The organism is Limnobacter olei, assembly GCF_029087225.1.
Classification (GTDB): Bacteria; Pseudomonadota; Gammaproteobacteria; order Burkholderiales; family Burkholderiaceae_B; genus Limnobacter; species Limnobacter olei.
This window is the reverse complement of the sequence record NZ_JARFJD010000009.1, coordinates 115,343-172,490: the sequence shown is the minus strand read 5'-3', so window position 1 is coordinate 172,490 and position 57,148 is coordinate 115,343. Positions and strand designations below refer to the sequence as shown.

Annotated in this window: 57 protein-coding genes (2 of these 57 cut by a window edge); 22 read left to right on the top strand and 35 right to left on the bottom strand. The window is 51.9% G+C overall.

Features of this window, described 5'->3' with window-relative positions:
* On the bottom strand, positions 1-1,649 hold the 5' portion of the coding sequence (locus tag PY990_RS07015; RefSeq protein ID WP_275270999.1) for an SDR family oxidoreductase. The gene continues 337 nt to the left of window position 1, outside the view; 1,649 of the gene's 1,986 nt are visible here — the first part of the coding sequence; it begins with the start codon at positions 1,647-1,649; the stop codon falls past the left edge of the window.
* A gap of 245 nt (positions 1,650-1,894) precedes the next feature.
* On the opposite strand from PY990_RS07015, the gene PY990_RS07010 reads away from it, so the two are divergent.
* The 4 genes from PY990_RS07010 (at position 1,895) to PY990_RS06995 (ending at position 4,761) form a co-directional block, all read left to right on the top strand.
* Positions 1,895-2,341: a phasin family protein gene (locus PY990_RS07010; protein WP_105028827.1), complete on the top strand. Its 447-nt coding sequence runs from the start codon at positions 1,895-1,897 to the stop codon at positions 2,339-2,341.
* Positions 2,342-2,412: 71 nt separating this feature from the next.
* On the top strand, positions 2,413-3,666 hold the full coding sequence (locus PY990_RS07005; protein ID WP_275270998.1) for a patatin family protein: 1,254 nt from the start codon (positions 2,413-2,415) through the stop codon (positions 3,664-3,666).
* Positions 3,667-3,819: 153 nt separating this feature from the next.
* Positions 3,820-4,488, top strand: coding sequence for a TetR/AcrR family transcriptional regulator (locus PY990_RS07000; RefSeq protein WP_040512784.1), 669 nt, complete (start codon positions 3,820-3,822; stop codon positions 4,486-4,488).
* Positions 4,489-4,506: 18 nt separating this feature from the next.
* The gene (locus PY990_RS06995; RefSeq protein WP_008249852.1) at positions 4,507-4,761 is read left to right on the top strand and encodes an acyl-CoA-binding protein; all 255 of its coding nucleotides are present in this window, start codon (positions 4,507-4,509) and stop codon (positions 4,759-4,761) included.
* A gap of 49 nt (positions 4,762-4,810) precedes the next feature.
* Here the strand turns inward: PY990_RS06995 and PY990_RS06990 are convergent, their stop codons facing one another.
* Together PY990_RS06990 and PY990_RS06985 are read right to left on the bottom strand one after the other, a co-directional pair.
* The gene (locus PY990_RS06990) at positions 4,811-5,155 is read right to left on the bottom strand and encodes an ArsR/SmtB family transcription factor (RefSeq protein ID WP_171098628.1); all 345 of its coding nucleotides are present in this window, start codon (positions 5,153-5,155) and stop codon (positions 4,811-4,813) included.
* Between the two features lie 65 nt (positions 5,156-5,220).
* A complete protein-coding gene (locus tag PY990_RS06985) occupies positions 5,221-6,822 on the bottom strand; it encodes a peptide chain release factor 3 (protein WP_275270997.1) in 1,602 nt (533 codons plus the stop codon).
* A 256-nt stretch (positions 6,823-7,078) separates the two neighbouring features.
* Here PY990_RS06985 and PY990_RS06980 point away from each other — a divergent pair, with 256 nt between their 5' ends.
* The 3 genes from PY990_RS06980 (at position 7,079) to PY990_RS06970 (ending at position 11,061) form a co-directional block, all read left to right on the top strand.
* Positions 7,079-8,059: a TAXI family TRAP transporter solute-binding subunit gene (locus tag PY990_RS06980; protein ID WP_275270996.1), complete on the top strand. Its 981-nt coding sequence runs from the start codon at positions 7,079-7,081 to the stop codon at positions 8,057-8,059.
* A 99-nt stretch (positions 8,060-8,158) separates the two neighbouring features.
* Positions 8,159-10,348: a TRAP transporter permease gene (locus tag PY990_RS06975; protein ID WP_275270995.1), complete on the top strand. Its 2,190-nt coding sequence runs from the start codon at positions 8,159-8,161 to the stop codon at positions 10,346-10,348.
* A gap of 137 nt (positions 10,349-10,485) precedes the next feature.
* A complete protein-coding gene (locus tag PY990_RS06970) occupies positions 10,486-11,061 on the top strand; it encodes a hypothetical protein (protein WP_275270994.1) in 576 nt (191 codons plus the stop codon).
* 97 nt (positions 11,062-11,158) lie between these two features.
* On the opposite strand, the gene PY990_RS06965 is transcribed toward PY990_RS06970, so the two are convergent.
* A complete protein-coding gene (locus PY990_RS06965; RefSeq protein WP_275270993.1) occupies positions 11,159-11,284 on the bottom strand; it encodes a hypothetical protein in 126 nt (41 codons plus the stop codon).
* 122 nt (positions 11,285-11,406) lie between these two features.
* On the opposite strand from PY990_RS06965, the gene PY990_RS06960 reads away from it, so the two are divergent.
* Both PY990_RS06960 and PY990_RS06955 read left to right on the top strand, forming a co-directional pair.
* Entirely contained in the window at positions 11,407-11,871 is a 465-nt protein-coding gene (locus tag PY990_RS06960; protein WP_275270992.1) for a hypothetical protein, read from the top strand.
* 34 nt (positions 11,872-11,905) lie between these two features.
* Complete coding sequence (locus tag PY990_RS06955; RefSeq protein WP_275270991.1) at positions 11,906-12,778, top strand: esterase/lipase family protein; 873 nt, start codon at positions 11,906-11,908, stop codon at positions 12,776-12,778.
* Here PY990_RS06955 and PY990_RS06950 read toward each other — a convergent pair.
* Positions 12,770-14,539, bottom strand: a complete 1,770-nt coding sequence (locus tag PY990_RS06950; RefSeq protein ID WP_275270990.1) for a long-chain-acyl-CoA synthetase — start codon at positions 14,537-14,539, stop codon at positions 12,770-12,772. The genes PY990_RS06955 and PY990_RS06950 overlap by 9 nt on opposite strands.
* A 128-nt stretch (positions 14,540-14,667) precedes the next feature.
* Here PY990_RS06950 and PY990_RS06945 point away from each other — a divergent pair, with 128 nt between their 5' ends.
* On the top strand, positions 14,668-15,162 hold the full coding sequence (locus PY990_RS06945) for a hypothetical protein (protein WP_275270989.1): 495 nt from the start codon (positions 14,668-14,670) through the stop codon (positions 15,160-15,162).
* A 14-nt stretch (positions 15,163-15,176) separates the two neighbouring features.
* On the opposite strand, the gene PY990_RS06940 is transcribed toward PY990_RS06945, so the two are convergent.
* The 6 genes from PY990_RS06940 to cysS are packed head-to-tail and all read right to left on the bottom strand — an operon-like array spanning position 15,177 to position 21,809.
* Positions 15,177-16,856 carry an ATP-binding domain-containing protein gene (locus PY990_RS06940; protein WP_275270988.1) on the bottom strand — a complete coding sequence of 560 codons (1,680 nt, stop codon included), beginning with the start codon at positions 16,854-16,856 and terminating at the stop codon, positions 15,177-15,179.
* A gap of 3 nt (positions 16,857-16,859) precedes the next feature.
* Positions 16,860-17,813 (bottom strand): 3'-5' exonuclease, encoded by a 954-nt coding sequence (locus PY990_RS06935; protein ID WP_275270987.1) that lies wholly within the window; start codon positions 17,811-17,813, stop codon positions 16,860-16,862.
* Positions 17,800-18,792, bottom strand: a complete 993-nt coding sequence (gene tilS / locus PY990_RS06930; RefSeq protein WP_275270986.1) for a tRNA lysidine(34) synthetase TilS — start codon at positions 18,790-18,792, stop codon at positions 17,800-17,802. The genes PY990_RS06935 and tilS overlap by 14 nt, the downstream gene beginning before the upstream one ends.
* A complete protein-coding gene (locus PY990_RS06925) occupies positions 18,793-19,755 on the bottom strand; it encodes an acetyl-CoA carboxylase carboxyltransferase subunit alpha (protein ID WP_275270985.1) in 963 nt (320 codons plus the stop codon).
* Between the two features lie 9 nt (positions 19,756-19,764).
* Complete coding sequence (locus tag PY990_RS06920; protein ID WP_275270984.1) at positions 19,765-20,418, bottom strand: DNA-3-methyladenine glycosylase family protein; 654 nt, start codon at positions 20,416-20,418, stop codon at positions 19,765-19,767.
* On the bottom strand, positions 20,403-21,809 hold the full coding sequence (gene cysS, locus PY990_RS06915; RefSeq protein ID WP_275270983.1) for a cysteine--tRNA ligase: 1,407 nt from the start codon (positions 21,807-21,809) through the stop codon (positions 20,403-20,405). The genes PY990_RS06920 and cysS overlap by 16 nt, the downstream gene beginning before the upstream one ends.
* A 191-nt stretch (positions 21,810-22,000) precedes the next feature.
* On the opposite strand from cysS, the gene PY990_RS06910 reads away from it, so the two are divergent.
* From PY990_RS06910 to PY990_RS06895, 4 genes are all read left to right on the top strand, one after another.
* Entirely contained in the window at positions 22,001-23,098 is a 1,098-nt protein-coding gene (locus PY990_RS06910; RefSeq protein ID WP_275270982.1) for a L,D-transpeptidase Cds6 family protein, read from the top strand.
* A 27-nt stretch (positions 23,099-23,125) separates the two neighbouring features.
* The gene (locus PY990_RS06905) at positions 23,126-24,394 is read left to right on the top strand and encodes a L,D-transpeptidase family protein (protein ID WP_275270981.1); all 1,269 of its coding nucleotides are present in this window, start codon (positions 23,126-23,128) and stop codon (positions 24,392-24,394) included.
* A 122-nt stretch (positions 24,395-24,516) separates the two neighbouring features.
* Positions 24,517-25,008, top strand: a complete 492-nt coding sequence (locus PY990_RS06900; protein ID WP_275270980.1) for a peptidylprolyl isomerase — start codon at positions 24,517-24,519, stop codon at positions 25,006-25,008.
* Between the two features lie 66 nt (positions 25,009-25,074).
* Positions 25,075-25,902, top strand: coding sequence for a UDP-2,3-diacylglucosamine diphosphatase (locus PY990_RS06895; RefSeq protein WP_275270979.1), 828 nt, complete (start codon positions 25,075-25,077; stop codon positions 25,900-25,902).
* A 4-nt stretch (positions 25,903-25,906) separates the two neighbouring features.
* Here the strand turns inward: PY990_RS06895 and cysE are convergent, their stop codons facing one another.
* Together cysE and PY990_RS06885 are read right to left on the bottom strand one after the other, a co-directional pair.
* Positions 25,907-26,674: a serine O-acetyltransferase gene (gene cysE, locus PY990_RS06890; protein WP_275270978.1), complete on the bottom strand. Its 768-nt coding sequence runs from the start codon at positions 26,672-26,674 to the stop codon at positions 25,907-25,909.
* Between the two features lie 70 nt (positions 26,675-26,744).
* Positions 26,745-27,554 carry an RNA methyltransferase gene (locus tag PY990_RS06885; protein ID WP_275270977.1) on the bottom strand — a complete coding sequence of 270 codons (810 nt, stop codon included), beginning with the start codon at positions 27,552-27,554 and terminating at the stop codon, positions 26,745-26,747.
* A gap of 43 nt (positions 27,555-27,597) precedes the next feature.
* Between PY990_RS06885 and PY990_RS06880 the strand changes: the two genes are divergently transcribed.
* The 3 genes from PY990_RS06880 to PY990_RS06870 all read left to right on the top strand — a co-directional run bounded on the left by PY990_RS06880 (position 27,598) and on the right by PY990_RS06870 (position 32,014).
* A complete protein-coding gene (locus tag PY990_RS06880) occupies positions 27,598-28,365 on the top strand; it encodes an inositol monophosphatase family protein (protein WP_275270976.1) in 768 nt (255 codons plus the stop codon).
* A gap of 80 nt (positions 28,366-28,445) precedes the next feature.
* Positions 28,446-31,010 (top strand): DNA mismatch repair protein MutS, encoded by a 2,565-nt coding sequence (mutS, locus tag PY990_RS06875; protein WP_275271049.1) that lies wholly within the window; start codon positions 28,446-28,448, stop codon positions 31,008-31,010.
* Positions 31,007-32,014, top strand: coding sequence for a metallophosphoesterase (locus PY990_RS06870; protein WP_275270975.1), 1,008 nt, complete (start codon positions 31,007-31,009; stop codon positions 32,012-32,014). Before mutS ends, PY990_RS06870 begins: the two co-directional genes overlap by 4 nt.
* A 32-nt stretch (positions 32,015-32,046) precedes the next feature.
* Here PY990_RS06870 and PY990_RS06865 read toward each other — a convergent pair whose 3' ends face one another.
* Positions 32,047-32,595 (bottom strand): FKBP-type peptidyl-prolyl cis-trans isomerase, encoded by a 549-nt coding sequence (locus PY990_RS06865; protein WP_275270974.1) that lies wholly within the window; start codon positions 32,593-32,595, stop codon positions 32,047-32,049.
* A 149-nt stretch (positions 32,596-32,744) separates the two neighbouring features.
* Between PY990_RS06865 and PY990_RS06860 the strand changes: the two genes are divergently transcribed.
* Both PY990_RS06860 and PY990_RS06855 read left to right on the top strand, forming a co-directional pair.
* Positions 32,745-33,848, top strand: a complete 1,104-nt coding sequence (locus PY990_RS06860; RefSeq protein ID WP_275270973.1) for a cupin domain-containing protein — start codon at positions 32,745-32,747, stop codon at positions 33,846-33,848.
* A 238-nt stretch (positions 33,849-34,086) separates the two neighbouring features.
* Positions 34,087-34,308 carry a hypothetical protein gene (locus tag PY990_RS06855; RefSeq protein ID WP_275270972.1) on the top strand — a complete coding sequence of 74 codons (222 nt, stop codon included), beginning with the start codon at positions 34,087-34,089 and terminating at the stop codon, positions 34,306-34,308.
* A gap of 81 nt (positions 34,309-34,389) precedes the next feature.
* Here the strand turns inward: PY990_RS06855 and PY990_RS06850 are convergent, their stop codons facing one another.
* From PY990_RS06850 to PY990_RS06810, 9 genes are read right to left on the bottom strand one after another with little or no spacing between them, the layout of a single operon-like run.
* Positions 34,390-35,208, bottom strand: a complete 819-nt coding sequence (locus PY990_RS06850) for an MBL fold metallo-hydrolase (protein ID WP_275270971.1) — start codon at positions 35,206-35,208, stop codon at positions 34,390-34,392.
* 5 nt (positions 35,209-35,213) lie between these two features.
* On the bottom strand, positions 35,214-36,365 hold the full coding sequence (gene bamC / locus PY990_RS06845; RefSeq protein WP_275270970.1) for an outer membrane protein assembly factor BamC: 1,152 nt from the start codon (positions 36,363-36,365) through the stop codon (positions 35,214-35,216).
* Between the two features lie 30 nt (positions 36,366-36,395).
* Positions 36,396-37,274, bottom strand: a complete 879-nt coding sequence (dapA, locus tag PY990_RS06840; RefSeq protein ID WP_275270969.1) for a 4-hydroxy-tetrahydrodipicolinate synthase — start codon at positions 37,272-37,274, stop codon at positions 36,396-36,398.
* Positions 37,275-37,862 carry a class I SAM-dependent methyltransferase gene (locus PY990_RS06835; RefSeq protein ID WP_275270968.1) on the bottom strand — a complete coding sequence of 196 codons (588 nt, stop codon included), beginning with the start codon at positions 37,860-37,862 and terminating at the stop codon, positions 37,275-37,277. It abuts the gene before it with no gap.
* Between the two features lies 1 nt (position 37,863).
* A complete protein-coding gene (gene trpS / locus PY990_RS06830; RefSeq protein ID WP_275270967.1) occupies positions 37,864-38,901 on the bottom strand; it encodes a tryptophan--tRNA ligase in 1,038 nt (345 codons plus the stop codon).
* 6 nt (positions 38,902-38,907) lie between these two features.
* Positions 38,908-39,564 (bottom strand): site-2 protease family protein, encoded by a 657-nt coding sequence (locus tag PY990_RS06825; protein WP_105028797.1) that lies wholly within the window; start codon positions 39,562-39,564, stop codon positions 38,908-38,910.
* Complete coding sequence (locus PY990_RS06820) at positions 39,564-40,220, bottom strand: L-threonylcarbamoyladenylate synthase (RefSeq protein ID WP_105028796.1); 657 nt, start codon at positions 40,218-40,220, stop codon at positions 39,564-39,566. The genes PY990_RS06825 and PY990_RS06820 overlap by 1 nt, the downstream gene beginning before the upstream one ends.
* An 11-nt stretch (positions 40,221-40,231) precedes the next feature.
* Positions 40,232-41,131, bottom strand: coding sequence for a 3',5'-nucleoside bisphosphate phosphatase (locus tag PY990_RS06815; protein WP_275270966.1), 900 nt, complete (start codon positions 41,129-41,131; stop codon positions 40,232-40,234).
* 15 nt (positions 41,132-41,146) lie between these two features.
* Positions 41,147-41,956 (bottom strand): ferritin-like domain-containing protein, encoded by an 810-nt coding sequence (locus PY990_RS06810; protein ID WP_275270965.1) that lies wholly within the window; start codon positions 41,954-41,956, stop codon positions 41,147-41,149.
* Between the two features lie 79 nt (positions 41,957-42,035).
* Between PY990_RS06810 and PY990_RS06805 the strand changes: the two genes are divergently transcribed.
* Positions 42,036-42,560, top strand: a complete 525-nt coding sequence (locus PY990_RS06805) for a gamma carbonic anhydrase family protein (RefSeq protein ID WP_275270964.1) — start codon at positions 42,036-42,038, stop codon at positions 42,558-42,560.
* Between the two features lie 22 nt (positions 42,561-42,582).
* Complete coding sequence (gene hslO, locus PY990_RS06800; RefSeq protein ID WP_275270963.1) at positions 42,583-43,512, top strand: Hsp33 family molecular chaperone HslO; 930 nt, start codon at positions 42,583-42,585, stop codon at positions 43,510-43,512.
* Positions 43,513-43,514: 2 nt separating this feature from the next.
* Here the strand turns inward: hslO and ftsB are convergent, their stop codons facing one another.
* The 6 genes from ftsB to PY990_RS06770 all read right to left on the bottom strand — a co-directional run bounded on the left by ftsB (position 43,515) and on the right by PY990_RS06770 (position 49,224).
* Entirely contained in the window at positions 43,515-43,844 is a 330-nt protein-coding gene (ftsB, locus tag PY990_RS06795; RefSeq protein WP_275270962.1) for a cell division protein FtsB, read from the bottom strand.
* 46 nt (positions 43,845-43,890) lie between these two features.
* Positions 43,891-45,174, bottom strand: a complete 1,284-nt coding sequence (gene eno / locus PY990_RS06790) for a phosphopyruvate hydratase (RefSeq protein ID WP_105028791.1) — start codon at positions 45,172-45,174, stop codon at positions 43,891-43,893.
* A gap of 47 nt (positions 45,175-45,221) precedes the next feature.
* Positions 45,222-46,079, bottom strand: a complete 858-nt coding sequence (gene kdsA, locus PY990_RS06785; RefSeq protein ID WP_105028790.1) for a 3-deoxy-8-phosphooctulonate synthase — start codon at positions 46,077-46,079, stop codon at positions 45,222-45,224.
* 25 nt (positions 46,080-46,104) lie between these two features.
* On the bottom strand, positions 46,105-47,751 hold the full coding sequence (locus PY990_RS06780) for a CTP synthase (RefSeq protein ID WP_105028789.1): 1,647 nt from the start codon (positions 47,749-47,751) through the stop codon (positions 46,105-46,107).
* Between the two features lie 111 nt (positions 47,752-47,862).
* Positions 47,863-48,507 carry a 3-oxoacid CoA-transferase subunit B gene (locus PY990_RS06775; RefSeq protein WP_275270961.1) on the bottom strand — a complete coding sequence of 215 codons (645 nt, stop codon included), beginning with the start codon at positions 48,505-48,507 and terminating at the stop codon, positions 47,863-47,865.
* 12 nt (positions 48,508-48,519) lie between these two features.
* Positions 48,520-49,224 (bottom strand): CoA transferase subunit A, encoded by a 705-nt coding sequence (locus tag PY990_RS06770; RefSeq protein ID WP_275270960.1) that lies wholly within the window; start codon positions 49,222-49,224, stop codon positions 48,520-48,522.
* Positions 49,225-49,433: 209 nt separating this feature from the next.
* Here PY990_RS06770 and PY990_RS06765 point away from each other — a divergent pair, with 209 nt between their 5' ends.
* Positions 49,434-51,086: an electron transfer flavoprotein-ubiquinone oxidoreductase gene (locus tag PY990_RS06765; RefSeq protein ID WP_275270959.1), complete on the top strand. Its 1,653-nt coding sequence runs from the start codon at positions 49,434-49,436 to the stop codon at positions 51,084-51,086.
* A 53-nt stretch (positions 51,087-51,139) separates the two neighbouring features.
* On the opposite strand, the gene PY990_RS06760 is transcribed toward PY990_RS06765, so the two are convergent.
* The 6 genes from PY990_RS06760 to nuoK form a co-directional block, all read right to left on the bottom strand.
* On the bottom strand, positions 51,140-51,568 hold the full coding sequence (locus PY990_RS06760) for a hypothetical protein (RefSeq protein WP_275270958.1): 429 nt from the start codon (positions 51,566-51,568) through the stop codon (positions 51,140-51,142).
* A gap of 86 nt (positions 51,569-51,654) precedes the next feature.
* Positions 51,655-51,957 (bottom strand): DUF2818 family protein, encoded by a 303-nt coding sequence (locus PY990_RS06755; protein ID WP_168426943.1) that lies wholly within the window; start codon positions 51,955-51,957, stop codon positions 51,655-51,657.
* Positions 51,958-51,999: 42 nt separating this feature from the next.
* On the bottom strand, positions 52,000-53,481 hold the full coding sequence (gene nuoN / locus PY990_RS06750; RefSeq protein WP_275270957.1) for an NADH-quinone oxidoreductase subunit NuoN: 1,482 nt from the start codon (positions 53,479-53,481) through the stop codon (positions 52,000-52,002).
* 22 nt (positions 53,482-53,503) lie between these two features.
* Positions 53,504-54,985, bottom strand: coding sequence for an NADH-quinone oxidoreductase subunit M (locus PY990_RS06745; RefSeq protein WP_275270956.1), 1,482 nt, complete (start codon positions 54,983-54,985; stop codon positions 53,504-53,506).
* Positions 54,986-55,024: 39 nt separating this feature from the next.
* A complete protein-coding gene (gene nuoL / locus PY990_RS06740) occupies positions 55,025-57,010 on the bottom strand; it encodes an NADH-quinone oxidoreductase subunit L (RefSeq protein WP_275270955.1) in 1,986 nt (661 codons plus the stop codon).
* Positions 57,011-57,016: 6 nt separating this feature from the next.
* Positions 57,017-57,148, bottom strand: partial view of an NADH-quinone oxidoreductase subunit NuoK gene (nuoK, locus tag PY990_RS06735; RefSeq protein WP_008251215.1) — the 3' portion only. It continues 174 nt past the right edge of the window; 132 of the gene's 306 nt are visible here — the last part of the coding sequence; its start codon lies off the right edge, out of view; its stop codon occupies positions 57,017-57,019.

Here is a 57,148-nt window from a genome sequence, read left to right as displayed (position 1 = left end):
TCCGCAAACTCGGAGGCTGCACAACGCGTCCATGCATCCAATGCGCCTTTGGAGGCCACATAGGCTGAAAAGCGCGGCGCGTTGGTCAACACGCCAATTGAAGAAATATTCACCACGTGGCCTTTGCGCCGCTCCATCATTTTTGGCAACAAACCATAAGTAACACGCAGGGCACCGAAATAGTTCAACTGCATGGTGCGCTCCAGATCGTGGAAGCGGTCAAAGCTGTTTTCAATACCACGGCGAATTGAACGGCCTGCGTTGTTGATCAAAATATCGACGTGACCGAAATCGGCCAGCAATTGCGCAACAAATCGGTCGCAATCCTGCATATCGGCGATGTCGACGGAGTAGGTGTGCAGGGTGTTGCCTTCGGAATTGATCAAGGCCTTGGCCTCTGCCAGCTTTTCTTCATCGCGGCCGCAAATCACGGTAATCGCACCGGCAGCTGCAAATTTTTGCGCGGCAGCCAAACCAATGCCGGATGAACCACCGGTAATTAACACCACCTTGTCCTTGACCTGACCAGTCAAGCTGCGGTCGATGAACAAATCGGGATCCAGGTGACGCTCCCAGTAATCCCAAATGGCCCATGCGTAGTCCTCTAATCTTGGGCATTCAATGCCACTGCCATCCAGTGCAGCCAGTGTTTGGCGGCAATCGTAACGGGTTGGCCAGTTGATGTAACCAAAAACCTCCTCAGGCAGGGCCAGGTCTTTCAACAATGCATTGCGAATGCGGCGAACAGGGGTCAAGCTCATCAAACCTTTTTTCACGGCACCGGGTACAAAACCGAACATGGCTGCATTGATTCGCATTTCCATTTTAGGTGCGTGGGCTGCACGTGCAAATATGTTCAGCACGTCACCAATTCGGTTGGGGCTGGGGTCAACCAAATGGAAGGCTTTGCCATCCAGATCCGGCTGATGCGCGATATGGTCCATGGCATTCACCACAAAATCCACAGGTACAATGTTGATGCGACCACCTTCGATGCCAATAGTGGGCACCCAAGAGGGCAGCAATTTGCGCATTTTCTGGATCAACTTGAACAGGTAATACGGCCCGTCAATCTTGTCCATCTCGCCGGTTTTGGAATCACCCACCACAAAACCTGGGCGATACACCCGCCAAGCGCCTTTTACTTTCTTGCGCACAATTTCTTCGGAATCGTGTTTGGTGCGGAAATACGGGTGATCTAGATTCTCTGCTTCTTCGAACATGTCTTCGCGGAACACACCCTCATACAATCCAGCGGCCGCGATTGACGAAGTTAACTGAAAGCAGCCCGCGCCAATTGCATTGGCCAGATCCACTGCGTTCTCGGTGCCTTTGATGTTGGTTTCCTGCTGGCTTTCCGCATCAGCGGCCAAATCGTAAATGGCTGCCAGGTGAAAAAAATGGGCAATATTTTTGTTCAGCTCTTTAATCTCGGTGGCTTTCAATCCCAACTTGGGTTTGGTCAAGTCGCCAACCACCGGAACACACTGCCCTTTTTTCGCACCCCAATACTTTTGAAGTTCGGGTACTTTGTCTAAGCTTGATTCACGAATCAGGAAGTAAATGGTGCCTTTGCGCTTTTGCTCAATCAAGCGCTTCACCAATCGTTTACCGATGAAGCCAGTGGCTCCGGTCACAAAATAATTCATGTATGTCTTCTCCGCGCGGGGTTTTTTTATGGAAGATACGTCTTTGGAAGGCTTACTATAACTGCCCGCCCGAAATTCTCAAACTCCATGCGGGCTCTGACGGTGTTTTGTCAGCACCGTGCTTACGGGAAAACACGAGGTAGGGTTTAGTGTGCCTTCTCTAGTGTGGCATCGATAAACTACTACAATAAACAAAAAAGGCAGCGGCCCCAATGGGCCATTTCGCCATCACAAGGAGAGACAACATGGCCGGTAAGAAAAAGCCCATCAAAGGTGCAGTAGACAGCGCGCAACAATTGTGGACAGCTGGCGTGGGCGCCATTACCAAAGCGCAGGAAGAAAGCAACCGTGTTTTGGAAAACCTGGTCAAGGAAGGCCATGAAATTCAGGAGCGAACCGTGAAATTTGCAGATCAAAAAGTGGTTGAAGTGACAGGCAAAGTCAGCAAGCTGGCTGGCTCAGTGTCCAGCAAGGCAACCCAGCACTGGGACAAACTGGAGCAGGTTTTTGAAGAGCGCGTGGCTCGCGCACTGGGTCGTTTGGGCGTTCCTACCAACAAGGATGTTCAACAACTGTCAGAAAGAATCGATCAATTGTCCGCCGCCATTGCTGAATTGACCGGCAAGAAAGTGGACACCAAGGCGCCCGCCGCCAAGCGCACCACCGCGCGCACCAAAAAGTCTGCTGAGTAATTGAATCCTTTGTCGACAAGGCCAACGTCGGTCTTGTCGAACACTCTTTGGGGCCGGAGCTCACAACCCGCATGAACAAACACAACCCTGGCCCGAAAATCGGGTTGGCCTTGGCTGGTGGCGGCCCCTTGGGCGCCATTTATGAAATTGGTGCACTGGTTGCACTTTCCGAGGCAATTGACGGACTCGACCTGAACGACATGAGCGTTTATGTCGGTGTTTCCGCCGGGGGCATAGTTGCCACAGGTTTGGCGCACGATTTAACACCCCATCAAATTTACAAGCTATTCATTGAAGGCGAACCCGAAGAGTTTGCCTTCGACCCTTCCATTTTGTTGCGCCCGGCCTGGAAAGAATACTGGATGCGCCTTCGAAAGGTGCCCGGTTTACTGGGCACCGCTGTATCCGATTACTTTTTGCGCGATGACGCCACCTGGGTCAGTTGCATTGAACGTTTAGGCGCAGCCATTCCGACAGGCTTGTTCAATGGCGATGAATTGCATGAATGGATGGCGGACCTGATTGCCAAAGGTGGTGGCACCAACGATTTTCGCAGCCTTCGCAACCGCCTCATTCTGGTGGCCACTGATCTGGATTCCGGTGATTCCATTCCTTTCGGCATGCCCGGGTTTGATGACGTGCCAATCTCCAAAGCGGTTCAGGCCTCTGCCTCACTGCCCGGCCTGTTCCCTCCCACGCGCATTGCCAACCGGCATTACGTGGACGGCGCGCTGAAAAAAACCCTACATGCCTCCACTGCGTTGAAAGAAGGCGTGGAACTGTTGATTTGCCTGAACCCGCTGGTACCCTACGACGACAGGCTGAACCCCAAAAACCACCGCCGTCGCGCCAAAGGCAAAGCTTTCCAGCCGGGCTCACGGTTATACGAGGGCGGCTTGCCCCTTGTGTTGTCACAAACATTCAGATCAATCATCCATTCTCGTATGGACATTGGCATGGAACGTTATGGGCACCTGTATCCCAATGCCGATATTGTGTTGTTTGAACCCCAACATGGCGACGGCGAATTTTTCTTCACCAACCCCTTCAGCTATGCCAGCCGACGCCGCTTGTGTGAACACGCTTACCAACGCACCCGCGAAGAACTGTGGGCACGCCGTTACGATTTGGCTGAACGGTTTTCGCGGCATGGGCTGGAGCTGAACCTGGAAGTTTTAAAAGACCCAACACTGCATTTGAGCAACAAGATCAGCAAGAAAGCAGCCCGTGCAGGATCAATGGTGTCCAAATTTGACCAGCTTGAAGACTCGCTGAGCGAGCTTGATCGTTACCTACGGATCGCAAAAACCAGAAATGCTGCTTAATGACGCCATTACTCACTGGTAACAAGGGCAGTGAAGCCCCAAATACTCGACAAAACAACGTAGACTAATCATATTCAAAATACCAATAACAGACTTGCTGCATGAAGTCTTAAGCTTGATCAGGACTTTGGCCAGACAGGAGACGACCAGAACATGGAACGCAAGCCTCCAAGAAGAACAAGAGAACGAATTCTTGATTTGTCGTTAAGGCTTTTCAATGAATTCGGGGAGCCGAATATTACGACCACCGTGATCGCCGATGAAATGAACATCAGCCCCGGTAACCTGTACTATCACTTCCGCAACAAAGATGACATCGTCAACAGCATTTTTGCCAGTTTCGAAAAAGAAATTGATGGTCTGCTCGACGTGCCCGGTAACCGCCAAGCCAACATCGAAGATGCCTGGCTGTATCTTCAGGTGTCGTTCGAACTGATTTGGCGCTATCGCTTTTTGTACCGCGATTTGAACGATTTGCTGTCGCGCAACCGTACCCTGGAAATTCATTTCAAACGCATCCTGAAACACAAAGTGGATGTTGCACGCCGCCTGTGCCAGGGCCTGGTCGAATCTGGCGACATGATGGCCTCGCAAGCGCAAATCAATGCACTGGCCACCAACATGGTGGTAGTTGCCACTTACTGGCTGTCATTTGAATATGTGCGCGACCCACGCCACTTCAACGATGAAGCAACGATGAGTGCTGCACTGGCCAATGGCGTGTATCAGGTAATGTGTTTGCTGGCGCCCTATTTGCAAGGCAATGCCAAAGAGCTGTTTGAAAGCCTGGCCCAATCTTTTATTACTGAAGAAAACACATAACAAGACTTAGGAGAACTTATGAGCGACTTGAAAGCCCGTTTTGAAAAGGCTGTTGCGGAATCAAAATCACTGCCCGCCCGCCCTGACAATCAAACCCTGTTGAAAATTTACGCCCTCTTCAAACAATCCACGGAAGGCGATAACACCGGCAAACGCCCAGGATTCACAGACATTGTTGGTCGTGCAAAATACGATGCATGGAAAGGCCTTGAGGGCACAAGCAATGACCAGGCCATGCAAAATTACATCGACCTCATCGAGTCGTTGAAGTAAACCAAAAACTGTCTGGAAATAAAAAAACCGGCCGTAAAGGCCGGTTTTTTTATGGTTGTTTGAAAAAATCAGGCAGCTGCCTTGAATCAACTGGCACAGAATCCAGCTTGGCCGCCACGTGCACGCACACTGTGCGGCAAAGCTCCACCACCGTGGGTTCTTTCACTTGATACAACACCAAAGTACCCTCTTTGCGGCGCTGTAAAACACCAGCACGGTACATCAAATTCAGATGGCGTGAAATATTCGATTGGGTGGAATCCACCTCTTCCACGATGTCGTTTACAGACTTCTCGCCGTTGCACAATGCATGAATTATCTTAAGCCGGGTGGGCTCAGAAAGCACCGCAAAATAGCCAGACACTTGTTCCAGCAGGGAATCCAGTTCACTCATAGCATGACCGATGTGTTTTTTATATTGACACGATTGTACCCCCGTTTTTACACGGGGGTGGGGGCTCAGTGATTGGCCAGCAAAAGCCCGGCATGTTCACGCATGGGGTGAAACTCGATGGTTTCCCATCGCTTCTGCATTACATCCAGATCGAACCTGGACGTTGCCAAAAAAGCATGGGTGTCAGCAGCATCAGTCACCATTCGACCCACATTGGCATCCATAAACCGGCGCAAGTCGTTGGTGTTTTTACTGGTCACCCAACGGGCGCAACTGTAACGGCTTGGCGCCAAACGCACCTCTACACCATATTCACCCTTCAAACGTGCCTGCACCACTTCAAACTGCAGCTGCCCGATGGCACCCAACAACATTTCCGAGCCTAGCAGGGGCTTGAACACTTGAATCGCACCTTCCTGGCCCAGTTCCATCAACCCCTTTTGCAGTTGCTTGCTGCGCATGGGGTCTTTCAATTCAACGGAGGCAAATAACTCCGGTGCAAAAAACGGCAAACCTGTGAACTGCAGACCTTCTCCTTCACTGAGCGAGTCACCCAGCTGCAAACCGCCGTGGGTAGTTAACCCAATAATGTCGCCGGCGTAGGCTTCGTCCACGCGATCACGGCGCTGAGAAAGAAAAGTCACCACACTGGTGGGACGGAAATCTTTGCCGGTGCGGAGCACCTTGAACTTCATACCATGCTCAAACCGCCCGGAAAGTACCCGCACAAAGGCAATGCGATCGCGGTGGGAAGGGTCCATGTTTGCCTGAATCTTGAACACCACACCACTGAACTTGCTTTCAGTGGGTGCCACCTCACGCTCGATCGCCTTGCGCGGCCCTGGATGGGGCGCTACATCCACCAATGCATCCAGCACTTCCTGAACACCAAAGTTGTTCACCGCTGAACCAAAAAACATGGGAGTTTGCTTGCCTGCCAGAAACTCAGCGGCATCAAAGCTGGGCGCAGCAGTGGTAACCAGATCAATTTCCTGTTCGGCTTGCTGGAACTCGGCGCCAAACCGGCTTCTCAGCAATTCGCGATTGTCGCCATCAACCACCTCATCGTCTTCGCGACGGCGGTCTGCACCGGGCGTGAACACGCGCATATGATTCTTGCGAATGTCGAAAATACCGTGAAATAGCTTGCCCTGCCCCACTGGCCAAGCAAATGGCACACAGGGAATGCCAAGAGTGCTTTCAATTTCGTCCATCAATTCGAGTGGATCGCGCACCTCGCGGTCCATCTTGTTGACGAAGGTAATGATAGGCGTGTTACGCGCACGGCACACTTCAATCAAACGCAAAGTTTGTGGTTCAACACCATTGGCGGCGTCAATCACCATCAAGGCTGCATCCACCGCAGTAAGTACTCTGTAGGTGTCTTCGGAAAAATCCTGGTGACCTGGTGTGTCGAGCAGGTTGATCACCTGATCGCGATACTCCATCTGCATCACCGAGCTGGCCACCGAAATACCACGTTGCTTTTCAATTTCCATCCAGTCCGAAGTAGCGTGGCGACTCGCCTTGCGCGCCTTTACGCTACCCGCAATTTGAATGGCACCCGCAAACAGCAATAACTTTTCAGTCAGTGTAGTTTTGCCCGCATCGGGGTGGGAAATAATTGCAAACGTTCGACGACGCTTGACTTCAGATTCAATCGACACAGCAGCCCTTTGGCGCAAAAGCCGTGATTTTACACGCCCAAGGGGTTAAATTCACCTCCTTTCATTTTCATATTAATTTATAAACTAATAATTGAATGCAGATGCTGCTGCGGACATCCCGTATTGCCCATTTACATTATAAATAAGACATTACAAAGGTGCTTTTGCACGTTCGATTCGTTCATTTAAGGAACGATAATAAACACAAAGCCCAATACTCAAGGGGTGCAGTTTTATCAAATCATAGGGGATACCAATGAAAGCAATTCTGGCAAAATCAGCCGTTGCAATCAGCCTGGCCGCAATGGCCATGGGTGCAGCTCACGCCGACAAATCCAAGTGGCCCAAAAGCTTTACGGTAGGCACGGCCTCACAAGGCGGAACTTATTATGCTTACGGCGCCGGCTGGGCAAATTTGGTCGCAGACACCGTAGGAATCACAGGCGGGGCTGAAGTGACTGGCGGTCCTACGCAGAACCTTGCTTTGGTTCACACAGGCAAGCTGGCATTTGGCATGACCACCATGGGTCCCGCTCGCGAGGCTCTGGATGGCAAAAGCCCATTGGCCCCCGGTCTCAAGATGAACAAGGTTTGTGCCATGTTCCCGATGTACGAAACTCCTTTCTCGGTCACAGTACTCTCCTCCAGTGGCATCAAGTCGATCAAAGACATTCCGCCCGGTTCAAAAATCGGCTTTGGTCCAGCCGGCTCTACCTCAGACACCTACTTTCCCAAAATGCTGGAAACACTGGGCGTTAAATTTGAACGCCGAAATGGTGGCTGGAGCGACTTGGGTGGTCAGTTGCAAGACGGCTTGATCGATGTGGTTGCCTTTGCCGCGGGCGTACCTATTCCGGCCGTAACCCAGCTTGAAGTACAAACCAAGATCAACATTCTTGAATTTACGGAAGCTGAGCAAAAGAAGATCATGGACACCTACCCAGTGTCTGCGTTCCCTATCAAGGCCAACACCTACAAGACGTTGACCCAGGACGCACGTGCTGTGTCCATGTGGAACTACGCGATTGCCAACTGCGATTTGCCAGAAAGCTTTGTGTACGAGGCCACCAAGGCCGTGCTGGACAACAATGAAAAAATGTTGACCATTCACAAAGGCGCGCGCACTACCTTGGCGCAAAACTGGGACAAAAACACCTTCATCCCCTTCCACCCCGGTGCTGCCAAGTACTACGAGGAAAAAGGTTTCAAGATCCCAGCAAATTTGAAACTCAAGTAAATACTGATCAAACCATTTGATCCGGTGAGCATCGGGTATCTCATCTGATACCCGATGCGCCTCCGCAACAAGTCCTATTAATCTTGAATCGGCTCCATCATGTCCACACCCAATAGCGCACGCAGTACGGCAGCAGAGGACAGACTCATCGCCCAAGGCGTTGACGATGAACCCCCTGCGAATAATCAGCGTACATTCACCCAGCAAGCGGCTTTGCTCGTTTCCATTCTGTCCGCAGGCTATGCCTTTTGGCATGTTTTTTCGTTGAATGTGGCACCCATAGAAACCTGGGCCTTTCGCATTCTTCACGTGGCTGGCGCACTGATCATCGGCTTCATCGCCTACTCATCTGCGAATATTGATCAACCCCAGCGTGGCAATCAAGGCTTGATCAAGGCGCTTGCAATACTGCTGGCGTTGCCGGCAATCTATGCCCTGTACACGGTGTACGATATGCAACAGATCATCGCGGCCGGTGAAATGATTACCCCGGAAATGGAAGTCAACCAGTTTGGTATTCCATTGGCAATAGCAACCTTGAGCGCGATTGTTGCCACCTGGTTCTTGCGCCCGGCAGGCTCAAAATTCAACTGGCTTGACGGTACTCTGGTTTTAACCGTGATCGCCAGTACCGCCTACCTCATGGTTCACCTGGATGGCACCGCATTGCGCATGCGAGCAGGTACACCTTTTGCCTCACCCGGCAACGCTTGGGCTGCAATGGTGGGCTTGGCGCTGATCCTTGAACTAACACGCCGCGTGGCCGGCAGCGCCTTGGTCATCATCTCGATTATTTTCGTCGTGTATTCATTCGTCGGTCCTTATTTGCCAGGCTTTTTGACGCACGACGGCTTCGATTTCAGCCGCTTTTTCTCCTACATCTACACTGACGCGGGCATTTTGGGCGCTACCACCGCAGTGTCATCCACTTACATCATTTTGTTCATCGTTTTCGCGGCTTTTCTCCAGGCTTCCAAAGTGGGCGATTACTTCGTTAACTTTGCTTTTGCGGCCGCTGGCCGCGCGCGCGGTGGCCCTGCGAAAGTGGCAGTGTTTGCCTCTGGCCTGATGGGCATGATCAATGGCACCAGTGCAGGCAATGTGGTTGCCACTGGTTCTTTGACCATTCCATTGATGAAAAAAGTGGGTTACCACGCAAAAACGGCTGGCGCTATTGAAGCTGCCGCATCCTCGGGCGGGCAAATCATGCCCCCCATCATGGGAGCGGGCGCGTTCATCATGGCGGAAATTACAGGAATCCCCTACTCGGAAATTGCAATCGCTGCAGTCATTCCTGCCGTGCTGTATTTCCTGTCTACCTACTTGATGGTCGACTTCGAGGCAGCCAAACTCGGCATGCGTGGTATGCGCTCTGATGAACTACCGCAATTCTCGAAAATGGTGAAGCAGGTTTACCTGTTCATTCCCATCATTATTCTGATTGCTGCCCTGTTCATGGGTTACTCGGTGATTCGTGCAGGCACCTTGGCCACCGCTGCTGCAGCAGTAGTAAGTTGGCTGTCGCCATTCAAAATGGGCCCCAAAAGTATATTCAAGGCCTTCGATTTGGCAGGGGTAATGTCCATCCAGATCATCACGGTGTGCGCCTGTGCTGGCATCATCGTGGGGGTAATTGCCTTGACTGGTGTTGGCGCACGGTTCTCTTCCATTCTGTTGGACATCGCTGAAAATTCACAGTTGATTGCCCTGTTCTTTGCGATGTGCATTGCGATTCTGCTGGGCATGGGCATGCCGACTACAGCCGCCTATGCCGTGGCTGCATCCGTGGTTGCCCCTGGCCTGATCGAACTGGGCATTCAACCTTTGGTGGCCCACTTCTTTGTGTTCTACTTCGCGGTCATCTCGGCCATTACGCCGCCAGTCGCGCTGGCCTCTTATGCAGCTGCGGGTATTTCCGGCGCGAACCCAATGGCGACTTCGTTTACTTCCTTCAAGATCGGTCTGACTGCGTTTATCGTGCCGTTTATGTTTTTTTACAACGCTGCGCTCCTAATGGAAGGTGAATGGTTTGTGATCTTGCGTGCATTTGTTACAGCGTGTATTGGCGTGTTTTTCCTGGCGGCTGCAATTCAGGGCTGGTTCTGGGGAGCACATTCAAATTGGGTAGTACGCGGTATTTTGCTCATCGCAGCGCTCTGCATGATTGAGGGCGGTTTATACACCGATATCGGAGGTGCAATTCTGGCTGTTGTAGCAATTATTCTTAATAAGTTCTTTAAAGGAAAACCGGCGCCGGAGCCCATGGTTCAGGCCAAGGGAATGGATTAAAAACGCAGTGCCTTGAGGCTTCTACACCGTTTTTTAGTGTAGAGCCTCAGGTTCAAACCCTTTCATTGCGTAATCGATTTCCCTATAGTGCGAAGTGTCACGAAATTTGACTACCCGCTACCCAAGGAGATCTCACGATGTACGCTTTCGAAAAAACAGCTGAATTGCTGACCAAAACCAACACCGAACTGAAAAACCAGCACCAAGCCGCTGCCAAGGCCCTGAACAGCTTGGTACAAGCACAATTCGGCCTGCTGTCACAAGGTTTGGGCAACGCATTTACTGCTGCTGAAAAGCTGCCTTTGGCCGACAAGCCTGTGGTTGTTAACGCACGTACAGAGATCAAGCAAGGCTTGGAAAAAGTAGTTGGCGTGAGTCAGGTTTACACACAGAAGGGTGTTGAGCTGTTCGAACAGCAACTGCCAGTTGTGATCGACAAGGGCTTCTCTTACGCAGCCTTGGCTTTGTCACAAGCCGAGTCTTTGACCGAAAACGCGATCACCATGGGTGTAAGCGCTTTGGAACAAGCCAAAAAAAACGAAACACTGAAGCCCGCCATTGAACAAGCTGAGCAAATTGCTGCCCAATTGTTCGAAAAAATTGGCGTAAAAGGTGAAGCTGGCGCGAAGAAAGCTGCCAAGAAGCCTGCCGCCAAGAAAGCTGCTGCCCCGCGCGCCAAGCGCGCTGCGGCGACGCCAAAGGCATCAGTCTGAAAGGACATGGCCCAGCTTGAGCTGAGCTTTGAGTAAATAAAAAACCCTCGAGTCATCGAGGGTTTTTTTATGGGTGCAGGGAGAGATCAAAAATACACTACAGCAACCACAAAATCAGGCCGTAGCACACACTGGCGCCCAGAACGCCAACAAACCACTCTCTTTTGGCCTCCAACTCGCCCAGCATGGTCACCTCAAAGCTCTTGTTTGCGAAATCGTCCATGGCAATACTCCCGGTGCATAATGCACATGTGTGTTGATGCCTCTATTTAAGTGCAAAAACACAGGTGAGTCTTTCCCACAAAGGGGGCCACCTTATTCGACTACCCCCAAGAGGTAACCACGATGACCTTCAGTTCTGCCAGTGCCTTTGCAATTGTTTCCGCAGGAGTATTTTTGCTCGTTGGTCTTTTCAGCGGATTGTGGAAGTTTTTGCAGATGTGGCGCAGTGAACAAGGTTTAGCGCATCCATATGTAGACATCGCCCACAGAGCCAGCCTGCTCTACGGTTTTGCCTGTATCACCCTGGCCGTGTTGGCACATTTCAGCATGTTCAAACCAAACTACAACTTGTTCGCGGCAGCAATCGTGATTGTGTTTTTTGCCTTGGCTGTAGCGGGTTATTTGATACAGGCGGCGCTGAATGGACCCGACAATCAGTTACGGCAACCTCACAAACTGGGAAAACACGCCATGCCCCGCGCAGGTTTGGCCGTATTCATGGTGGCACTGGTACTCGCCGAAATTGGAGGCACGCTTTATCTGTTTGCCGGCGCGCTGCAGAACCCTTTGCTGCAATTCTGGTCATAAACATCATTCAAGTTCATTCCGGGAACACCGAACAATGTCTTTTCAGTTCATTCGTCGCTCCTTGCTAACAGCTTTCTCCCTGCTGACATTGGTCGCCTGTAGCACCACGAACCCAGGCAATTCATCAGCGCAATATGAAGCGAAATCAAACTGGACCAGTTCATTTTTAAGCCAAGTGCTTGGTGGCCAAACCATGCCCGACGGGGTGAACAACTGGGCATGCCGCCCCGCCAATAATCAAAACCCGGTTGTGTTGATTCACGGCACGTTTTCCTCAACCATGTATTCATTCGGCGCCTTGGGTCCGGCACTCGCCAATCAAAACCTGTGCGTATACTCGATCGACTACGGTGCAGCCGAACCGAGCGACTGGTTCAAGGGTGTGGGCCCGGTAGATGAATCAGCGAAGCGTATTGCTGAATTTGTGAAGTTTGTGAAAACAACCACTGGGCGTGAGAAGGTGACCCTGGTGGGCCACTCTCAGGGCGGTCTCATCGGCTTTTACTATCTGAAAATGTTGCAAGGCGCAGCCCACGTCGACCGCTTCGTGGCTTTGGCCCCCAGTGTCAACGGTACCTCGATTGCAAAAACCCCCAACCGCGACAACGTCGAATATTGCCTGGCTTGTGCAGACCAGCACCCCCGCTCAGCCTTGTTGCGCGAACTAAAAACAGGCCCAATCGCCATGCCCAATGTGCAATACAGTGTTTTGGTCACAAAAAACGACAAGGTGGTGGTGCCAGTTGAAAACCAGTTTGTAAAAGAACCTGGTGTGCAAAACATCTACATTCAAGATCTGCTTCCGGGCAAACGGGTGTCGCACAGCGGCATGCTCTATGACACCGAAACAGTCGATTTAATCGTCAAGCTGGTTCAAGGCCAATCGCTACAGACTGCCTCAAAATAAAGCGTTGTAACTCCGGGTTGCTGCATTGAAACAATACAAAGGATCATTCACCAGGTTTTGATCAATGCCCTCTTTCTTTAGCCGTACTTTTTGGTATTTGAACGTGCCAGTGGTTTCCACAGTTTGAAGCACACGCACATACTGCGGCACTGCGTATGCAGGTAGCTGGCTGCTTACATGTGCAGCCAGCGCTTTCAAGTCCAACTTGGCACCGGGTTTTACAGCAACGGCCGCCATGCCGGCACGGCCGTCGAATCCGTCCAGCTTCACGCCATAAACCACCGCATGTTCAAGAAATGGCAGTTTGGCCAACACGCCCTCCACTTCCGAGGTTGCAACATTCTCGCCCTTCCAGCGAAATGTGTCGCCCAAACGGTCCACAAACTGAATATGTTGCCACCCCTGCCTGCGCACTAAATCGCCCGAGTTGAACCAACAGTCCCCGCGCTTGAATACATTGCGCAGCAACTTGCCTTCATTGGCTCTCGGGTCGGTATAGCCATCGAAGGGCCGTAAGTCGGTCACTTCGCTGATCAACAAACCCACTTCACCGCGGCTTACGGTTTCACAAAACCCACGTGAGTTTCGCACCACCTGTTCGGAATCGGCATCACAGGCAATGACCTCAAAGGGCATCGGGCAAAAGCCAACAGTCTCTTTTAGGCCAAAGGCATTCATGAATCCCAGGTTAGATTCGCTAGCCCCATAAAACTCGAAAATTTGATGAATACCAAACCGGTTTTCAAAGTCATCCCATATTTCAGGGCGCAGGCCATTGCCCAGAATCAAGCGGATTTCATGGTTCTGATCGTCCATATGGGGTGCTTGATTCAACAGGTATCGCAGCAATTCTCCGATATAGCAAAACGCCGTCGCCTTGTAATGTGAAATACGCTTCCAGAATTGACTGGCACTGAATTTTTCATCCAGTGCGAGACAAGCGCCACAAGCCAACACCACCCCGAGTGACACTGTGAGTGCGTTGTTGTGATACAGCGGCAGGCAGCAGTAAAACACGTCAGAAGCCGTCAAACGCACTGCGGTGCTCATGCCCGAGGCCGCTTGCAACCAACGGTAATGGCTCATTACAGAGGCCTTGGGCAAACCGGTTGTGCCTGAGGTAAAAATATAGAAACAGGGCGAGCTGGCTACAATCTGCGCTGTTTGCGCCAGATTGTGGTCAGGCTGTGTGCACCATGCACTGCGAAAATCGCTCACTCTTAAATGGGTGCTGCCGGTTTGCAAAGACAACAATTCGATGTCTTTGAGTAAAACGCTGTTCTCTGATTCCAACTGCTTGAGAATATCCAGACCACGGTCGCACGCCAGAATCACTCGTGGTTTCACCAACTTCAAACTATGCGCCTGCACCGCACCTTGCTGATTGATATTCAGTAGCGCTGCCACTGCACCCAACTTGGCACAGGCAATCACCGCAAGCAAGGTTTCAGGCCGGTTGGTGGACAACAAACCCACGGTGTCGCCCGCTTTAACCCCCATGGACAAAAAACCCCGCGCCATCTGATTACAGATGGAATTGGACTGTCCATAGGTCCAGTGCTGCTCTCCACTTTTCAGGAATACCGATTTTGCGTGCTTGCGCGCCGTTTCCTGAAACAACAAGCCCAGCGAACGGCGGGAATGTGGCCTGAGAAAAGCCAAACTGGCCAAAGACGGTAAAAGATGAGGCATGTCAGGCAGAAAACCCAAGGCGCCTTTGACAATGTCAATTGCAGATACTGTTTTGCCCTGAACTGTCATTTTGTGCGGCCTCCGGGTGCTGTCTCGTGTTTTTTTATAAAGAAAAAGATACACTCATTGGGTCAACGAAATTCGCGTACACACCGTTTTTATCAATGTCATCAGGCTGCCCAGTTAAGTATTCTTCCATGCCCATAGCCAAAGTACGCCTTAACATTGTTGTTTGCCTGCTTACGCTTGTCACGGCTCTTTCATTTGATGTGGCCAATGCCAAAAACTTCATCGGCTACACGGGCAAAGGTTGGAACAGCGACTTTGGCGTTCTTCGAGGCCAGTGCGATGCCAAACTGGTTCAAAGCGAGGCACTGAAAGGCACTTTGACCGATCAAATGGCCTACGTTGAATCAACCGATGCCTTCAAAATAATTTTCCCGGAAACACAGCTGGTGGACGCATTTGCCGTGGACTCCCATTGTTTCGGGCACACCATGGAACTGGTGCCCTCGGGTCAGGCTGTGCGCTGGCTTAACCCTGTAAATGGTGTGGGAGTGTATTTGTCACCCGGTGCAAAGTCAGACACTTGCCGCACTTACCTGGGCGTCACCATTGTGAACGGCGAAAAAACAAAGTTCCGGGGTGAGGTGTGCTCGCCCAGCAAGGGTGCCTGGCAAATTCAGCAATAGGCAAACGCTGAACTTCAAGCAAAAACAGCCCTGCGCAAACGCTGCAGGGTGTCTGATTGACCAACCAGAACCAGCAGCAACTTGGCCCGTGTCATGGCCACAAACAGCTTTCGGAAATCAGCTTCGTTAAACTCCGAAAAAGCCAACTCGGTTACCACCACAGCTTGTGCTGCCTGCCCTTTAAAGCGGTAAACCGACTCTGCATGCACGTTACCCTCGGTGAATACCTGGCTACCATTCTCGTCATATCGACCAGTAAAGTGCCTCAGGCTGTGCGGCCCCAGGCTGGCTTGCGCCAATATCTTTGATTTCTCGTGCCCCCGCATGCTAAGCACCGCAATTTTGTCGCGCGTGAAACCATGCCGCAAACAGGCAGTGATCGCCTTGGCAGTTTGACCCAGCAAAGACTCGTCACTGTCGTACTCAAAAAACTCAAGTGGCAAACCTTCCAGGGGGCAGGCTGGCTCGATGTCCAGCGGCAACGGAGATTCAAACTTGAACTCGCGCTGAACCAAGCGCAAAGCCTGCACCACTCGCTTCGGATTTCTGTAATTCATGGGCGTGTGCAAGCTGACCCAACCGGGCAGGCTGACTGCTGGCTTGGCGTACAGGTTTTGAATCGGATCTTCCAGCCACAGCCACCGGGTGCCCGAATGTGCGCAACGCTGAAGCACCGGCAGCCAACTCTGGTCGAAGTCCTGGCCTTCATCCACCACAATGGAATCAAAAACCCAGCGTTTGTCCAGCGGTGTAGCCAGAACCTGCTCAGCCAGGCGATCAAACACCCCGGGCGAGGCGTAATCCACTTCCTGACCCGCATCACGCAGCATGCGGTCGCACAATGCATGAAAATTAAAAACTACCGCGCCCATCAAACCTGCTTCGCGAACCTGCTGCGCCATGTGAGAGGAAAGCGGTCGGTTGTAACACACATACAATGTGCGGGCTTTTAAACCATGGTTGCGCTGCAGTTCGCTAAAAGCCAGTTGCGACTTTCCACTGCCAGCAGTACCCGTAACGCGCAAGCGAAAAGGCTCGAAGTTTAGCCTTGAAACCCATTGCTCCAGGCCGTGAGACAGACGCGTTACCAAAGTTTCCGCGGCTTGTGACAAGGCCCCCACCTCAGGAACCAGGTTCAGTTCATTGCACAAAAATGAGTGAATGGCTTTGGGATTGCTGTGGCTGCTGAACAGGTCTGCCGTAATGTCAATGGTTTGAATCAGGGCGGCCAATTCATCTTTGTGACGGGCATCCACCACCCGCTCGGCATTCACGGTAAGTCCGCCGGGGTCGGGTACGGTGAAATCGGGACAATAAAAAATGGGCTCTACCCGCAAGTTACCTTGGTGTTGCAACCTGAACTTCTGGTTCAGCAAAGCACTTTGTTCAGCCAGTGCGTTGAATACATCCTGACGCTGTTCACCCAATTGCTTCACAACTCGGCCTTGGTCCACTTTCATCAAACCGGTTTTCATCAAGATGCTGTAGACAATGCCACTAGGGCCCAGCACCAGAAATTGGATTCGCCCAGTCACCGTAAGTCCATGCTCAATTCTCGACCAGTGAATACCGTGATAAATGGTGTAGTTGTCGGGCAGCTGCGCTTGCAATTGCAACAACACGTCCCGTTCACGGGCTTGTGCGCCATCTAGCGCAAGCTCACTGGTGTCGGAAGGATAAACCTTGGCGGGCACGCCTTATACCTCTTTGAACTGTTGTTTCAGCGCGGCGCCAGAGTAACGATCCACCCCAGCCTGAATGCGAAAGCCCAGCATGATTTTTCCGGTGGTGCAGTACACCTGCTCCCGCAGCCATTCGATGACTTCTTTGCCTTCTGAAAAACCCACCGCCTCGAATTCCCAAACTCGGTCATCCGCATTCCAGCGAAAACCCTTGGACTTCAAAAAATCTTTTTTCTCAAATGGTGCTTTCAACGCAGCGATTTGATAAATCGATTCATTGGCGCTGTCAAACAACACCTGAAATGGCATGCGCTGGGATGTTTTCAAGGGTTGCGCCAACACATGGACCAGTGCATTGCAATCCTCCACTGCACGGTGGGCACCGTGGAAGTAACCGCAATCCGACAACAAGTATTCCAGTTTGCGTCCGGAATAATTTTCCTGGGTCCATGGCAGTTCCCGAAACGTGCAAGCCCAGATCGATTTTTCAAGCCAGGGGAAACGGCGAAGCATAAATGGCTTGTCAAATGCTGCGTTGTGCGCCACGAACAAAGCGGCCTCACTGCACAGGGCTTTTAACGCAGCTTCATCAAACCGCTGACCTTTGACCATGTCGTTGGTAATACCGTGAATGGCTGAATTCTCGGGTGTAATGGGTACCTTGGGTTCTTCAAGGCCTCCATAAGTGCCCAGCACTGCACCAATCGCTCCGGTGTCCTGGTCCACCTCAATCAGCACCGCCCCCACCTCAATGACTTCGCATGTTGCAAAATCAAGGCCTGTGGTTTCGGTATCGACAACCAGTACCTTAACTGGGCTGTTAATTTGCCCACCAAAAGTGTCGCGCATTTGAATGCGACGCAGTACCTTGTAATTGCCGCTGCTTTCCAGCCATCGGGCCACCGTCTCCGGGTCAATGTTGCCAATGCTCTTGTTCAATTCATTGGTGCTCAATTCATCGTGGTTCAATCGCTTTGTCCTCTGGTTCAGTGTGCAGCAAATGGGCCTGTTGTCGGCTTACTTTCACCTGCCAGCCTTTTTTTACCTCGCGAATTCCACCTTTATTAATGCGCAATTGGCGAGCCAGCTCAATCAATTTCAGTTTGCCACAACGCACGCCATGGCCCAGCAACCAGTGTCGAAGTGCGTTGAGCTGGGCTGTGTCGTCCAGTGCTCGCCACTGAATCAGTTGCAAGCCGCCTGCTGCGCAAACCACCTGGGGCGAATTGGCTTGCGTGTTTGAATCTTCTACCGAATAGTGTGCCCGAAAAAATTCAGCCAGTTGCAACAAAGCCTTCGGGCTTTGGGGAAAGTGTTCTTCCAGGTTGGGCAAGAGTTCGTGGCGTACCCAGTTGCGGCGCAGTGTAGTGTCATTGTTGCTGGGGTCTTCGATGTGCGGCAGGCGATTTACATGTGCGTACTCCAGCAGGCTGGCTTTGCTGCAATCGAGCAAAGGGCGGCACAGCAGCAAGTCAGGATGCAGATGGCGATCCACACCCACAGGGCCCACAGCGCGCATGCCACCCACTCCTCTCAGGCCCGAACCGCGCAGCAATTGCAGCAGTACAGTTTCCAGTTGATCGTCCCGGTGGTGGGCGCACAGCAACACAGTGTGTTGATTGGCCTTCATCCAGCTAAAAATAGCACGGTATCGCACCACACGGGCCTGGCCTTCAAGGCCCAAATCGCCGGGTTCAACATCAACCCGCAGCGCAGTAAAAGGCACACCCCAGTGTTCGCACTGATTTTTGCAGTATTCCTCCCAGGCATTGGCCTGTGGCTGGATTTGATGATTCACGTGAACCGCGTGCAGTGGCAAACCCATGGCACGCAATGCATGAAGCAACACGGTGGAATCGACCCCGCCTGAATAAGCCACCACAAAACAGTCGGGCAGCGGGGCTTGGCGCTTGAAGTCGCTTAGAAAGGCTTCAAGCGACTGCCTCACTTACTTGCTCACCTTGAAGTGGCCGTAGCTCATCAAGCGGTCATGGCGAGCATCCAACAAGGTTTTGGGCTTGTAGGTTACCAGCATATTCAAAGCAGCCTTGATTGCGGTTTTCAAGTTGCTGGCCGTTTGCGCATGGTCGCGGTGCGCTCCACCAAAGCTTTCCTTCACGATTTCCTGAATCAGCCCAAGATCGCGCAGGCGTTTGGCGGTAATACCCAAGGCCTCGGCAGCATCCGATGCCCTTTCGGCGCTGCGCCACAAAATGGAAGCACATCCTTCAGGGGAAATTACAGAGTAAGTGGCATTTTCCATCATGATGACGTGGTCAGCCACAGCCAACGCCAAAGCGCCACCTGAACCACCCTCACCAATAATTGCACTCACAATGGGCACCTGAATTTGTGCCATTTCAATCAAATTGCGGCCAATGGCCTCAGACTGCCCACGTTCCTCGGCATCAATACCAGGGTATGCCCCTGGGGTATCCACCAGGGTTACGATGGGAATACCGAATTTCTCAGCGGTTTTCATCAGGCGAAGTGCTTTGCGATAGCCCTCTGGGCGTGGCATGCCGAAGTTACGCAAAGTACGCTCTTTCACATCACGGCCTTTTTGGTGACCAACCACCATGACGCTTTCACCATCAAGGCGGGCCAAGCCTCCTACAATCGAAGGGTCGTCTGCAAAGTGCCTGTCGCCATGCAACTCGTGAAAGTCTGTGAATGCGTGGGCAATGTAATCCAAGGTGTAGGGGCGCTGGGGGTGACGCGCCACCTGAGAAACCTGCCAAGGGGTCAGCTTGCTGTACAACTCCTTGGTCAGCACATCGCTTTTGCCTTCCAGGCGGCGAATTTCTTCTGACAAATCAACAGCTGAGCCGTCTTGAACCAGGCGCAGCTCCTCGATTTTGCCTTTTAATTCGGCAATGGGTGCTTCAAAATCCAGAAATGTTTGCTTCATGAGGTTCTCTTAATAGTCCACCACGGCTGGGTCCAGGCTGCGCCACAAATACCACGCTGCCACTGTCCGCCAAGGTTTTAATTTTTCCCCGAATTGTAGTGCTTCTTTCGGTCCGATGGGTTCACCTTCGAAAAATTGGCGCGAGATACCGCGCTGCACACCAATGTCATCCACAGGCCAAACATCGGGCCTGCGCAAACAAAACATCAAAAACATTTGGGCCGTCCAGCGCCCTACTCCCTTGATTTCACACAGGTGGCGCGTGCAGGCCTCATCGTCCATGCCATCCAGCAGTGTCAGCTCAAGACGTCCTTGCTGCTCAAATTCGCTCAAGGCACGTGCGTAGACAATTTTCTGGCGTGAAAGGCCTGTGGCCTTCAAAGTGTCATCACTTAGAGCGAGCAATACGCTGCTATTGATTTGCCCATTCAGCGCCTCGACCACTCGGGCCCATACAGCATCAGCAGCTTTGACCGAAATTTGTTGACCCACCAGCGAGCGCAGCATGGTTTCATAAGGCGCGCCACGCGAACGCAAGGCCCGGTCCGAATGTCGAGCCACCAATTCAGCCCATACCGGGCTTTGCAAAGCCAAGGCCTCACACGCCGCCTGCCAATAATCAGGCGCGTGGGGGTCTAGATTCAACCTCAGGCTCGCCGCCATTCGGTTGCACCGCCCCGTTTGTCTTCCAGTACCACGCCCATGTCGAGCAATTGCTGGCGTATGGCATCCGCTTTTGAGAAATCCCGGTCAGCTTTGGCCTGGGTTCGGGCGTCAATCAAAGCTTGTATTTCAGCCTCGTCCAAGACCCCCGTTTGGTCGCCCACCTCGGCTTTCTGAAAAGCTTCAGCCGTACGTCCCAACAAACCCAGTACCTGTGCCAAAGCTTTCAAGCGGGCCGCCAATTTCTGGTCGGCAGTGCGGTTCACCTCATTGGCCATTTCAAACAACACGGACACGGCAATCGGTGTGTTCATGTCGTCATTCATCGCCTCAGCGAAACGGGCTTCAAATTCCAGCGTCCAATCAATCGAATCCGCTACCTGAACGTCGCCCACAGCCGTGTACAGGCGACCCAGGGCAGCTTTCGCGTCTTGCACATGCCCTTCTGAATAGGTTAACTGACTGCGATACTGCGCACGCAGAATAAAAAAGCGCACTACTTCAGCATCGTATACTTTTAAAATGTCCCGAATCGTGAAGAAATTGTTCAGCGATTTCGACATTTTCTCGGATTGGCCGTTGGTTTCAACGCGCACAAAACCGTTGTGCATCCAATACTGGGCAAAACCCTCGCCTGTGGCGCCCACGCTTTGGGCAATTTCGTTTTCATGGTGAGGAAACTGCAAGTCAGCACCGCCGCCATGAATATCAAACGTATTGCCCAACAACTTGCAACTCATGGCTGAGCACTCAATGTGCCAACCCGGGCGACCAACACCGAAATCAGAATCCCATTTGGCATCTGCGGGCTCATCGGCCTTTGCGCTTTTCCACAGCACAAAGTCCAGCGGGTCGTTCTTGCTGCCTGAAACCCCCACACGTTCACCAGCCCGCAATTCATCCAGACTTTTGCCTGATAGCCTGCCGTATTCAGGAAAAGCACGCACGGCAAAGTTCACATCACCAGAATCATCCCGGTAAGCGAGTCTCTTGTTCATCAGGGTGTGAATCATGTCCTGCATTTCTGCGACATACTCTGTGGCACGGGGCTCGTGGTCGGGGCGTTCAATTCCCAAGGCATCCGCGTCCTCATGCATGGCCGCAATGAAGCGATCCGTCAACGAACGAATGCTTTCACCGTTCTCAACAGCGCGGCGAATAATTTTGTCATCAATGTCGGTGATATTGCGTACATAGGTGACCGGGTAGCCGGAGGCACGCAGCCAGCGCTTCAACAGATCGAACACCACCATGACACGGGCATGGCCCAAGTGGCAGAAGTCATAGACTGTCATGCCACACACGTACATTCGAACGTTCTGTGGATCAAGCGGTGAAAAAGCCTGCTTTTTCCTTAGAATTGAATTGTAAATTTGAAGAGACGATTTCATTGGACTCAGAAAAAAAGCGGACCCAGCTTGCCAAAACGGTACAATCTGACACTGGAACCCTCAGGAAACCCAGCTCAGAAGCCAACCCGCTCTGGGGCTTGCTACAATAGCGGTCGAGTATATCATTACGCATGATCGAGTTTTTCCCTACCAATCAGATGAAACGGGTAACCCCGCAAAGGCGCAACCGAATGCAGGCTAAAAAAACAATCACGTCGTCAATCAGTGGCAAATACAAGAAAAGCAAATATGCTTTGCTGATTGCCCTCATGGGTTTGGCGTTTGCCGGCGCACCCGGCCATGCCGACGAATCAGATGAAGTTTCAAAACTTATTCAAAGCGGTCAATTTGAACAGGCACAGGCACGTGCAGACGCATACCTGGCCAACCGCCCGAACGACGCTCAAATGCGCTTCCTGAAGGGCCTGATTCTGACTGAACGCAACAAAACCGCAGAAGCCATTACCGTGTTCACCAAGCTGACCGAGGATTTTCCCGAGCTGCCTGAGCCCTACAACAACCTGGCTGTGTTGTACGCAGGCCGTGGTGAGTATGAAAAAGCCCGCGAGTCGCTTGAAATGGCCATTCGCACTCACCCCAGCTATGCCACCGCCCATGAAAACCTGGGCGATGTGTACGCCAAGCTGGCCAGCCAGTCCTATGACAAAGCACTTCAACTGGATGGGCGCAATTCAACCGCGCAAACCAAATTGTCACTGGTACGCAACCTGATTGCCGGCAAGCCCGAAACGGTGGCTGTGGCGGCAGCACCAGCAGCCGCACCAGCTAGCAAGCCAGCACCCGCCAAAACTGCACCCGCGGCAGTGCCCACCCCGCCGGTGGTCGCTGCTACGCCACCCGCAGTTGAAGTGGCACCCAGCAAACCAGCCCCGGTAGAGCCTGCGATTACCGCCAGCAAACCTGCTGAACCAAAACCCAATACCATCGGTATGGACAGCCAGGTACTGGCGGCCGTTGAAGCTTGGGCCAAAGCATGGACGGATCAAGACATGGCCGGTTACCTAGGTGCCTACAGCCAAGACTTTGAAACACCAGGCAAAATGAACCGTACCAACTGGGAAAAAATGCGCGAACAACGCATTGTTGGCAAAGAAACCATTCGCGTGGTGGTTGAAAACCCGTTGATTACCATCACTGGCAATGAAGCCGTGGTGAAATTCAAGCAAAGCTACTTCTCCAACCGCCTGAACAATGTGTCCAGCAAAACACTGACCATGAAACAGGAAGGCGGCACCTGGAAAATCACCAGCGAGAGGGTGGGCGGCTAAATGTGGTCTAGAAGCAGGCTTCGTGGAATGTCCAAAGGGTTGCGCTTGGTCGCCCCCCTGATGTTTTGGGCATTCACGGCGGCTCCCACTTTTGTGAAGTCTGGCCCTCAGGAGTCATTCGACCTTGCGGCCTACAGCAGCCCGGAGCCCAAAAAGGGCTCGCTGGCCAGCAAGTTGTTTGAATCGGCCAGCTACCAACCGGTAATCGACACAGCAGTCGAAGAAATTTATCTGGCGCTGAGCAATCATGAACTGAACAAAGCGCTTGAATTGACCAACCGCTTGTTGAGTGAATTTCCCAATTTTTACCTGGGTCACATGCTCAAGGGCGATATTCTGTCGCTGAAAGCGGGGCGCCCCCTGACCAAAATTGGGGACATGCCTGATGTGCCCAAAGGCAAACAGGAAGAACTGACAGAATTGCGCGAAGAAGCAATCGCGCGCTTCAAGGCGGTGAAAGACCGTCCGCAACGGGACCTGCTACCTGCTGAGCTGGTTGAATTGAACGACGATCAGCGTTATGTGATTTTGGTAGACACCACGCGTTCACGACTGTTCCTGTATGAAAATGCATTTCCGCAACCCCGCCTCGTGACTGACTTTTACGTATCCCAAGGCAAAATGGGCGCAGTGAAAGTACGTGAGGGTGACAAGCGTACGCCCATTGGCGTGTACACCATCACTGAACTGCTACCCAAAGAAAAACTGACTGACTTCTACGGCCCCATCGCCCTGCCTATCGACTACCCGAACGCTTGGGACAAGCGCCTTGGAAAAACAGGCTATGGCATTTGGTTGCATGGCATGCCAAAGCATTATGTAAGCCGCCCACCCAAGGCCAGTGATGGCTGTGTGGTACTGGCCAATCAGGATTTGCTTGCCTTGAAAAAATTTGTTGACATCGGCACCACCCAAGTCGTGATCAGTGAAAGGCTAGACTTCGTACCAATTGATGTGTGGCAGAGCCATCGCAAAGCAGCCCTACGAATGGTGGACACCTGGAAGAAAGATCTTGAAAAAGGCTTCTCGAAAGGAATTTATCATTACGCAAGCGACGTCAAAATTGACGGGCAAGGTCTGATCGAGTGGCAAAAAAACCAGCAAATCAGCAACAAGTCATTTGGGAAAATCTCCATCGATGACCTCACTGTCATGCGATATCCCAGCGACAAAGACATGATGCTGGTGTCATTCAGGCAAGAAGACAAATTGTCGGGTGAAATCCGCAAACAGCAATATTGGATGAAAGTGGGTACCCGTTGGCAAATTGTTCAAGAAGACACTTTCAAACTGTAAGGAACAAGTCTGTGACTCAAGGCAAACGTGTTTTTCTCAAGTGGTCGATGTTCTCGGCGATAGCTGTTAGCATCGGTAATTCTTCAATCTCCTCTGCGTTTGCAAAAGCGAAAAAACGAACCATGGTTAAACTAAAAACAAATTTTGGCGACATTACAATCGCCCTGGACGCTGAAAAAGCACCCGCCACTGTGGCGAACTTTCTGGAATACGCGAAAAGCGGCTTTTACACCAACACAATTTTTCACCGAGTCATCAGCGGCTTCATGGTTCAAGGCGGTGGTTTCGAGCCTGGCATGAAACAAAAGCCCACCAAAGACCCCGTAAAAAACGAGGCTGACAACGGCTTGAAAAACGAGAAGTACACCCTTGCCATGGCCCGTACCAACGATCCACATTCGGCCACTGCCCAGTTTTTCATCAACGTAGAAAACAACGAATTTCTGAACTTCAAAAGCCCAACACCACAAGGCTGGGGTTACTGCGTATTCGGCAAGGTCACTGAAGGCAAAGAAGTTGTGGACAAAATTGTGGGTGTAAAAACCGGCTCGAAAGGCTTTCACCAAGACGTGCCACTGGAAGACGTCGTGATTCAGGGTGTTGAAGTACTCTAAGTCGGTCCCAGTCAAAAAAGCCCTTCTCTCAAGGGCTTTTTTGATGACTTTTAATCAGGTAACAAGTTGATTGAAATTCCGCAACAAGGTGCTGCATTCTTTGCCTCTGACCTGCATCTTTCCGAAGACACGCCCAAAACACTGGAAGCCTTCGAAAACTGGTTGGCCAGTGTCGCTCAAGAACAAACGCTCATCTTTCTGCTCGGTGACCTTTTTGAGGTTTGGTATGGAGACGACCACAGCGACAGCACCAGCGAGCGAGTTATCCAAGCAGTTCAAAGTGCAAAATCTGCTGGAGCCATGCTGTATTTCATGCATGGCAACCGCGACTTCCTGCTCGGTGAGCAATTTGCCGAAGCTGCTGGGTTTGAAATTCTGCCAGATCCAGAATTTTTGCTGGTCAACCACCAGGTGGTGCTGATTACGCACGGCGATCAACTTTGCACTGACGACAAAGCCTACCAAAAATTCAGGCTTCAAAGCCGTGATGAGAAATGGCAAAAAAACTTTCTGGCACTGCCCCTGAAGCAACGCATTGAAATGGCCAAAGCCATTCGCAGCGAAAGCAAAATACACAAAGCCAATAGCGCCATGAGTATCATGGACGCCAACCTGCAAGCAGTGGCTGAATCATTCAAGGGCAAATGGCCCGATGGCTATTACATCGGCAAAAGCGATGTGATTTTGCATGGGCACACACACCGCTGTGCCATACACCACACCTTAACCAGCCCAGCTCCCACCTCTCCCGAATCGACCCAAGGACAGCTGCAAAAAGGCCAGCGCATTGTGTTGCCCGATTGGGATTTTGATGAACCAGAAAAAAACCGCCCAAAGGGCGGTTTCTTGAAGCTACAAAGCAGCGGGGAATTCAGCCTGACCCTTTTTAACTAGGTGGCTAGTTGTCCACAAGTTTGTTCAGGGCTTTCAATTCTTCACAATCCACGGAGTCACCACAATCTGGCTCCGATTTGCCTTTGCTCAGCTGTTTTTCAAGCTGTTCAATGCGTTGCTGCTGGGCAATGGCCTGATCAATCAAACCATGCATGGCCTTAATCAGTGGATCATCACCATTCTTGGACACACCATAAGCCAAAAACTCTTCTTTGGTTTTTGCCGCGCCTGTCAATTCCTCACCCGGTGCGCGTTCTTCAGCTTTCAAAATCATGCGTGCCGGGTTGCCCACCGCCGTGGCACCCGCGGGCACTGGCTTGGTTACCACGGCATTTGACCCTATCTTGGCACCCTCGCCCACTGTGAATGGCCCCAAAACCTGTGCACCAGCCCCAACTACCACGCCCTTTTCAAGCGTGGGGTGTCGCTTGCCCTTGGCCAATGAAGTACCACCCAAGGTAACGCCTTGGTAAATGGTCACATCGTCATGAATCTCGGCTGTTTCACCGATCACCACGCCCATACCATGGTCAATGAAGACACGCCTGCCAATGATTGCACCGGGATGAATTTCAATGCCTGTGAAAAAACGCCCCAAATGCGACAAAAAACGCGCCGGCGTGATTAAACCCGCTGCCCATGCCCTGTGAGCCAGGCGATGCCAAATCAGCGCATGCAAACCGGGATAGCACAGAAAAACCTCAAGACGCCCTCGGGCTGCCGGGTCTTTTTTCAAAATCGTGTCAATGTCTTCTTGTAGTCGAATCCACATGCGCGGAAAACCCTGAATCAATTGTTATTGATGCGTCAAACGCTGGTCGCCGCAGTGTATCACGGCTGTATCAAGGCTTCTTGCGCTCAAATTCATGCGGATAAAGGCGATTGTCCACCACCCGCATCACGTCCGAGAAAAACCCACGCAGCATGTCCACCTCTTCTTGCTCCAAAGGCGTTTTGGCCAACATTCGTGCCAAGCGCTGCACCACCTTTTTCGGCTTGTCGGGATTGATAAAATCAACCGCCTCCATGGCTTGCAGCCAATGGGCCTGTAAATCGGCCACCGCCTTCACAGTCGCCAGCTTACCACCCTGCCTCACACTGTCAGCAAGAGAGCCTTCGGCAGCCACGGCCAATTCACCAGCCGCCCATTCCGTGCGCAAGGCATAGGCCACAATTTGCACGGCTTGCGACAAGTTCAGCGAACTGTAAACCGGGTTGGCGGCAATCGTCACCTGCCGATTGCACACCAGCAGTTCATCGTTGCTTAAACCCGTGCGCTCAGCACCAAACACAAAAGCTGCGCCCACGCCACTTTCCGTTAAATTTAATGCTTCTCGCGCAGCCTCCTGCGGGCTTTGCAAACTTGGGCCCAAATCGCGCAAACGCGCAGACAGAGCAAATGCCACACTTCGATCAGACAAGGCATCGGGCAAAGAGTCGTAAATACGGGCCTGTTCAAGCACATCGGCTGCACCGCTGGCCAGTGAAATCGCCTCTTCGGCGCTGCAAATTTCCTTCGTTTTCGGCTCAACCAGGCGCAAATCAGTTAAACCCATGGTTTTCATGGCGCGTGCCACCGAACCAACATTGCCCGGATGGCTTGTTTTTACGAGAACTATTGAAATAGATTCGAGGGAATTGGCTGCGGTCATTTATAATGTTGGGTTAAACGTATTCAAATTGAAAGGAAAGGCCATGCATCCGATGTTGAACGTGGCGGTGAAAGCCGCTCGCGCTGCAGGAAAAATCATCAACCGAGCGGAGCTTGACCTCGATCAGGTAAAAATCGGCGTCAAAGGGCCCAACGATTTCGTCACTGAAACCGATCAAGCCGCTGAAAGTGCCATTATTGACGTGCTCAAGCAAGCCTTTCCCGATCACGCCATTCTAGCCGAGGAAAGCGGTGCCTCTGGAAAATCCGACTACGAGTGGGTCATCGACCCGATTGATGGCACTGCCAACTTCATTCACGGCTACCCGCATTACGCCATTTCAATTGCGTTGCGCGTCAACGGCCATGTGCAACAGGCAGTTGTTTACAACCCAGCCACCAACGATCTGTTCACTGCCTCCAAGGGCGAAGGTGCGTTTTTAAACAACCGTCGAATCCGGGTTTCAAAACGCAGCAAACCCAATGAATTTCTGGTTGGTTTTGCATTCCCAAGTGGTCAGAATGAAGGCTCGCTGGGCGTCAAACGCAAAATGCTGGCACTGACTGAAAGCACTGCCGGCATTCGCAAATCCGGTTCAGCCGTTCTCGATTTGGCCTACGTGGCCTGTGGTCGCCTGGATGGCTACATGTGTTTTGGCTTGAAGCCCTGGGATTTGGCAACAGGCGTTTTGCTTGTTTCCGAGGCAGGCGGCTTGATCACCGACCCCCAAGGCAATGACACCTTCATGACCACAGGTGATGCGGTAGCCGGCAACCCAAAAGCCCTTCAATACCTGCTTAGCTTCAAATAATACAAACAGGGACCCAGTTGAGCAAACAAGCGAGTACAAATAACCAGGCCGCATCACAGGCGTTTGAAAGCCACACGCCAATGATGCAGCAGTACCTCACGCTGAAATCCGAGTACCCCGACAAGCTGCTCTTTTATCGCATGGGCGATTTTTACGAGCTGTTTTTCGACGATGCCCAACTGGCTGCACAGCTTCTCAGAATTACCCTCACCCACCGTGGTCAATCGGCCGGCCAACCAATTCCCATGGCGGGGGTCCCTTTCCATGCGGCTGATCAATACCTCGCCAAACTGGTGGCGCTGGGCCATTCAGTGGCCATTTGCGAGCAGGTGGGAACGCCTGGCCTGACAAAAGGCCCCATGGAACGCAAAGTGGCGCGGGTGGTTACGCCAGGCACACTGACCGAATCCACTTTGCTGCCTGACCAAGAGAACAAGACTCTGCTCAGCCTGTTCTCTGAGGACGGAAAATATTGGGGGGTGGCTTGTCTGGCACTGTCTGCGGGTTCAATTCGTTTGCTGGAATGCGATTCAGGCTCACTGGCAGCACACTTAAGCCGGTTCAACGCAGCCGAAGTGCTTGTAAACAACCGAACATGGGCACAACACAGCCAAATAACCGGCTGCATCGAGCGCCCCGCTTGGCACTTTGACGCAGGTTTCGCCCAGACGCATCTCCAAACCGTGCTGCAAGCAACCAACCTGGCAAGCCTAGAATTGCACAACGCCAAACTGGCCGTGCCCGCCATGGGCGCCGCGTTGCAATATGCAAAGGAAACGCACCTTAGCATTGAAAACTTCAAGCATGTATCGGACATTCAGGTTGAACATGAGCAAGATTTTCTCGTGCTCGACGAGGCCGCACGCCGCAACTTGGAACTGACCGAAACTTTGCGCGGCGAGCCTGCACCCACCCTGTTCTCGCGCATCAACCGCACCGGTAGCGGTATGGGTGCCAGGCGCTTGCGTCAATGGCTATTGGAACCTTTGCGCAACCTGGCCACCATTGAAGCACGACAAAACAAAATACAGCACCTGCTTGCCACCTTGGGCCAGGCGCCAGAACCTGTCTGCTTCAATCTGGTTAAAACATTGCGGGCAATGGCCGATATTGAGCGCATCAGCAGTCGCGTGGCCATGCAAACCGCGAAGCCTCGCGATTTGCTGGCCCTGCGGGAAAGCCTTCAATCGCTGCCCCAAGTGGAACAACTCATTGCCCACTTTGGCGACAGCGCATTTGAAACAGCGCAGCAGGCCTTTCAGGCACCACCCGAACTGCTGGCTGAATTGATGCTGGCCTTGGCCGAAAACCCACCAGTACTGATTCGTGACGGCGGCGTGATTGCCGATGGTTACCACACTGAGCTGGACGAATTGCGAAACATTCAAACCGGCAGCGGACAGTTTTTGATTGAACTGGAAAAACAAGAACGTGAGGCCACCGGCATCGCCAATCTGAAAGTCGAATTCAACCGGGTGCATGGCTTTTACATCGAGGTCAGCAGTGCGCAGGCCGACAAAGTGCCCGCACACTACATTCGCCGGCAAACAATGAAAAATGCCGAACGCTATATCACTGAAGAACTGAAAGCCTTCGAGGAAAAAGCGCTGTCCGCGAAAGACAAGGCCCTGAACCTTGAAAAAGTAATCTATGAAAACCTGATGGTGTGGCTGGGTCAGTTCACCCCGTTTCTGCAACGCTGCGCGCGGGAATTGTCTGAACTTGATGCCTTGGCGGCGCTGGCCATTGTGGCTTTTGAGGCCAATTGGGTGCGCCCACAAATGGTACCTCACGCGCTGCTGAACATTCAGCAAGGTCGCCACCCGGTGCTCGAAGTGCAGGTGGAGCAATTCACACCGAATGATTGCGCCTTGCACCCCGGCAAACACATGGCACTAATCACCGGCCCCAACATGGGCGGCAAAAGCACCTACATGCGACAAACCGCGCTCATTGCATTGCTGGCGCACATGGGCAGTTTCGTGCCAGCGGCCAGTGCACAAATTGGCGTGCTCGATCGAATTTTTACGCGCATTGGTGCATCCGATGACCTGGCTGGTGGCCGTTCCACCTTCATGGTGGAAATGACTGAGGCCGCCACTATTGTTCGGCAGGCGACGCCCCACAGCCTGGTCATCATGGATGAGATCGGGCGAGGCACCTCAACTTTCGATGGTTTGTCCCTGGCCTGGGAAATTGCAAAACGCCTGGCCAACACCAACAAATGTTTAACACTGTTCGCCACGCATTACTTCGAAATCACGGCATTAGGTAATGAACTGGATTGCGTGTTCAATGTGCATTTGTCGGCCACCGAACACCAGGGCAAACTGGTGTTTTTACATCGCATTGAAGCGGGGCCGGCCAGCCAAAGTTATGGCCTGCAAGTGGCCAAGCTGGCGGGCTTGCCTGCCCTGGTAGTGAAAAACGCACAAAAACGACTGGACCAACTGGAAGCTGAAAAACGCGCCATGAACGCCCAAGTCGATTTGTTCGACCTGCCAACTCAGGATGCGGTTGAACAGCCAGCCAGTGCGCAGCACGTGAACCTGATTCTCGAAAAACTCAACGAGATTGATCCCGATGAACTCAGCCCGCGTGAAGCATTGCAGTTAATCTTTCAGCTAAAGGGCCTGCAAACATGAATCTGCGCCGCGCAGCCACCCAAGCCTGTGCGGCCGCCTTGGTCATTTTCGTTGCGGCTGCCCAAGCCAGCTCCAAGCACGGCACCTTCAGCTTTGCACTGATCGGCGATCAGCCCTACAACAATTTCTTCGAGCCGGCCACCGACAGCCTGATTCAACATATTGGGAATGAACCTGATATTCACTGGATTTTGCATGTTGGCGACATCAAAGGTGGCAATGAGCCTTGCGCCAATGAATTAATCAACCGTCGCCTTGCGCAACTTCAGCGAAGCGAGAAGCCCCTGGTATACGTGCCCGGCGACAACGAATGGACCGATTGCCACAGGCCATCCAACGGAAATTTCGACAGCCAGGAACGCCTTAATTTCTTGCGCCAGCAGGCATTTTCACGGCCCCGCTCACTGGGGAAAAAAAACTTTCCCATTCGGCAGCAAACCAGTCCACCCTACCCTGAACACCTGATGTGGACACAAGGCAGTACCCTCTTTGTGAGTTTGAATATTCCGGGTAGTAACAACGATTTGCTCAACCCGAAATCCAGAAAAACCAGCACAAAAAAAGCAAAGCAATTGTTGAAAGCCCGAGATCAAGCGATTGACGCATGGCTAAGCGAAGCTGAAGCATTGTTTGAACGTGACAGCACACGCCCTACGGAGACCGTAATCGCCATTCAGGGCAATCCAATTGATGGTTCAGGTGGTACTAGCACCACCCCATCCCGGAATGGCTACGCTGTTTTCATGACAAGGCTGGTGAAATACATCGACACCACCCAGCGACCCGTGCTGCTGGCGCATGGCGACACACACCGGTTTAAATGGGACAAACCCAGCCTGAAACAATTTGGCGGCACACCCAGCTCAGATGCACTGTTTTACAGGGTCGAGGGCTGGGGGCACCCCTTCATGAATGCTTGGGTGCAGGTGAAGGTGAAACAAGGCAGTGCAACGCCATTTGAGGCCAGCAGCGTTTCGCTGCCAAGCCCCACTGCTGACAATTAAACCTGAAATAAAGCCCAACCAAGGCCAAACGGTTAATTCAGTTTGCGTGCATCCGGGTTGGGGGCAATGCTGAACAGCGATTGCGCCGCAGCACCTTGCGCTTTTTCTTCCTCATTGGCAGCACGAATATCCAGCACCTTCAGGTGATAGCGCAAGGCCATGCCCGCGAACGGGTGGTTGCCATCCAGCACCACTTTGCCTTCGGCAATGTCAGTCACAGTCCAAACCCGACCAAAACCAGTGTTTTCCTCGTCAGCTTGCAGGTCAGGCTCGTTTTCATCTTCAACGGGAACCTCCTCCAGTTGCATACCTATTTCAAGGTCTTCAGCAAAACTGTCCGCATCTTCTACCCGCATCAATTCGGGGTCAAAATCTCCGAAGGCATCCTCTGGCTCGAGTTGAACGAACACTTCATCGCCAATCACCTTGCCTTCCACTGCCTCTTGTAGCTTCGGAAACACCTCATTCTCACTGCCATGCAGGTAAATGATCGGCTCGCCACCGTGTTCCTGAATCAGTTCACCCTGCGCATCACGCAGCTCAAAATCAAGGGTAACCACCGTGCCGTGCTCAACAATCATCGTACATAACTCCAGAAATCAGCGCCCGAACAGTGGGCAGTCTTTTAAGGTGGCCTATGATACCCGTAATCGATAAATCACCCAAATAAAGCCCCCTTCAGATGATCAAACCCCTCACCCACATCGCAAACCTCCCGGTGGAACAATTCATGACCGAGCATTGGCACATCAAGCCATTTTTGTTTCGTCAGGCATTTCCGAATTTCGAACCACTGTGCGATTTCGACACCATCGCCGAGATGGCATCCGATGAAGACATTGAAAGCCGATTGATACAACACAGCAAAGCAGGCTGGACACTTGAACACGGCCCGTTTGATGCGCTGCCCTCGATGAAGAAAAAAGCATGGACTGTGCTGATCCAGGGCATTGACCACCACCTGCCCGAAGCTTATGACCTGCTGCAAATGTTCCGCTTTATTCCCGATGCACGCCTTGACGACGTGATGCTAAGCTTGGCCAGCGATGGGGGGGGCGTGGGTCCACACTATGACTCCTACGATGTCTTTCTGCTTCAAATGCATGGCAAACGGCGCTGGAAAATTGGCCCTTTGCAGAACAAAGAACTTGAAGAAGGCATGCCCCTGAAAATTCTCAAAAACTTTGAGCCCACCGAGGAGTTTGTTCTCGAGCCTGGTGACATGCTTTACCTGCCCCCGAACTATGGGCACGACGGCATCGCAGAGGGAACCTGCTCAACCCTGAGCATTGGCTTCAGGGCGCCCACGCAGGCCGAGGTTCTCAGTGGCATATTGCGCGACATGGCCGATCAAATTGATCAAGATCCAGGCATGACTCAAACACTGTTTTCTGACCCCGCCCGAGGGTTACAGAAAAACCCCGCAGAAATTCCTGACGATTTGCTGAATTTTGGATTTAATTTGATTCGGCAATTTTCAGCGAAATCGCCTCAAATCCAGCGCAGCATGGGGATTTTGCTCACAGAACCCAAGCCACATGTGTATTTTGTAAACAACACCGAAGATCAGGAAATACACGAAATAATTAGTGTTCTTGGAGAGCGTGGCGTTGCATTAAGCATGAAAACTAAAATGTTGTTCAAAGACGCCGATTTTTACATCAATGGCGATACTGTCAACCCGACCAGTGCCCTTACCGTTAAACAGCTGCAAATGCTCGCAAACCAGCGTGAAATGGAGCCAATCGACGCTGCAGAAGCTTTAAAAAATCCTGAATTTCAGTATTTTTTAATTGGTTTTGCAAAAGCCGGTTGGGTAGAAACCCTAATGTGATTAATTTCATTTAGAATTTGAAACGACTCAGCAAAGTCAATAGAATTTTGCTTCGAAAATAAGGTCGAAACAATGACTTGAATTTGACAGGCTATTCGATAGAATTTGCAGAGTTTTCCGCTTGAGTGCTTGAACACCCAGCAGGAAAATGGGTGATTCTGGGTTCTCTTGTGAGCCTATTTGCTCTAAAAAAGACGCTTGAATCGGCGTCTAGTTCGTGACCCCAAAAGGAATAAACATGAAAAACTCAATTTTGATCGCATCTTTGTTTGCAGTAGCATTGGCCGCTTGTGGCAAGAAAGAAGAAGCAGCTCCAGTTGAACCAGCAGCTCCTGCTGTAACTGAACAAGCTCCAGCAGCTCCTGCAGCTGAGCCAGCAGCACCTGCTGCTGAACCAGCACCTGCCGCTGAACCAGCTCCTGTTGATCCAGCCGCTGCTCCTGCTGAAGAAAAGAAGTAAATTCAATTCGCTTGTAAAAGCAATTGAAACTAAAAAGCCCCAGATGAAAATCTGGGGCTTTTTTGTTGGATCACCTAAAAATCAGGCAGTTACTTGCTGCGAATCAAGGCTGATCCAGGCAAAACCCTCGGTTTGGCAGGCGATATCAAACGCGATTCCTCGCGGTGTTAGTACCTCCGCCCACATTTGTTGAACCACCTTGGGACAATTCGTGGTTTGGCTTAAATGCGCTGCCACCACAAACTGCAAGTTTCCAGAATCGAGCTTCCGAAGAATATCGCAGGCGACTTGATTGCTGAGGTGGCCATAATCGCCTCCTACCCTTTTTTTCAGGCTGGGTGGATAAGGCGAATTGGACAGCATCTCGGGGCAGTGGTTGGATTCGAGAATCAAGGCATGTGCCCTGTTCAACATGCTGATCAAATGCGGCGTAGCACTGCCACAATCGGTCAGAATGCCAGTGACAAAGCCCGACCTTGACTCAATCAACATTTGAATGGGTTCAGCAGCGTCATGGGGCACGGGAAAGGGATGCAAAGTCAGGTTCTTGACGTTGAATGCTGCATGGCTCTCGATTAACACCACCCTGCCTGAACGCAGGTAATCTTCGTCCGTCAATTTAGACCGCAAGGCCGCGCGCCAGGTACCGTGCGTCAAGTACACAGGTGTACCAAACTTTCGGCTGAATTTGAATACACCGCCTATGTGATCCCCATGCTCGTGAGTAACCACAATCGCATCCACATTTTCCGGAGTGAGCCCAACTCGCTCCAGGCGGCCAACGGTTTCCTTCACAGCAAAACCGCAATCCACCATTAAGCGCGTTGGTGCGTCAGTCAGCCTGCATTCAAACAGCCAACTGTTGCCTTCACTGCCACTGCCCAAACTCGCAAAACGCACACCAATTACCGGAGTTTTCCGGCCAGCTTGGTCGCAGCTTCTTCTGAAATTGCGGGATCCACTGCCGCACCGCGTTCGGAGGTAAATTTGACTGTGGTTGCCTTGTCGCCCTCCGGCGCCACTACCACCTGGAAACGTTGATCCGCTTTCAGGGATTTGTTATTCGAAGCACCGCCGAAAATCTTTCCAAAGAAACCTGTTTTCTCGCCTTCAGCCGAAGCAGAATCAGGAATGTATTTCACGTAATACACACCATTGGAACGGTCACGGTCTTCGACAATAAAGCCAGCGCGGTCCAGTCCAAAACCTACACGGCGCCAGGCCAAGGGAAAGTCTTCAGCCAAAATAATTGCTGTGCCCTCAGGCTTTTTCTGAACCGAAATGAGCTCTTGCCCCACTGGGCGACCCGCTGCGACAGCAGCCTTCTCATCACCAGTCAGCTTCGCCATCAAACGATTCAGCATTTCAGCTTCAAGTTCGGGATCAGATGGACGATTCATCCAAATCAGATTTGATTGAGACTGATCAGTGTAGTTTTCTTCCATGCCGCGGTGAGTCACGAAAATTTCAACACCGCCCTCAATAGGTTCTACACGGGTGCGGTAACGATCTCGGGTATTACTGGAGTAAATGCCGTCAAATACGGTACCGATTACCTTACGCAAACCATCCAGTGGGATATTTGCACGGTTTTCAGCCCAATTGGTTTCCATCAACCCAATTTTTGGATCATCCACGGCCAGTTCAAACCCGGTGTCTTTCCAGAATTCGCGCAATTTCGGCCACAATTGCTCGGGTGGCATTTTCACTTCCAGAGAGCGCAAGTTACCCACACGTTTGATTTTTACATCATCGGAGGAAACCAAAACCGGCTCAGCCTGTGCTGGCTGGCGTGCACCCGCAGGTCGAGTACCCCCGCCGCTGTAGAACGAGGAGGCGGACACCGAACCAGAACCGGACTCACCGGGAATCAGGAATTGCTCATCTGCAGACTGGGCAGTCAGATCTGGCGGCACCTCAAGGCCCTGCTCGCGCTTTTCGGCAGTGCGGTAAGCCGTTTTCTGTCCTTCCACAGCCTCTTTGTAAGAGGCGCAGCCTGCGGCAGTGGATACGGCCGCTGCGATCAGCAACAGCTTGAAAGGGGTTGTCTTATTCAATTCCATGTGTCTCACAGCCTTAAGTCGTCTTTAGTCGATCAACCGGTGGGCGCGCAAGGCGGCATCCACGGTTTGGTGAAAACTGGATTCCAGTCGGGTCAAAGGCAGGCGCACACCGGGTGCCATCTTGCCCATTTTGCTCAATGCGTACTTCACGGGAATTGGATTGGCCTGTACAAACATGGCCTGGTGCAAATCCAGCAAGCTCAAATTCAGGGTATGCGCAGTTTTTGCATCGCCTGCAATGGCCGCAGCACAAAGTTCATGCATTAACTTTGGGGCCACATTGGCAGTCACGGAAATATTGCCTTTTCCGCCCATCAACATCAAGTTCACTGCGGTGGGGTCATCACCACTGTAAACAGCGAAATCAGCTGATGTGTCGCGAATCAACCAAGCCCCGCGCTCGAGGTTGCCTGTGGCTTCCTTGATTCCCACAATGCCATCCACCTGGCTCAAGCGCACCACCGTTGAATGTGCCATATCGGCCACTGTACGGCCAGGTACGTTGTACAAAATCACGGGCAAGTCAACAGCTTCGGCAACCTTGCGCATGTGCAGGTAAATGCCTTCTTGGGTGGGTTTATTGTAGTAAGGCACCACTTGCAAACTGGCGGCAGCACCCACCTTGCGCGCAAACTCAGTCAGTTCAATGGCCTCGGTGGTTGAATTGCCACCAGTGCCCGCAATAATGGGTATGCGGCCCGCGGCCTGCTCAACCGCCACACGAATTAATTCGCCGTGCTCTTGTACATCCACAGTAGGCGATTCGCCAGTGGTTCCTACCGCTACAATTGAGTCGGTGCCTTGTTCAATATGCCAATCAATGAGCTGACGGTAGCTGTCATAGTCAAGCGACCCGTCTTCAAACATCGGCGAAACAATCGCGACAATGCTGCCAGTGATCATTTAGTCCCTTTGAGTGAGTGTTATTGTTCCAGATTGTATCTCAGACCAAGTGCCTGTAATGCCCATGGCCCGTTGAATCATTGCAGGGCTTGGAATGCTTCGAAGCCCCTGTTCAAAACGCAGTATGTTCAATGAAGACATACGGGACAGCAGTTCGTTGGGTTGAAGCAGAAAATCCGGGCTCCGCGGCGAACCAAACTGCGCATTGCCATCCATAAAGGTTTCGTAAACCAACACTGCATGATGAGACTTCAGGTTACCCAAAAGGTTCTCAAAATGGGGGCGATGCAAATAGTTGGTCACCACGATCAAGTCGTATTGCTGCCCTGCGAGTGGCCAGTCAGCCTGTTCCAGGTCCATGGCCTGAAACTGTACATTGGCAGGCCATGGCGTTTCTGGCCTGGTTTTGTCCACGGCATGCACGTTGTAGCCCAAGCTGGCCATGTACAGCGCATGCCGACCACCGCCGCAGGCCAAATCAAGAGCGCGCATTCCGGGCTCCACTGCTTTGTTGGCATGCAGACTTTGCAGACATTCCCGCACCCATGGCGAAGGTGCCAGGGTGGGGTTGGCATGATGATTCGACATATCAGGAATAATCCAGCCCCATGTGCTTGCGCACATCCTGCATCGTGTCGTTGGCCATCGCACGTGCGCGCTCACAGCCTTCACTGATGATTTTTCGCACCAATGTCGGGTTTTCGGTGTACATGGCTGCACGTTCGCGCATAGGCGCCAACTCGTCGGTTACTGCCTGAATAATTGGCTCTTTGCATTGAATACAGCCAATCCCCGCCGATTTGCAACCTTCCTGCACCCACTGCTTGGTGCTGGCGTCTGAATACACCTCGTGCAATTGCCAAACAGGGCATTTGGCAGGATCACCCGGGTCAGTGCGGCGCACGCGGGCCGGGTCCGTTGGCATTTTGCGTACTTTCTGGGAAATGTTCTCGGGTGTCTCCCGCAAGGCCAGCGTGTTTTGGTAGCTCTTGGACATTTTCATGCCATCCAACCCTGGCATCTTGCTGGCCTCGGTCAGCAAGGCTTTGGGTTCCAGCAAAATCGGCTTGCGGCCAATTTCAGCCCCCTTCGCATCCAGCAGTTTTTCCTTGCTGTAAAAATGATTGAAGCGCCGCGCAATTTCGCGGGTCAGCTCTATGTGCGGTACCTGGTCTTCACCCACGGGTACTTGTGTGGCACGGTAAATCAGAATATCAGCGGACTGCAACAAGGGGTAGCCCAAAAAACCATAGGTGGCCAGGTCTTTATCACTGAGTTTTTCCTGTTGGTCTTTGTAGGTGGGCACGCGCTCAAGCCAGCTTAAAGGCGTATTCATCGACAGCAGCAAATGCAGCTCAGCATGCTCAGGCACCTTGGACTGAACAAACAAGGTGGCCTTCTCGGGGTCAACACCCGCAGCCAGCCAGTCAACTACCATGTCCCACACATTTTCCTTGATGACTTCCGGGGTTTCATAATGCGTGGTCAGCGCATGCCAATCGGCCACAAAAAACAAACAGGGAAATTCGTTTTGAAGTTTCACCCAGTTTTTCAACACACCGTGGTAATGGCCAAGGTGCAACAAACCGGTTGGGCGCATGCCCGACAATACGCGTTCAGCAAACATGGTGACTTAGAAATTAAACAAAAGGGTTAGCACACTCAACCCGGCACTAACAATGGGCTGGATGAACATGGGCAAGATACCCAACATCAGGAGTGCAATGAGCACGATCATGCCATAGGGCTCGGTGCGGCTGAAACTGTAGGCTGCAGAACTGGGCAGGAAGCTGAACAGAATTCGGCCACCATCCAGCGGCAAAATTGGCAGAAGGTTCAAAGCAGCCAAAACCAGGTTCACCACAATGCCCGCTTTGGCCATTTCGGCAAAAAAGGGCTCGTTCAGCCCGGTGACAAACTGCAGTTTCAGGCTAAGTGCCCACAGTAAGGCCATCACGAAATTTGCGCCAGGCCCGGCAAAGGCTACAAAACGAATGTCTTTTTTCGGATTGCGCAGGTTGCCAAAATTGACAGGCACAGGTTTGGCCCAGCCAAACAGAAAAGCACCAATACCCATCAGGCTTGAAGACACCAAAATCGCAATCGGCACCAGAATGGTTCCAACCGGGTCAATGTGCTTGATCGGGTTCAAGGTTATTCGGCCTGCATACATGGCGGTGTTGTCGCCATACATTCGGGCAACATAACCGTGTGCTGCCTCGTGCAGGGTAATGGCAAACAACACGGGCAAGGCATACACCGCAATCGTTTGAATAATGCTTGAATCCATCACAGTTCTTCCTGTTCTTCAACATTCACAGGCTCAAGCGGACCAGTCAGAGGCCCAGCGCCAATTCGCACAACCACAGGTTCTTCGCCGGTCCAGTCAATCACGGTGGTCGGAAATGCGCCGCAGTACTCGCCGTCGTCCACAATTAAATCTACATCGTTGCCCACGGCTTCCTGGGCCTCCCAACCGCTGCGCGCAGGCTCTTCCATGCCCGGTAACTGCAGCGTTGTGGCAATCAGCGCACCCTCGATGTGCTCCAGCAAGCCTTGCACCACCGCATGTGCGGGAACGCGCAAACCGATTGATTTTTTCGAGGGATGCGACACACGCTTGGGCACTTCTTTGGTCGCTTCAAGAATAAATGTATATGGCCCGGGAAACACCGACTTCAGCAAGCGGTATTGAACATTGTTCACCTTGGCGTAACTGCCCAGTTCACTCAAATCCTTGCACAGCAAAGCCAAATGCTGCTTCTCTGAAATACCCTTCAACCTGCGCAGGCGCTCGACCGCGTTTTTATCATCCAGATGGCAAACAAGCGCATAGCAGCTGTCGGTGGGAATTGCAGCAATTCCACCCGAGTTGATCAGGTCTGCCGCCTGCTTGCACAAACGCGATTGTGGGTTTTGAGGATGTACGTTGAATAACTGCGCCAATGGGTATCCTGTTAGCTGAACAACTTGCCCCAATTATCCCAGATTGGCACGCAACCATCGGGCAAGCGGGGCAATTCACCCAAATTAACCCTGGATTCAGTGGGACCGTGAAAATCTGATCCGCGCGATGCCTTCAAGCCAGATCGAACAGATTTCCGTGCATAGGTGGCGTATTGGTCGGTGGTGTGGCTGCCCGTGACCACCTCAATGCCAACACCACCCATTTTGACAAACTGCTCAACCAGTTCATCCATCTGCATGGGTTTCAGATCATATCGCCCCGGGTGCGCAATGACAGGCAAGCCGTTTGACTCCAGGATCCAGTCGACCGCCTGCTTCAAGCTGGCCCATTCATGGGGCACGTAACCCGGTTTACCCGGGGTTAGAAAACGCTCAAACACTTCGCGAATATCGGTGCACACTTTTCGCTCCACCAAGCATCGGGCAAAGTGGGTTCGGCTAATCAGGTTGGGGTTGCCCACATACTTCAAGGCACCTTCATACACATCGTCGATGCCCACCTTTTCGAGTTGCCGCGACATTTCCATCGCTCGCTCAGTTCGCCCATGGCGCACACTGGCCAAACCCTTCTCAAGCGGGGAGTTCTCGTACTGCACATTCAAACCCACAATGTGCAAGGTTACCGCGGACCAGGTCACCGAAATTTCCACACCAGGCACAAAAATCATGTTGTGCTCCGCAGCCGCTTTGGCCGCCCGGGCCAAACCACCCACTTCATCATGATCGGTCAAGGACCAAATTTGTACTCCATTGGCGGCGGCGCGCGCAGCCAGTTCTTCGGGCGTCAAGGTGCCGTCCGACACGGTGGAGTGGCAATGCAAATCCGCATTAATCAAATGCGGATCATTCCAATCAAGTTCTTTGGCGAAAAGGGGTGCTGCTGTACTCATACTTTTGCAATCCACTTATTGGGCGGATTGCTCCAATTCAACTTGCATCAACCAAGCCAACTCCTCTTCAGAAAAACCAGCCTGTGCGCGGGCCTTGAAATTGAAAGGTGAACGTGGCTGCGGAGCGGTGTACTCCCGCAAGCAATGCTCAAAAGCCTCAATTGGGTCGCGTTGTTCATTGTTGCACACTTCATTGAACCAGCGGTTGCCAATGGCCACATGCCCAATTTCATCACGCAAGATGATGCCAAGTACCTCGGCACTATCCATGTCCCCGGCCGCGGCCAGTTTCTCACGTATGGCCGGTGACACGTCCAGTCCGCGTGCCTCCAAAAGCCTCGGCACCAAGGCAAGCCGGGCCAGCAAGCTGTGTTTGGTTTTTTCAGCCATTTGCCACAAACCGTCATGCGCGGGGTAATCCCCATAATTCAAAGCGTACGACATCATTCTGTCGCACAACAAAGTGTGGTGGTAGGCCTCCTCTTTGGCCACTTTCAACCAATCCAGATAAAACTGGTCGGGCATGGAGGAAAAACGAACCAGCAGATCTAGCGCCAAGTTGATTGCATTGAACTCAATGTGCGCCAGCGAGTGCAAAAGCATGCCCCGCCCCACAGGCTGGCTGGCTTTGCGTGTGGGCACGCGTGCCGGGTGCACCAGCTCCGGTTTTTCGGGGCGGCCCACACCAGGCGAGAACTCCGCTTCACCACCGATTGGCAAGCTTTCATCAATCGCCAAGACCAGACGCACTTTTTCCACGGAGTTTTTACACTCCAAAGCCTGCAAGGCGGCTTGTCTCAAAGTTTGTTCCAGTTCACTGCCCATAACCACACTGCACAAGGGTTCGATGCATGTTATTTTAAGGCAAAGACACCATGGCAACACCCCGACACAGGAGACAATTGTGGCCAAGTACAAAATCAATGGCGTAGCCCCCACAGTGCACGCCAGCGCCTATGTGGCCGAAATGGCCAGCATCATTGGCAAAGTGCAACTTGATGAAAACACGTCGGTTTGGGATTTCGCGGCCATTCGCGGCGACAATGAATTGATCCACATTATGGAAGGCAGCAATGTACAGGAAGGCGCCGTGTTACACACCGACATTGGCTATCCCATGGTGGTTGGAAAAAACGTCACAGTTGGACACCAAGCGTGTTTGCACGGCTGCACCATAGGCGAAGGCAGTTTGATTGGCATTCGTTCAGTGGTGCTGAACGGCGCAAAGATTGGAAAAAACTGTATCATCGGCGCCGGTGCCTTGATCACCGAAGGCAAAGAAATTCCCGACCGCTCGCTGGTGGTCGGTTCGCCTGGAAAAGTGATCCGAACCCTGAACGACGATGAAGTGGCCCGCCTGATTGGCGCTGCCTTCTACGTGCAAAAAGCCAAGCTGTTCAAAGAAACACTTGAACGAATAGACAATTAATTTTTTGCTTCAATTTGTACCCATGACCGACACACTACGCACCCTGATCTTTGATCAATCCAGCTGCCGAGCGCATTTGGTACATTTGTCCAAAGCGTGGCAACAAGTGGTCAGCAACAATAACTACCCAAGGCCGGTTCAAAAAGTGCTGGGTGAACTGGTTGCGGCAAGCACCATGTTGTCAGCCTCCTTGAAGTTTGAAGGCTCGCTGATTATTCAAATTCAGGGCGACGGACCCATTCGTTTGCTGGTGGCAGAGTGCAATAGCCGTTTGGGTTTGCGCGCCACCGTGAAATTGGTTGAAGGTACACAAATTCCCGAGAATGCCAGTTTCAAAGACCTGGTCAATGCCACAGGCAAGGGTATATGCGCAATTATTCTGGACCCACGCAATCGCCTGCCGGGTCAGGCCCCCTACCAGGGCATTGTGCCGCTTGCAGGTACCTCTGTGGCCGATTCGCTTGAAGCGTATATGCACAGCAGCGAGCAACTGGAAACCCGCCTTGTTCTGAACTCCGACGACACCACAGCTGCGGGCGTCATGCTTCAGCAAATGCCACAACATGGCGGTGTTGTTTCAAGCAAAGAATTCGATGCTGACGGCTGGGATCGATTGAAGGCCTTGATCAATACGCTGCAAACCGAGGAACACCTGGCCACCGAAACCGATGAATTGGCCAAGCGTCTTTTTTGGGAAGAAGACCCGGATGGACTGGCAGAACGCCAGGCACATTTTGAATGCACCTGTTCACGCGACAAAGTTGGAAAAATGTTGCTTTCTTTGGGACAGGCCGAACTGGATGATGCTTTGTCCGAAAACCCGACTGTAGAAATTCAGTGTGACTTCTGCAATGCAAATTACTCATTCACTCGAGCCGATTGCAACGCGCTATTTACCGAAAGTTCTCACCACGAAGGTCCACAAGAACCCCAGGCGCCCACCTTGCACTAGCACTAATTCGAGGGTTCTGCCGCGGCACCTGGTGGTGTGGCGGCTGACTGGCTGCGCGGCTCAATCAACTGAATAAACACCTCGTCTTTCTTGATCATGCCAAAGTCATTTCTGGCACGCTCTTCAATCGCCTCAACGCCCTCGCTCAAACTGCGCACATCGCCCTCAAGCTGCTGATTGCGCAAGCGCAGTGCCTCGTTGACTTGCTTTTGTTGCTCCAGTTGGTCTTCAAGATCGCTGACGCGCAGCATCCCGCCTTTGCCAAACCACAGTGGGTATTGAAGCAAAATCAGCAAGGCAAAAAGGACAAGTGAAATCAGCCTGGGGTTCATATACAAGAAGGCCCCGCACTGCGGGGCCACCTTCGATTAATACCGATTAATCCAGGTTGTAGAAGGCTGAACGGCCGGGGTAGTAAGCAATGTCACCCAAATCCTCTTCAATGCGCAACAGCTGGTTGTACTTGGCAATGCGGTCTGAACGGCTCATTGAACCTGTCTTGATCTGCATGGCATTGGTACCCACCGCAATATCGGCAATGGTGCTGTCTTCTGTTTCGCCTGAACGGTGAGAAATAACCGCTGTGTAGCGAGCACGCTTGGCCATCTCAATGGCAGCAAAGGTTTCAGTCAAAGTACCGATTTGATTGATTTTGATCAGAATGGAATTGGCGATTTTCTTTTCGATGCCTTCGGCCAAAATCTTGGTGTTGGTTACGAACAGGTCATCCCCCACCAACTGCACCTTGCGGCCCATGGTTTTTGACAAATAAGCCCAACCGTCCCAATCGTCTTCGGCCATGCCGTCTTCGATCGAAATAATGGGGTACTTGTTGCACCAGCTCTCCAAGAGGTGCGCGAATTCCTGTGAGCTCAGCTCCATGCCCTCACCGGCCAGCTTGTACTTGCCACCCTTGTAAAACTCAGAGGCTGCACAATCCAGGCCCAAAGCCACCTGCGTGCCAGGCTCAAAACCAGCGGTTTCAATCGCCTGAATAATCATTTGAATGGCAGCTTCATGGTTGGCTACAGAAGGCGCAAAACCGCCTTCATCGCCCACAGCGGTTGACATGCCTTTGTCGTGAATAATTTTCTTCAGTGCATGGAACACTTCAGCACCGTAGCGAATAGCCTCGCGGAAAGAAGGCGCCCCCACCGGCAAAATCATGAACTCTTGCAAATCGAGGTTGTTGTTGGCGTGTGCACCACCATTGATTACGTTCATCATGGGCACTGGCAGGCTCATGCCACCCATGCCACCGAAGTAACGGTACAAGGGCAAACCAGTTTCTTCAGCTGCAGCACGGGCCACGGCCATGGACACCGCCAGCGTGGCATTGGCACCCAAACGGCTCTTGTTTTCAGTGCCATCCAGGTCGATCAGGTTCTGGTCCAGAAACACCTGCTCCTGCGCATCCAGACCCAAAATTGCTTCGGAAATCTCGGTGTTGATGTTTTCAACCGCGCGCAACACGCCTTTGCCCAAATAACGGGACTTGTCACCGTCACGCAGTTCAACGGCTTCGCGAGTACCTGTGGACGCACCAGAGGGCACGGCCGCACGACCCATGGCACCACTTTCCAGCAACACGTCACATTCCACGGTGGGATTGCCGCGAGAATCAATAACCTCACGACCAATCACGTCAACAATTGCGCTCATAGTTTCCTCTTGGATGGATTAAATTCTGTTTTGAATACTCGGCCTGTTTATTTCATCAGGTCTGTTTCGGCCAATGGGCCAGACTTCACCAAACGGTCCAGTTCCTGCAAGGTGGCCAACAAGGCTTTCATGCGAGGTAACGGCCAGGCATTGGGGCCATCTGACATCGCTTTGGCGGGGTCAGGGTGACTTTCCATAAACAAACCTGCCACGCCCACTGCAACAGCGGCGCGCGCCAACACGGGCACAAATTCACGCTGACCACCACTGGCCGTACCCTGCCCGCCCGGCAACTGCACACTGTGCGTGGCATCAAACACCACTGGACAACCTGTGTTGCGCATGATGGCCAAGCTACGCATGTCGGAAACCAGGTTGTTGTAACCAAAGCTTACACCTCGCTCACACACCATGATGTTCTTGCCATCACCGCCGGCTTCAATAGCGGCAGTTCGGGCTTTGTCCACCACGTTGACCATGTCGCCGGGAGCCAAAAACTGGCCTTTCTTGATGTTCACTGGCTTGCCACAAGTGGCCACAGCCTCAATGAAATCAGTTTGACGACACAAAAAAGCAGGGGTTTGCAACACATCCACCACGCTGGCCACTGCCGTGATTTCTTCAATCGCGTGTACATCGGTCAGAATGTTGACGTTCAGGGTTTTCTTTACATTGGCCAGAATATCCAGCCCTTTGTCCATACCCAACCCGCGGAAACTTTTGCCCGAACTGCGGTTGGCTTTGTCGTACGAGCTTTTGTAAATAAAAGGCACACCCAGCGACTCGCAGATTTCCTTGAGCTGGCCTGCCGTGTCCATGGCCATTTGTTCACTTTCAATCACGCATGGGCCAGCGATCAGGAAAAATGGTTTGTCCAAACCCACTTCAAAATTGCATAGTTTCATCAGGTGTCCTCCTGTTGGGTCCAGCTTATAACGCTTTGGCCAATTTGTGGGCCAAAGCAGCCTTCACGTAGGCCAAAAACAAGGGGTGGCTGTCTCGTGGGGTGCTGGTGAATTCGGGGTGAAACTGCACGCCGAAAAACCAAGGGTGATCTGGCAATTCCATGATTTCCGGCAAATTTTCAGTCGGCGTACGGGCAGAAATACGCAGGCCGGCCTCTTCAAGTTGAGGCACATAGTTATTGTTCACCTCATAACGGTGACGATGGCGCTCATTCACCTCGGGACCATAGATGGATTCAGCCAAAGTGCCAGGCTTGATAGGGCAGCGCTGCGAGCCCAGGCGCATGGTGCCGCCCAAATCGCTTTGGTCGGATCGAAGCTCGACTTTCCCTGTGCTGTCTTTCCACTCGGTGATCAGGGCCACCACTGGCGTATCGGCCAGGCTGTCAAATTCGGTCGAGTTGGCTTTGGGCAACCCCGCGCAATGTCGCGCAAATTCAATCACGGCCAACTGCATGCCCAAACAAATGCCCAAGTAAGGCACCTTGTTTTCTCGGGCATATTGAATTGCTTTGATTTTGCCTTCCGTGCCGCGCTTGCCAAAACCACCGGGCACCAAAATGGCATCCAGCTTCTTCAAACTTTCAGTACCGTGGGCTTCAATTTCCTCGGAGTCGATGTAATTGATGTTCACCTTGGTTCGTGTGTGCAACCCGGCATGATTCAACGCTTCGATCAGGGATTTATACGACTCGGTCAAATCGACGTACTTGCCCACCATGCCAATGGTGATGTTTTGCTCGGGATTTTCCTGCGCATGTACAATTTCAGCCCACTTCGACAAATCTGCGCGAGGCGCTTCAATGTTCAGCTTTTCCAGCACAATGTCATCAAGCTTTTGGGCTTCCAGCATGGCTGGAATTTTGTAAATGGTGTCAGCGTCCCAAACGGAAATAACAGCTTCCAGTTGCACATTCGAGAACATGGAAATCTTGGCGCGCTCGTCATCGGGAATACGGCGATCAGCGCGACACAGCAAGGCATCGGGATAAATACCGATTTCGCGTAGCTTTTGTACACTGTGTTGGGTAGGCTTGGTTTTCAGTTCACCGGCAGAAGCAATAAATGGCACCAATGTGAGGTGCACAAAACACGCACTGTTGCGGCCCAGGCGCAGGCTCATCTGGCGAACAGCTTCAAGGAATGGCAAAGACTCAATGTCACCTACGGTGCCGCCAATTTCAACAATGGCCACATCGGTTTCACCGCCCCAGGCTGCGCGCGCACCTTTCTCAATAAAAGCTTGAATTTCATTGGTAATGTGGGGAATCACCTGAACGGTTTTGCCAAGGTATTCGCCGCGACGCTCTTTGCGCAGCACAGATTCATAAATCTGGCCGGTGGTGAAGTTGTTTGACTTCTTCATTTTCGTGGAAATGAAGCGCTCGTAGTGCCCCAAGTCCAGATCAGTTTCGGCGCCGTCTTCGGTGACAAACACCTCGCCGTGCTGGAATGGGCTCATGGTGCCGGGGTCCACGTTGATATACGGGTCCAGTTTGAGCATGGTGACTTTCAGACCACGACTTTCAAGAATCGCGGCCAAAGATGCAGCGGCAATACCTTTGCCAAGGGACGAGACAACCCCGCCGGTAACGAATACATATTTGGTCATAGTGCCAGGCGGCGCTCTGTTCGGCGCTCAGTAGGGCGCACAATTGAGAGAATTGTGCGCTGTTTGAAAGCAGAATTATAACCTGAGCGCGCTTGGTCCATGCCAGTGATCTTAACTAAACTTCAGTTCGCACCCCGTTTTTTCTTGGAGTTCCTCTCTAGACACACCCGGTGCAATCTCAAGCACCTGGAGGCCTTGCGAGCTCACATCCATCACGGCAAGGTCAGTGATAATGCGATTGACCACGCCTTTGCCTGTCAACGGCAAGGTGCATTCCGGCAGGATTTTAAGATCGGTGGTTCCGTCTTTCTTGCGGGCTACATGCTCCATCAGCACCACAACACGGGAAACACCCGCTACCAAATCCATGGCACCACCCATGCCTTTCACCAACTTGCCAGGAATCATCCAGTTGGCCAAATCGCCCTTTTGGCTCACCTGCATGGCACCCAAAATGGCCAAGTTAATGTGCCCGCCGCGAATCATTGCGAAAGACTCCGAACTTGAAAAGAATGCCGACCCATTTAGTGTGGTCACGGTTTGCTTACCCGCATTGATCAAATCCGCATCCACCTGCGCCTCGGTCGGGAATGGGCCAATACCCAACAATCCATTTTCACTTTGCAGCATCACATCCATGCCGTCAGGAATGTGGTTACTAACCAAGGTGGGCAATCCAATACCCAAATTTACATAAAAACCGTCTTGCAATTCACGCGCTGCGCGTGCTGCCATTTCATCGTGATTCCAGGCCATTTCGTGTTCTCCTTATTGTGCCGGGGTCGCAAGCGTACGTTTCTCAATCCGCTTCTCAGGATTGGCATTCAACACCACACGCTGCACGTAAATACCGGGGGTATGAATAAAGTTGGGATCAAGCGCACCCACCTCCACAATTTCCTCAACCTCAACCACAGTGAATTTTGAAGCCGCAGCACATTCAGGGTTGAAATTTCGTGCGGTAAGGCGATAAATAAGGTTGCCCGAAGTGTCTGCCTTCCACGCTTTTACCAATGAAATATCCGCCTTCAGACTGTGTTCCAACACATAGTTTTCCCCATTGATCACTCGGGTTTCCTTACCCTCGGCAATCACGGTTCCAAAACCAGTTTTGGTGAAGAACGCTGGAATACCAGCACCACCAGCGCGCAATTTTTCGGCCAAAGTGCCCTGCGGCGTGAATTCCAGTTCCAGTTCACCACTGAGGTACTGACGCTCAAATTCCTTATTCTCGCCAACATACGAAGAAATCATTTTGCGAACCTGTCTGGTCTCCAGCAGGCGACCCAAACCGAAACCGTCCACACCCGCATTGTTTGAGATCACCGTGAGGTTTTTTGCACCAGATGCACGAACCGCGTCAATCAGTGCCTCTGGAATGCCGCACAGGCCAAAACCACCCACAGCAAGCGTCATCCCGTCTTTGATCTTGTCCGCCAAAGCCTCTGTGGCACTGGCTGATACTTTATTCATCCCCATTTTTATTCCTCATGCTTTGAATTTGTGCCGTTAGTTTAACGTTTAAGCGCTTACAAACTTCTTGCTGCAACGCACAAAATCAAGTTTCTCAGACTAGAGATCAAAGTCAACTATTTTTTCCCGATATGCAATAAGCTTTCGGCTTAAAATCAAAGCTGCATCTAGCTGTAGCACCCGCGACAAATTTTAAGGAGACGCACCCAATGTCGGCTGTCGAAAGAGACATGATGGAATACGACGTAGTGGTAGTTGGCGGAGGCCCTGCTGGCCTGTCAACAGCCATTCGCCTGAAACAAGTGGCCGCAGAAAAAGGCCAGGAAATCAATGTGTGCGTTTTGGAGAAAGGCTCTGAGGTTGGCGCCCATATTTTGTCGGGTGCAGTCATGGACCCACGCGCAATCACCGAACTTTTTCCCGACTGGAAAGAACGAGGCGCGCCGCTGAACACAGAGGTTACCGAAGACCAGTTTTTATTTCTCACTGAAACGTCTGCCAAGAAGGTACCCAACGCACTGTTGCCTGAATGTTTCCAGAACCATGGTAATTATGTAATCAGCCTGGCCAACGTTGTGCGCTGGCTTGGAGAACAGGCCGAGGCTTTGGGAGTAGAAGTATTTCCAGGGTTTGCAGGTGCGGAAATTCTGTACGATGACAAAGGTGCCGTAAAAGGCGTGCAAACCGGCGACATGGGCATTGGCAAAGACGGCGAACACACCCACGCTTACCAACCCGGCATGGAACTGCATGCGAAATACACCGTGTTTGCTGAAGGTGTACGCGGCCATTTGGGCAAACGCGTCATTGAGAAATTCAATCTGAACGAAGGCCGTGATCCACAGGTATACGGTATCGGCTTAAAAGAACTGTGGGAAATCGACCCAGCCAAGCACAAGCCTGGTTTGGTGATTCACTCCGGTGGCTGGCCTCTCGATTCAAGCACCTACGGTGGTTCATTCCTTTACCACCTGGAAAATAACCAGGTTGCAGTGGGTTTTGTGGTGGGCCTGGCCTACGAAAATCCCTACCTGTCTCCATTTGAAGAATTTCAGCGTTACAAAACACACCCTGAAATTCGCAAGTACTTTGAAGGTGGAAAGCGCATCTCCTACGGCGCACGCGCCATTGCGGCAGGCGGCCTGATGAGCCTTCCAAAACTGGTATTTCCAGGCGGCGCGCTGGTGGGTTGTGATGCTGGCTTTTTGAATGCCTCGCGAATCAAAGGTTCTCACGCCGCGATCAAGAGCGGCATGCTGTGCGCCGATGCGATCGCAGACGCCCTGGCTCAAGACCGCGCCGGCGATGAGCTGGAAGCCTATCCAAAGGCCTTCCACGACTCTTGGCTGTTTGATGAACTGTACCGCGCGCGCAACTTCAAACAGTGGATGAGCAAAGGTTTGTACACCGGCACCATGATGGTGGGTATCGAACAAAAGCTGTTTAAAGGCAAGGTACCCTGGACATTGCATCACAAGCACGCAGACCATGAATGCCTGCGTCCTGCCTCTGAGTTTCAGCCGATCAACTACCCGAAACCTGACGGGAAAATCACGTTTGATCGTTTGAGCTCCGTGTTCATTTCCAACACAAACCACGAAGAAAACCAGCCTGCACACCTGACATTGAAAAATGCAGATGTGCCGGTGGCGACAAACCTGACCACCTATGCCGGTCCGGAACAGCGCTATTGCCCAGCCGGTGTGTACGAGTATGTGAAAAAAGAAGATGGCAAAGACCAATTGCAGATTAGCGCGCAAAACTGCGTACACTGCAAAACCTGCGACATCAAAGATCCCACACAAAACATTGTGTGGGTTACACCGGAAGGTGGTGGCGGCCCCAACTACCCCAACATGTAATTGAAACAAAAACGCCGACCTTCAGGTCGGCGTTTTTGCCAGCGACAAAGCAATCAAGATGCCAAATCGGTTGTGGTTGCATTCAATAGTTCAAAATTTTCATTCGCGTCAATCTCAAAGGTGTATTCCCCTTTGAGCAAATCGGTCACGTAGGCAAATTTGCCACTGACTGTTACACCATCCAGCGTCAGCTCGTAGTAACAAGCTGCTGTTTGCCCACACCCTTGCTCAAACAACCTGCGACTGGTTTCCTCATCAATCCAGTCCACTGAATATTTCTGGTCCGCAATGTGAACCGTGACCGGTTTCCATTCTGTTTCACAGAAGTTCTCGATCACCTGAGCACCTGCCGACTTGTAAACCAACTCGCAATCGGTTTTGGCGAGAAACTGCAATTTTCGAGTAGTAACTTCCGGTGAATTTGTGCACGCTGCAAGTACGAATAAGGCGGGTGCGATTATGCCGATCAGCAAACGTTTCATAACAGGGTTTCCTTGAAAGGACGTTTACTTTCAACGCAACAGAGGTGCAGTGGGATTACAAACGGAAAGGACTGCGGAATGCGAACTCAACCTTTCGGCGATCGCCACAAGAAACGGTACACAAACCCAGGAAAAGCAAACACAAGAAACAGGCAAGCTGTTAAGGCATAAAATTCCCAGCGCTGGGGAGTTACCTGGCTCAAGCTTCCTTCGATAGCAAAGCCGATCAGGCCCACAATGAAGTAACCTGCGATTACCTCAATCACCCGGGTCCAACCGCCCTTTTTGGCCACAGGCAAAACACCCATAATGCGGTTGCTTACAAAAGGCAGGTTCGCAAACAGCAAGGCCAAGCCAAACAACAACCAATGCCCGATCGTTTGCGTCAAAACCTACCTCCCGTGAATATTCAAAAAAGCCGAATTTATTGATTAACCAGCCAGTGTTTGCTGAATTGCAGTCATGCAATAAGCCATTAGAGGCGCAGGCAGCAAGCCCAGCGCGATCACAGCCAAGCCGTTCAAACCCAACACGGCGCGCGCATCATTGCCCATCACAATTTCAGTTTCATCCGCAGGGGCTTCAAAATACATCGTTTTCACAATACGAATGTAATAGAACGCGCCCACCAGGCTGAACATCACTGCATAGACAGTCAACCAAACCTGGCCGGTGGCCAACAAGGCTTTCAAAACTGACAACTTGGCAGCAAAACCCACCATGGGTGGAATACCTGCAAGTGAGAACATCAGCAACAACATAATCAAGGCCAACCATGGTGCACGCTTGTTCAACCCTTTCAGATCACTGATATTTTCAACCTCGAAACCTTTGCGCGACATCACCATAATCACACCAAAAGTACCGAGGGTGGTCAGTACATAGGTAATGCTGTAGAACATGGCCGAGGAATAAGCTTGGGCAGCATTGCCAGTGTCTTGCCCGGCGCCTTGACCACTGACTCCGGAGAGGAAACCCAGCAACATGAAGCCCATTTGCGCGATGGTTGAATACGCCAACATGCGTTTCAAGCTGGTTTGTGCAATCGCGGTAAGGTTGCCTATGGCCAGCGAGGCAATTGCCAAGACCATCAACATGTTTTGCCAGTCAAATGCCATCACAAAAAGACCATCCACCAGCAGTCGCATCAACATGGCAAATGCAGCCAGTTTGGGTGCGCCACTGATCAGCAAGGTCGAGATGGAAGGCGAACCTTGATACACATCAGGCACCCACATGTGAAACGGCACCACGCCCAACTTGAACGCCAAACCGGCCACGAGAAACACAATGCCGAATACGAAAATGATCGATTTTTGACCCGACACAGCTGCGGTGGCAGCAAACGCGATATCGGCGTGATTCAGCGACCCTGTGGCGCCGTAGATCATCGACATGCCATACAACAGGAAACCTGAAGCCAAAGCGCCGAGAACAAAATACTTCATCGACGCTTCGGTAGCGCGCACATTGTCGCGCTGCATGGCCACGGCGGCATACAGGCTAAGCGACAACAGTTCAACACCCAGATATACCAACAACAGGTTGTTGGCAGAAATCATGATCATCTGGCCCAGCAAGGCAAACAACACCAAGGCGTGCAGCTCGCCCTTGAACATGTCGCGATCTTTGGCGTAATTCGCACCCACAATCAAGGTGAATGCAATGGCCAGGGCAGAAAAGCCTTTCAACACCAACGCCATGCTGTCAGCAATGTACATGTTGGAGAAAGCCAGCTCGGTACCTGCCGTAGGTACCTGCGACAAACAATACACACCAAGGCCGATACAGAACAACACCACAATATTGTGCAGCATTGGCAAAATGCGGCCCTTGGTCACGCTGTCGGCAATCAGAAATGCGCAGGCGAAAAGTGCCAGGGCAATTTCAGGAATAGCGAGTGAGAGATTCATCTGATCCACGAACATTCCTCAATTAAAGCTTGGACTGAGCCACATGTTGCAACAGAGCATCAACAGACACCTGCAACACATCAGTAAAAGGTTTGGGGTACAGGCCCATGGCCATGACCAGAATTGCCAATGCGCCCAGCATCAAGAATTCGCGGGTGTTCACATCGGTCAATTCTTTCACGTTGTCGTTGGCTACCTCACCAAACACCACGCGCTTGTACATCCACAACGAATAAGCCGCACCAAAAATAAGGGTGGTCGCAGCCAGTAAACCGATCCAGAAGTTGTATTTCACCGCGCCTAAAATCACCATGAATTCGCCCACAAAACCACTGGTGGCGGGGAGACCCGAGTTGGCCATGGCAAACAAAAGGAAAAACGCTGCAAATTTGGGCATGGTGTTTACAACGCCACCATATGCAGAAATTTCACGGCTGTGAACGCGGTCGTAAAGTACACCGATACACAGGAACATGGCGCCCGAAACAAAACCGTGAGAAATCATCTGGATGATGGCGCCCTGCACTGCCAGGTCCTGAAACATGAAGAAACCCAAGGTGACAAAGCCCATGTGTGCGATGGATGAATAAGCCACCAGCTTTTTCATGTCTTTCTGAACCAAGGCAACCACACCGATATACACCACGGCGATCAGCGACAATGTAATCATGAAGCCGGACAGTTCATGGCTTGCATCGGGAGCAATCGGCATACTGAAACGCAGGAAGCCGTAAGCCCCCAGCTTCAACATGATTGCAGCCAGTACCACGGAACCACCCGTGGGAGCTTCAACGTGCGCATCTGGCAACCAAGTGTGAACTGGCCACATAGGTACCTTCACGGCAAACGCCATGAGGAAAGCCAGGAAAATCAGTATTTGCTCCGTCATGCCCAAGGGCAATTTATGCCATGCCGCAATTTCGAACGTGCCTGACTGGAATTGCAGATAAATAATCGCAACCAAGGTGAGCAAAGAACCCAGCAGGGTGTACAAGAAAAACTTGAAGGCCGCATAAATTCGGTTAGGACCACCCCACACACCCACGATGATGTACATCGGGATCAGCGTTGCTTCAAAGAATACATAAAACAGCAAACCATCGGTGGCAGCAAAAACACCCACCATCAAGCCCGACAAAATCAGGAAAGCGGCCATGTACTGCGCAACTTTCTCGGTGATTACTTCCCAAGCTGCCACCACCACAAAGATGGTGATGAGTGCTGTCAAGATGACAAACCACACCGACAAACCGTCAACGCCCAGACCATACGAAGCGCCGAAGGCTTCAATCCAGGGCAAGTTCTCGACAAACTGCAATTGGGCGGTGCTGGTGTCAAAACCGAAGTACAAAGGCAAGGTAACCAGAAAACTAATTAGCGCTGCAATCAGGGAGGCACCCCGCACGGCACCCGCGTTTTTGTCATTGCCCAAGGCCATGATCAAAACACCAAAGGCAATTGGCAGCCAAATCGCCAAACTCAGATAAGGAATATTGTTAGACATTGATATTTTCCAATCGTAAGAACCGAGGTTCCGCCTTTGTTATTTGAGTGTGATGAAAGAGATGATCATTGCCAACACGCCAAGAATCATCGCGAACGCATAGTGGTAAATAAAACCACTTTGCGCGAATCGAACCACACCCGAGATCAAACCCACCAGTTTGGCACTGCCATTGACCAATAAACCATCGATCAACATACGGTCACCAAACTTCCAAAGCGCCTCGCCCAGGCCACGAGCCCCACCGGCAAACACCACTTCGTTGAACTTGTCCATGTAGTACTTGTTGTCCAGCAAAGTGTGCACTGGCTTCAAAGCCTTCATGAACGCTGCCGGAATCGCTGGTACCCACAGGTAGCAAACTGCTGCGGCAACCACACCGCCCAAGGCGAGCCAGAATGGCGCCGTTTGCAAAGAATGAACACCCATGGCCGCGGCACCATGGAAAATACTGCTGAGGCCTGCCATTGCACCGTGTTCTGGACTAATCGTGATCACACCCTCAAAAAAGGTGCCATGCAACATGGGCTCAACCGCAATATAACCAATGATGACCGAGGGAATTGCCAGCAAGATCAAGGGCAAGGTAACCACCCAGCGTGATTCGTGCGGCTGTACTGGTCCGTGATGGGCATGATGATCATCATCACCGTGGTCGTCATGGTGCTGAACGTCATGGAAACGCTCTTTGCCATGGAACACCAGGAAATACATGCGGAAGCTGTAGAACGCAGTGATGAACACACCAGCCACCACAGCGAAATAAGCAAAGTCGGCCGCTGGCAGGGTGCTGAAGTGCACTGCCTCGATGATGCTGTCTTTCGAGTAAAAACCTGAGAAGAACGGCGTACCAATCAAAGCAAGCGACCCCAACAAGGAAGTGAGCCATGTAATTGGCATGTACTTCCAAAGCCCGCCCATGTGGCGAATGTCCTGATCGTGGTGCATGCCGATAATCACGGAACCCGCGCCCAGGAACAACAAGGCCTTGAAGAAAGCGTGCGTCATTAGATGGAAAATGGCGACGGGGTAAGCGGACACACCCAGGGCCACTGTCATATAACCCAACTGCGATAGCGTTGAATACGCAACCACTCGTTTGATGTCGTTTTGAATAATGCCCAGAAAGCCCATGAACAGCGCTGTGATTGAACCTATCACCAACACAAAGTTCAAGGCGATGTCGCTGAGTTCAAATAACGGTGACATCCGGCTAACCATGAAAATACCTGCGGTCACCATGGTTGCTGCGTGAATCAAGGCGGAGATCGGTGTGGGGCCTTCCATTGAATCGGGCAGCCACACATGCAGCGGGAATTGGGCTGACTTGCCCATGGCACCGATGAACAGGCAGATACAGGCTACGGCCAGTAAAGGCCAATCCGTCCCAGGCATGGTTTGGACAGCAAGATTATCAGCTTGCGCAAACACTTCGGCGTAGTTCATGGAACCCGCGGAAGCCATAATCAAGCCAATCCCGAGAATAAAACCGAAGTCACCCACCCTGTTTACAAGAAACGCTTTCAAGTTGGCGTAAATGGCTGTTGGCTTGGTGTACCAAAAACCAATCAGCAGGTATGAAACAAGACCCACTGCTTCCCAGCCGAAGAACAGCTGCAGGAAGTTGTTGCTCATCACAAGCATCAACATGGAGAAGGTGAACAGCGAAATGTACGAGAAGAAGCGCTGATAACCTTCGTCTTCTTCCATGTAGCCAATCGTATAGATATGCACCATGAGTGACACACTGGTCACCACCAACATCATCGTGGCTGTCAGGGTATCAATCAGGAAACCGACTTCAAACACCAAAGTGCCCACAACAGCCCATTCATAGAGGGTACCGTTGAAGGTATTGCCCTCCATCACGTCCATGAACACCAGAATGGACGCAATCAGGGAAATGGCAACGCCAGCAATGGTTGCTGTGTGCGCACCAGCACGGCCAATTTGCTTGCCGAAGAAACCAGCAAGAATGGCGCCGACCAGCGGAGCGAACGGAACGATCAAATACAAGGGATTCATTCGCGCTTACCCCTTTAGCTGGTCGAGATCTTCGACGTTGATTGAATTCATGTTGCGGAAAAGGACCACCAGAATTGCCAAACCAATTGCGGACTCGGCAGCGGCCACTGTGAGAATAAAGAAAACGAACAACTGCCC

What these genes read in the sequence shown, in the direction of transcription:
- PY990_RS07010 (WP_105028827.1), top strand. Translation starts at nt 1,895, where the DNA reads ATGGCCGGTAAGAAAAAGCCCATCAAAGGTGCAGTAGACAGCGCGCAA.
- PY990_RS07005 (WP_275270998.1), top strand. Translation starts at nt 2,413, where the DNA reads ATGAACAAACACAACCCTGGCCCGAAAATCGGGTTGGCCTTGGCTGGT.
- PY990_RS07000 (WP_040512784.1), top strand. Translation starts at nt 3,820, where the DNA reads ATGGAACGCAAGCCTCCAAGAAGAACAAGAGAACGAATTCTTGATTTG.
- PY990_RS06995 (WP_008249852.1), top strand. Translation starts at nt 4,507, where the DNA reads ATGAGCGACTTGAAAGCCCGTTTTGAAAAGGCTGTTGCGGAATCAAAA.
- PY990_RS06990 (WP_171098628.1), bottom strand. Translation starts at nt 5,155, where the DNA reads ATGAGTGAACTGGATTCCCTGCTGGAACAAGTGTCTGGCTATTTTGCG.
- PY990_RS06980 (WP_275270996.1), top strand. Translation starts at nt 7,079, where the DNA reads ATGAAAGCAATTCTGGCAAAATCAGCCGTTGCAATCAGCCTGGCCGCA.
- PY990_RS06975 (WP_275270995.1), top strand. Translation starts at nt 8,159, where the DNA reads ATGTCCACACCCAATAGCGCACGCAGTACGGCAGCAGAGGACAGACTC.
- PY990_RS06970 (WP_275270994.1), top strand. Translation starts at nt 10,486, where the DNA reads ATGTACGCTTTCGAAAAAACAGCTGAATTGCTGACCAAAACCAACACC.
- PY990_RS06965 (WP_275270993.1), bottom strand. Translation starts at nt 11,284, where the DNA reads ATGGACGATTTCGCAAACAAGAGCTTTGAGGTGACCATGCTGGGCGAG.
- PY990_RS06960 (WP_275270992.1), top strand. Translation starts at nt 11,407, where the DNA reads ATGACCTTCAGTTCTGCCAGTGCCTTTGCAATTGTTTCCGCAGGAGTA.
- PY990_RS06955 (WP_275270991.1), top strand. Translation starts at nt 11,906, where the DNA reads ATGTCTTTTCAGTTCATTCGTCGCTCCTTGCTAACAGCTTTCTCCCTG.
- PY990_RS06950 (WP_275270990.1), bottom strand. Translation starts at nt 14,539, where the DNA reads ATGACAGTTCAGGGCAAAACAGTATCTGCAATTGACATTGTCAAAGGC.
- PY990_RS06945 (WP_275270989.1), top strand. Translation starts at nt 14,668, where the DNA reads ATGCCCATAGCCAAAGTACGCCTTAACATTGTTGTTTGCCTGCTTACG.
- PY990_RS06925 (WP_275270985.1), bottom strand. Translation starts at nt 19,755, where the DNA reads ATGAAGCAAACATTTCTGGATTTTGAAGCACCCATTGCCGAATTAAAA.
- PY990_RS06920 (WP_275270984.1), bottom strand. Translation starts at nt 20,418, where the DNA reads ATGGCGGCGAGCCTGAGGTTGAATCTAGACCCCCACGCGCCTGATTAT.
- cysS (WP_275270983.1), bottom strand. Translation starts at nt 21,809, where the DNA reads ATGAAATCGTCTCTTCAAATTTACAATTCAATTCTAAGGAAAAAGCAG.
- PY990_RS06910 (WP_275270982.1), top strand. Translation starts at nt 22,001, where the DNA reads ATGCAGGCTAAAAAAACAATCACGTCGTCAATCAGTGGCAAATACAAG.
- PY990_RS06905 (WP_275270981.1), top strand. Translation starts at nt 23,126, where the DNA reads ATGTCCAAAGGGTTGCGCTTGGTCGCCCCCCTGATGTTTTGGGCATTC.
- PY990_RS06900 (WP_275270980.1), top strand. Translation starts at nt 24,517, where the DNA reads ATGGTTAAACTAAAAACAAATTTTGGCGACATTACAATCGCCCTGGAC.
- cysE (WP_275270978.1), bottom strand. Translation starts at nt 26,674, where the DNA reads ATGTGGATTCGACTACAAGAAGACATTGACACGATTTTGAAAAAAGAC.
- PY990_RS06885 (WP_275270977.1), bottom strand. Translation starts at nt 27,554, where the DNA reads ATGACCGCAGCCAATTCCCTCGAATCTATTTCAATAGTTCTCGTAAAA.
- PY990_RS06880 (WP_275270976.1), top strand. Translation starts at nt 27,598, where the DNA reads ATGCATCCGATGTTGAACGTGGCGGTGAAAGCCGCTCGCGCTGCAGGA.
- mutS (WP_275271049.1), top strand. Translation starts at nt 28,446, where the DNA reads ATGATGCAGCAGTACCTCACGCTGAAATCCGAGTACCCCGACAAGCTG.
- PY990_RS06870 (WP_275270975.1), top strand. Translation starts at nt 31,007, where the DNA reads ATGAATCTGCGCCGCGCAGCCACCCAAGCCTGTGCGGCCGCCTTGGTC.
- PY990_RS06865 (WP_275270974.1), bottom strand. Translation starts at nt 32,595, where the DNA reads ATGATTGTTGAGCACGGCACGGTGGTTACCCTTGATTTTGAGCTGCGT.
- PY990_RS06860 (WP_275270973.1), top strand. Translation starts at nt 32,745, where the DNA reads ATGACCGAGCATTGGCACATCAAGCCATTTTTGTTTCGTCAGGCATTT.
- PY990_RS06855 (WP_275270972.1), top strand. Translation starts at nt 34,087, where the DNA reads ATGAAAAACTCAATTTTGATCGCATCTTTGTTTGCAGTAGCATTGGCC.
- dapA (WP_275270969.1), bottom strand. Translation starts at nt 37,274, where the DNA reads ATGATCACTGGCAGCATTGTCGCGATTGTTTCGCCGATGTTTGAAGAC.
- PY990_RS06835 (WP_275270968.1), bottom strand. Translation starts at nt 37,862, where the DNA reads ATGTCGAATCATCATGCCAACCCCACCCTGGCACCTTCGCCATGGGTG.
- trpS (WP_275270967.1), bottom strand. Translation starts at nt 38,901, where the DNA reads ATGTTTGCTGAACGCGTATTGTCGGGCATGCGCCCAACCGGTTTGTTG.
- PY990_RS06825 (WP_105028797.1), bottom strand. Translation starts at nt 39,564, where the DNA reads ATGGATTCAAGCATTATTCAAACGATTGCGGTGTATGCCTTGCCCGTG.
- PY990_RS06815 (WP_275270966.1), bottom strand. Translation starts at nt 41,131, where the DNA reads ATGAGTACAGCAGCACCCCTTTTCGCCAAAGAACTTGATTGGAATGAT.
- PY990_RS06810 (WP_275270965.1), bottom strand. Translation starts at nt 41,956, where the DNA reads ATGGGCAGTGAACTGGAACAAACTTTGAGACAAGCCGCCTTGCAGGCT.
- hslO (WP_275270963.1), top strand. Translation starts at nt 42,583, where the DNA reads ATGACCGACACACTACGCACCCTGATCTTTGATCAATCCAGCTGCCGA.
- ftsB (WP_275270962.1), bottom strand. Translation starts at nt 43,844, where the DNA reads ATGAACCCCAGGCTGATTTCACTTGTCCTTTTTGCCTTGCTGATTTTG.
- eno (WP_105028791.1), bottom strand. Translation starts at nt 45,174, where the DNA reads ATGAGCGCAATTGTTGACGTGATTGGTCGTGAGGTTATTGATTCTCGC.
- kdsA (WP_105028790.1), bottom strand. Translation starts at nt 46,079, where the DNA reads ATGAAACTATGCAATTTTGAAGTGGGTTTGGACAAACCATTTTTCCTG.
- PY990_RS06780 (WP_105028789.1), bottom strand. Translation starts at nt 47,751, where the DNA reads ATGACCAAATATGTATTCGTTACCGGCGGGGTTGTCTCGTCCCTTGGC.
- PY990_RS06775 (WP_275270961.1), bottom strand. Translation starts at nt 48,507, where the DNA reads ATGGCCTGGAATCACGATGAAATGGCAGCACGCGCAGCGCGTGAATTG.
- PY990_RS06770 (WP_275270960.1), bottom strand. Translation starts at nt 49,224, where the DNA reads ATGAATAAAGTATCAGCCAGTGCCACAGAGGCTTTGGCGGACAAGATC.
- PY990_RS06765 (WP_275270959.1), top strand. Translation starts at nt 49,434, where the DNA reads ATGTCGGCTGTCGAAAGAGACATGATGGAATACGACGTAGTGGTAGTT.
- PY990_RS06760 (WP_275270958.1), bottom strand. Translation starts at nt 51,568, where the DNA reads ATGAAACGTTTGCTGATCGGCATAATCGCACCCGCCTTATTCGTACTT.
- nuoN (WP_275270957.1), bottom strand. Translation starts at nt 53,481, where the DNA reads ATGAATCTCTCACTCGCTATTCCTGAAATTGCCCTGGCACTTTTCGCC.
- PY990_RS06745 (WP_275270956.1), bottom strand. Translation starts at nt 54,985, where the DNA reads ATGTCTAACAATATTCCTTATCTGAGTTTGGCGATTTGGCTGCCAATT.
- nuoL (WP_275270955.1), bottom strand. Translation starts at nt 57,010, where the DNA reads ATGAATCCCTTGTATTTGATCGTTCCGTTCGCTCCGCTGGTCGGCGCC.